The sequence below is a fragment of the Alistipes sp. Marseille-P5061 genome, from assembly GCF_900290115.1.
In the GTDB taxonomy this organism is placed as follows: domain Bacteria; phylum Bacteroidota; class Bacteroidia; order Bacteroidales; family Rikenellaceae; genus Alistipes; species Alistipes excrementigallinarum.
Genome location: NZ_LT985748.1, coordinates 922745 through 980415, shown reverse-complemented (window position 1 = coordinate 980415; position 57671 = coordinate 922745). Strand labels below are relative to the sequence as shown.

Annotated in this window: 50 protein-coding genes, 2 tRNA genes and 1 riboswitch (2 of these 53 running past the window's edge); of the genes, 12 read left to right on the top strand and 40 right to left on the bottom strand. The window is 48.1% G+C overall.

The window, feature by feature from the left end:
* From C8267_RS03915 to C8267_RS10880, 21 genes are all read right to left on the bottom strand, one after another.
* Window positions 1-700, bottom strand: partial view of a glycosyltransferase family 4 protein gene (locus C8267_RS03915; RefSeq protein ID WP_106633697.1) — the 5' portion only. Its footprint begins 536 nt before the window's first position; the window shows 700 of its 1236 coding nt (coding positions 1-700); it begins with the start codon at window positions 698-700; the stop codon falls past the left edge of the window.
* Between the two features lie 22 nt (window positions 701-722).
* Window positions 723-1766: a glycosyltransferase family 4 protein gene (locus C8267_RS03910; RefSeq protein ID WP_106633696.1), complete on the bottom strand. Its 1044-nt coding sequence runs from the start codon at window positions 1764-1766 to the stop codon at window positions 723-725.
* A 78-nt stretch (window positions 1767-1844) separates the two neighbouring features.
* Window positions 1845-2801 (bottom strand): glycosyltransferase, encoded by a 957-nt coding sequence (locus C8267_RS03905; RefSeq protein WP_106633695.1) that lies wholly within the window; start codon window positions 2799-2801, stop codon window positions 1845-1847.
* 34 nt (window positions 2802-2835) lie between these two features.
* Window positions 2836-3966 carry a glycosyltransferase gene (locus C8267_RS03900; RefSeq protein WP_106633694.1) on the bottom strand — a complete coding sequence of 377 codons (1131 nt, stop codon included), beginning with the start codon at window positions 3964-3966 and terminating at the stop codon, window positions 2836-2838.
* A gap of 1 nt (window position 3967) precedes the next feature.
* Window positions 3968-5218: a polysaccharide pyruvyl transferase family protein gene (locus tag C8267_RS03895; protein WP_158699699.1), complete on the bottom strand. Its 1251-nt coding sequence runs from the start codon at window positions 5216-5218 to the stop codon at window positions 3968-3970.
* Window positions 5215-6363 (bottom strand): Coenzyme F420 hydrogenase/dehydrogenase, beta subunit C-terminal domain, encoded by a 1149-nt coding sequence (locus C8267_RS03890; protein ID WP_106633692.1) that lies wholly within the window; start codon window positions 6361-6363, stop codon window positions 5215-5217. Before C8267_RS03890 ends, C8267_RS03895 begins: the two co-directional genes overlap by 4 nt.
* An 11-nt stretch (window positions 6364-6374) precedes the next feature.
* On the bottom strand, window positions 6375-7331 hold the full coding sequence (locus tag C8267_RS03885) for a glycosyltransferase family 2 protein (RefSeq protein WP_106633691.1): 957 nt from the start codon (window positions 7329-7331) through the stop codon (window positions 6375-6377).
* A 437-nt stretch (window positions 7332-7768) separates the two neighbouring features.
* Complete coding sequence (locus tag C8267_RS11155; RefSeq protein WP_234025678.1) at window positions 7769-8401, bottom strand: transposase; 633 nt, start codon at window positions 8399-8401, stop codon at window positions 7769-7771.
* Between the two features lie 998 nt (window positions 8402-9399).
* Complete coding sequence (locus C8267_RS03875) at window positions 9400-10560, bottom strand: glycosyltransferase family 4 protein (RefSeq protein ID WP_106633690.1); 1161 nt, start codon at window positions 10558-10560, stop codon at window positions 9400-9402.
* 276 nt (window positions 10561-10836) lie between these two features.
* Window positions 10837-11931 (bottom strand): glycosyltransferase WbsX family protein, encoded by a 1095-nt coding sequence (locus C8267_RS03870; protein ID WP_106633689.1) that lies wholly within the window; start codon window positions 11929-11931, stop codon window positions 10837-10839.
* A 1240-nt stretch (window positions 11932-13171) separates the two neighbouring features.
* On the bottom strand, window positions 13172-14617 hold the full coding sequence (locus tag C8267_RS03865) for a flippase (RefSeq protein WP_106633688.1): 1446 nt from the start codon (window positions 14615-14617) through the stop codon (window positions 13172-13174).
* Window positions 14618-14620: 3 nt separating this feature from the next.
* Complete coding sequence (locus tag C8267_RS10885) at window positions 14621-15601, bottom strand: acyltransferase family protein (protein ID WP_158699698.1); 981 nt, start codon at window positions 15599-15601, stop codon at window positions 14621-14623.
* Window position 15602: 1 nt separating this feature from the next.
* On the bottom strand, window positions 15603-16511 hold the full coding sequence (locus C8267_RS03860; protein ID WP_234025676.1) for an acyltransferase family protein: 909 nt from the start codon (window positions 16509-16511) through the stop codon (window positions 15603-15605).
* A gap of 44 nt (window positions 16512-16555) precedes the next feature.
* Window positions 16556-17500, bottom strand: a complete 945-nt coding sequence (locus C8267_RS03855) for an acyltransferase family protein (protein WP_106633686.1) — start codon at window positions 17498-17500, stop codon at window positions 16556-16558.
* Between the two features lie 138 nt (window positions 17501-17638).
* Entirely contained in the window at window positions 17639-18787 is a 1149-nt protein-coding gene (locus tag C8267_RS03850; protein WP_106633685.1) for a dTDP-glucose 4,6-dehydratase, read from the bottom strand.
* Window positions 18788-18789: 2 nt separating this feature from the next.
* The gene (gene rfbD / locus C8267_RS03845) at window positions 18790-19698 is read right to left on the bottom strand and encodes a dTDP-4-dehydrorhamnose reductase (RefSeq protein WP_106633684.1); all 909 of its coding nucleotides are present in this window, start codon (window positions 19696-19698) and stop codon (window positions 18790-18792) included.
* Window positions 19699-19701: 3 nt separating this feature from the next.
* Window positions 19702-20271 (bottom strand): dTDP-4-dehydrorhamnose 3,5-epimerase, encoded by a 570-nt coding sequence (rfbC, locus tag C8267_RS03840; protein WP_106633683.1) that lies wholly within the window; start codon window positions 20269-20271, stop codon window positions 19702-19704.
* Window positions 20272-20301: 30 nt separating this feature from the next.
* Entirely contained in the window at window positions 20302-21207 is a 906-nt protein-coding gene (gene rfbA, locus C8267_RS03835; protein WP_106633682.1) for a glucose-1-phosphate thymidylyltransferase RfbA, read from the bottom strand.
* 52 nt (window positions 21208-21259) lie between these two features.
* On the bottom strand, window positions 21260-22414 hold the full coding sequence (locus C8267_RS03830; RefSeq protein ID WP_106633681.1) for a glycosyltransferase family 4 protein: 1155 nt from the start codon (window positions 22412-22414) through the stop codon (window positions 21260-21262).
* 99 nt (window positions 22415-22513) lie between these two features.
* Window positions 22514-23662 carry a transcriptional regulator gene (locus tag C8267_RS03825; protein WP_234025675.1) on the bottom strand — a complete coding sequence of 383 codons (1149 nt, stop codon included), beginning with the start codon at window positions 23660-23662 and terminating at the stop codon, window positions 22514-22516.
* A gap of 219 nt (window positions 23663-23881) precedes the next feature.
* On the bottom strand, window positions 23882-24310 hold the full coding sequence (locus C8267_RS10880; protein ID WP_158699697.1) for a hypothetical protein: 429 nt from the start codon (window positions 24308-24310) through the stop codon (window positions 23882-23884).
* A gap of 383 nt (window positions 24311-24693) precedes the next feature.
* Here C8267_RS10880 and C8267_RS03820 point away from each other — a divergent pair, with 383 nt between their 5' ends.
* Complete coding sequence (locus tag C8267_RS03820; protein WP_158699696.1) at window positions 24694-25461, top strand: hypothetical protein; 768 nt, start codon at window positions 24694-24696, stop codon at window positions 25459-25461.
* 361 nt (window positions 25462-25822) lie between these two features.
* On the opposite strand, the gene C8267_RS03815 is transcribed toward C8267_RS03820, so the two are convergent.
* The 14 genes from C8267_RS03815 to C8267_RS03760 form a co-directional block, all read right to left on the bottom strand.
* Window positions 25823-27700, bottom strand: a complete 1878-nt coding sequence (locus C8267_RS03815) for a fimbrillin family protein (protein WP_106633679.1) — start codon at window positions 27698-27700, stop codon at window positions 25823-25825.
* Window positions 27701-27823: 123 nt separating this feature from the next.
* On the bottom strand, window positions 27824-28714 hold the full coding sequence (locus C8267_RS03810; RefSeq protein ID WP_106633678.1) for a fimbrillin family protein: 891 nt from the start codon (window positions 28712-28714) through the stop codon (window positions 27824-27826).
* A 37-nt stretch (window positions 28715-28751) separates the two neighbouring features.
* Window positions 28752-29759 (bottom strand): FimB/Mfa2 family fimbrial subunit, encoded by a 1008-nt coding sequence (locus C8267_RS03805; RefSeq protein ID WP_158699695.1) that lies wholly within the window; start codon window positions 29757-29759, stop codon window positions 28752-28754.
* 18 nt (window positions 29760-29777) lie between these two features.
* A complete protein-coding gene (locus tag C8267_RS03800; RefSeq protein ID WP_106633676.1) occupies window positions 29778-30890 on the bottom strand; it encodes a DUF3575 domain-containing protein in 1113 nt (370 codons plus the stop codon).
* 207 nt (window positions 30891-31097) lie between these two features.
* Complete coding sequence (locus C8267_RS03795) at window positions 31098-32249, bottom strand: helix-turn-helix transcriptional regulator (RefSeq protein WP_106633754.1); 1152 nt, start codon at window positions 32247-32249, stop codon at window positions 31098-31100.
* Between the two features lie 343 nt (window positions 32250-32592).
* Window positions 32593-32664, bottom strand: a tRNA-Thr gene (locus C8267_RS03790).
* Window positions 32665-32899: 235 nt separating this feature from the next.
* Window positions 32900-33151: a hypothetical protein gene (locus tag C8267_RS03785; RefSeq protein WP_106633753.1), complete on the bottom strand. Its 252-nt coding sequence runs from the start codon at window positions 33149-33151 to the stop codon at window positions 32900-32902.
* 406 nt (window positions 33152-33557) lie between these two features.
* Window positions 33558-34457, bottom strand: coding sequence for a hypothetical protein (locus C8267_RS03780; protein ID WP_158699694.1), 900 nt, complete (start codon window positions 34455-34457; stop codon window positions 33558-33560).
* On the bottom strand, window positions 34454-35182 hold the full coding sequence (locus tag C8267_RS03775; RefSeq protein WP_106633674.1) for an RsiV family protein: 729 nt from the start codon (window positions 35180-35182) through the stop codon (window positions 34454-34456). The genes C8267_RS03780 and C8267_RS03775 overlap by 4 nt, the downstream gene beginning before the upstream one ends.
* Before the next feature lie 58 nt (window positions 35183-35240).
* A complete protein-coding gene (locus tag C8267_RS10875) occupies window positions 35241-35930 on the bottom strand; it encodes a hypothetical protein (RefSeq protein WP_158699693.1) in 690 nt (229 codons plus the stop codon).
* An 85-nt stretch (window positions 35931-36015) separates the two neighbouring features.
* Window positions 36016-36879: a hypothetical protein gene (locus C8267_RS10870; RefSeq protein WP_158699692.1), complete on the bottom strand. Its 864-nt coding sequence runs from the start codon at window positions 36877-36879 to the stop codon at window positions 36016-36018.
* Window positions 36880-36881: 2 nt separating this feature from the next.
* Window positions 36882-37493 (bottom strand): zinc-ribbon domain-containing protein, encoded by a 612-nt coding sequence (locus C8267_RS03770; RefSeq protein WP_106633673.1) that lies wholly within the window; start codon window positions 37491-37493, stop codon window positions 36882-36884.
* An 881-nt stretch (window positions 37494-38374) separates the two neighbouring features.
* Entirely contained in the window at window positions 38375-39415 is a 1041-nt protein-coding gene (locus C8267_RS03765) for a DUF3871 family protein (RefSeq protein ID WP_106633672.1), read from the bottom strand.
* The gene (locus tag C8267_RS03760) at window positions 39393-40121 is read right to left on the bottom strand and encodes an ATP-binding protein (RefSeq protein WP_106633752.1); all 729 of its coding nucleotides are present in this window, start codon (window positions 40119-40121) and stop codon (window positions 39393-39395) included. The genes C8267_RS03765 and C8267_RS03760 overlap by 23 nt, the downstream gene beginning before the upstream one ends.
* Before the next feature lie 400 nt (window positions 40122-40521).
* On the opposite strand from C8267_RS03760, the gene C8267_RS03755 reads away from it, so the two are divergent.
* Together C8267_RS03755 and C8267_RS03750 are read left to right on the top strand one after the other, a co-directional pair.
* Window positions 40522-41883 (top strand): AAA family ATPase, encoded by a 1362-nt coding sequence (locus C8267_RS03755; protein ID WP_106633671.1) that lies wholly within the window; start codon window positions 40522-40524, stop codon window positions 41881-41883.
* Window positions 41858-42559 (top strand): RloB family protein, encoded by a 702-nt coding sequence (locus C8267_RS03750; protein ID WP_106633670.1) that lies wholly within the window; start codon window positions 41858-41860, stop codon window positions 42557-42559. Before C8267_RS03755 ends, C8267_RS03750 begins: the two co-directional genes overlap by 26 nt.
* 24 nt (window positions 42560-42583) lie before the next feature.
* Here C8267_RS03750 and C8267_RS11010 read toward each other — a convergent pair whose 3' ends face one another.
* On the bottom strand, window positions 42584-43015 hold the full coding sequence (locus tag C8267_RS11010; protein WP_262494564.1) for a hypothetical protein: 432 nt from the start codon (window positions 43013-43015) through the stop codon (window positions 42584-42586).
* An 827-nt stretch (window positions 43016-43842) separates the two neighbouring features.
* Here C8267_RS11010 and C8267_RS03735 point away from each other — a divergent pair.
* On the top strand, window positions 43843-44610 hold the full coding sequence (locus C8267_RS03735; RefSeq protein ID WP_106633750.1) for a hypothetical protein: 768 nt from the start codon (window positions 43843-43845) through the stop codon (window positions 44608-44610).
* A gap of 443 nt (window positions 44611-45053) precedes the next feature.
* Complete coding sequence (locus C8267_RS03730) at window positions 45054-45893, top strand: ParB/Srx family N-terminal domain-containing protein (RefSeq protein WP_106633669.1); 840 nt, start codon at window positions 45054-45056, stop codon at window positions 45891-45893.
* Between the two features lie 67 nt (window positions 45894-45960).
* Here the strand turns inward: C8267_RS03730 and C8267_RS03725 are convergent, their stop codons facing one another.
* A complete protein-coding gene (locus tag C8267_RS03725; protein WP_106633668.1) occupies window positions 45961-47169 on the bottom strand; it encodes a site-specific integrase in 1209 nt (402 codons plus the stop codon).
* Window positions 47170-47323: 154 nt separating this feature from the next.
* Window positions 47324-47395: transfer RNA gene (locus tag C8267_RS03720), tRNA-Thr, on the bottom strand.
* Between the two features lie 342 nt (window positions 47396-47737).
* On the opposite strand from C8267_RS03720, the gene C8267_RS03715 reads away from it, so the two are divergent.
* The 5 genes from C8267_RS03715 to C8267_RS03695 all read left to right on the top strand — a co-directional run bounded on the left by C8267_RS03715 (window position 47738) and on the right by C8267_RS03695 (window position 53216).
* A complete protein-coding gene (locus tag C8267_RS03715) occupies window positions 47738-48685 on the top strand; it encodes an NAD-dependent epimerase/dehydratase family protein (protein WP_106633667.1) in 948 nt (315 codons plus the stop codon).
* The gene (locus tag C8267_RS03710; RefSeq protein WP_087362690.1) at window positions 48685-49050 is read left to right on the top strand and encodes a cupin domain-containing protein; all 366 of its coding nucleotides are present in this window, start codon (window positions 48685-48687) and stop codon (window positions 49048-49050) included. Before C8267_RS03715 ends, C8267_RS03710 begins: the two co-directional genes overlap by 1 nt.
* A 198-nt stretch (window positions 49051-49248) precedes the next feature.
* Window positions 49249-50325 carry an alpha/beta hydrolase gene (locus tag C8267_RS03705; RefSeq protein WP_106633666.1) on the top strand — a complete coding sequence of 359 codons (1077 nt, stop codon included), beginning with the start codon at window positions 49249-49251 and terminating at the stop codon, window positions 50323-50325.
* A 491-nt stretch (window positions 50326-50816) separates the two neighbouring features.
* Complete coding sequence (locus tag C8267_RS03700; RefSeq protein WP_106633665.1) at window positions 50817-52301, top strand: Do family serine endopeptidase; 1485 nt, start codon at window positions 50817-50819, stop codon at window positions 52299-52301.
* A 54-nt stretch (window positions 52302-52355) separates the two neighbouring features.
* A complete protein-coding gene (locus C8267_RS03695) occupies window positions 52356-53216 on the top strand; it encodes a sigma-70 family RNA polymerase sigma factor (RefSeq protein ID WP_022307628.1) in 861 nt (286 codons plus the stop codon).
* A gap of 159 nt (window positions 53217-53375) precedes the next feature.
* Here C8267_RS03695 and ung read toward each other — a convergent pair whose 3' ends face one another.
* Window positions 53376-54038, bottom strand: coding sequence for a uracil-DNA glycosylase (gene ung, locus C8267_RS03690; protein WP_106633664.1), 663 nt, complete (start codon window positions 54036-54038; stop codon window positions 53376-53378).
* 150 nt (window positions 54039-54188) lie between these two features.
* Window positions 54189-54410, top strand: a riboswitch (cobalamin riboswitch).
* A 188-nt stretch (window positions 54411-54598) separates the two neighbouring features.
* On the opposite strand from ung, the gene C8267_RS03685 reads away from it, so the two are divergent.
* Together C8267_RS03685 and C8267_RS03680 are read left to right on the top strand one after the other, a co-directional pair.
* The gene (locus C8267_RS03685; RefSeq protein ID WP_106633663.1) at window positions 54599-56083 is read left to right on the top strand and encodes a hypothetical protein; all 1485 of its coding nucleotides are present in this window, start codon (window positions 54599-54601) and stop codon (window positions 56081-56083) included.
* Between the two features lie 150 nt (window positions 56084-56233).
* Window positions 56234-57343 (top strand): alkaline phosphatase, encoded by a 1110-nt coding sequence (locus C8267_RS03680; protein ID WP_087362685.1) that lies wholly within the window; start codon window positions 56234-56236, stop codon window positions 57341-57343.
* Between the two features lie 190 nt (window positions 57344-57533).
* On the opposite strand, the gene C8267_RS03675 is transcribed toward C8267_RS03680, so the two are convergent.
* Window positions 57534-57671, bottom strand: the final stretch of a protein-coding gene (locus tag C8267_RS03675) for a M56 family metallopeptidase (protein WP_106633662.1). Its footprint extends 2190 nt past the window's final position; only the last 138 of its 2328 coding nucleotides appear in the window; its start codon lies off the right edge, out of view — the gene reads right to left on this strand; it ends in the stop codon at window positions 57534-57536.

Sequence of the window (57671 nt, the reverse complement as noted above, 5' to 3'; positions counted from 1 at the left end):
TTCCAACCCACAAAACGTCAAATGAATCTGCGGACTCATTTACTTGATTCTGATTCACATAGCAGCCGGTCTCATTAATAAGTATAACTTTCTTATGGTGATAATTGGCTATCAAATCATGAACGCCTTTGGTTGCTGCAATAACAGCGTCCGCACGATTTAACACAGACAAAAGACGAGGTTGATATTTCCGCTGGAGATTATTTAAAAAATTCTTCAGATATACCTTTAACTTCTGGACAAGCCCTGTACCCGCCAAATATCCGGTTGGCATGAGCTCCATGCCTCCTACAGGGCCCCATACAAATGGGATATCCTTAATCTTCCATAAAAAGCCCGGTTCCCGAAAACCGATCATATTCAACTGATGAATGACATCAATATGATGTTCACCTATGATAGATTGTGCGATTTCAAAGGCCCTCTTCTGCCATTTACGATAGTACCAGTAAAATCGCCAATCACCTTGATTCCAGCACATTTTACGGATCTTGTTCGGTAATGGATTATAATAGAAATGCAAATGATCCTTTTGCGGGAGCGTTTTTACCACAGCCTCAATATCATCTTTCCATTCACCTTCCGTAATAATGTAAAGATTGCAATACTTGGCAAGATTGACAACCCAATTCCAGCCCATACCAGGCTCACTTCCCCAGTTAGGACTAACAGCATAGGCATTAATTAGAACATTGAGCATAAATTTATGACATTGACAGTCTTTAACATGTTGCTGATAAAGAAGAATATATCTGTCCTAGTCGGCACGTAATAACATCAACTGACAATTCTCCATTTACCAATTTATCGGTTTCTGTTACGATTGAGGTTCTTAGCTGATTGTTTCCCATTAAGAGAGCCAACTTCTCCGCTAAAGTATTATAATCACCAATAGGGAATAATAAACCATTCCTTCCATCTTCAACGAGATCTGGGATACCTCCCACCGGCGTCATCACACAAGGAATCCCATAAGCCCAAGCATCAAGCACCCCCATAGGGAATCCTTCGCCCTCACTCGCCAAACAATAGATCGATGATTCTTGAAATAACTTTTCTTTCTGTGCGCCCTGCACCCAACCTACGAATTCAACCTGAGAATCAATACCTAATTCTCTTGCAATCCGTTGCCCATTATTAATCTCACCATTCCCTGCAAATATGACTCTCCAATCCGGGTATTGACTTGCCACCTTGGCAAAACCACGCAATAGAATTTCATACCCTTTTCGAGGAATAACAGTCCCAGCAAATAAAATATACGGTTTTCGAAGATCTTCCTGGCGATTAACTATTGGACAAGGATTATACAGAACCTGAATATTTTTATATAAACCAAGAGCCTCTTTAATCCATCTGCGCCATTGTTCAGATAGCACTAAAACAAGATCTGCGGATGAAAATAATTCAGTATATAGTTTCTGATTAGCCGGTTCGAATAAGAATTTCTCATTAGATGGATGGAAGTGCAGAATTGTTTTTTTATGGCTCCATTTTGCTAATTTGAGAAAAATACGTTTACGCCTTGCAGACTGCGTGGTCGCCACATGAATATGCACAATATCATAAAAAGGTAAACGGCAACAGAAATCAATTAGCGCCAAAAGCAGGTATCCTAATTTTCTTAGAGAATTTCCATCCCGATGCGTTTGTACCCAATGACAATGGAACTGTTTCCATTGTTTCCCGGTTGCATGAGCCTTAATAACAGAAGTGATACCACCACGAGTCTTGCGGGATGTGGCTACAATTAAAACCTTAGGCATATATTAAATACTAAGCATCAATCCAATCTATTATCATTGTCTGTAGTTAATAGAGAGGCATTCTATCACTCTCAAAAATTACTTTAGAGTCTTTAGCAATTGTCTTATCTTCCATTTTAATCGTATTCCACAATAAAAAACCTTCATACAAAAAAGATATAATATTCCAACGTTTGTATAATGTTTTAGGTAATAATAATTACTTTCCAAGGAACAGTTTAATACAAACTCTGAAGGTGCTTTATTATCTATAGTTGTAGCTCCTAAATGGATACACTTCAATCGAGTATCCAAATAATTCTGTCTTCCAAGATTATGTATTTTAACCCATAAAATATTTTCTTCATTATACAAAAAGGTATGCGGATCAAATGATCCTATACTTCTAAAAAAATCCTTTTCTATTAGCATACAACTTCCTGAAGGTAATTCGATTTCAACCAAGGGATCTTCTAATGGCAGATTCTTACCAACTAACAAATTTCTTTTATTTCGTCTTTTTGAGAGCAAACCTCCAAAATCATGAAAAAGAAATAGATATTCTATAAAAAGGTCACTCAAAGAGGTTGATTTTCTGGCACAATTGTAGTCAAGTCCATTCATATCCTTTTTATATAATATGGGACTGACGATAGCTCCATTAGAAACAGACTGTAAATCTTTGACCAAGCAACCAATAATATCCTCAATAAACAGAATATCACTATTTAAGATCAAAATATACTTTATATCCAAATCTTTATATAGAAGATTTAGTCCTTTATTATTCCCTTGCGCATATCCATCATTATGCAGTGATACAAAGAATGTAATATCATTTAATGTCTCTATAGTTTCTCCTTCTTCTATCCTCTTGTATCGAGCCAAATATTTGTGAGATAAATATGAATCTATTGCCGGCACAACAGCAGGATTAGTTGATCCATTATCCACAATAACTATTTTTATAGGATACGTATTGAATCGCAATACTGATTCGACACAATTCAAGGTATCCTTTACATTATTATAATTTAGAATAACAACGCCAACCATTAGTCCACAACTCAGTTATTAGACCTCAATAAAATTAAAATGATCTATCTATATTGCCTCTAGATTCATTCATCTGTTGATATAATTTAAGATATTTTTTAGCTGTTACAGACACATCATATGTTCTACATACATACTGTAAGGCCCGATTAGCTTTACTCAATGCATCGTCATAATGGGAATAAATATAATTAAGCTGTTTAGCTAAATCATCTACACTCCCATTTTCAAATACCCATCCATAACAATTACCGCAAGTCACTTCTGCAGGACCCTGTCCAGCAGAGACCAGAACTGGTAATTTAGAAGCCATAGCCTCAGCCACTGTTAAACCAAATCCTTCTCGACGCGAAGGTTGAACAAATAAGTCATAATCACACAAATGTTCGGCAATATACGATTGCGATCGGACTCCCAAAAAATGAATATACTTCTCAACATTCAGCTCTCGAGTCAGATTTTCTAAAAAGAAACGACTTTTACCCTCACCAATGAAGGTTACATGAATCTTGCCTTGAAGTATAGCCACTGCTCGAATTAACAAGTCCTGCCCCTTTTTGTTATGCTCTAAACGACTTACCATGACAACATTCATTACTTCGCCTATCGGCATATTTAACCGATGCCGAAAGACTTGAGTCAGAATACCATTATTTACAACAATACTATTAATATTGTATTTCTGCCATAGTTCATCTTTCACGGCATCGCTAATAGCAAAAACAGCAGGAACTTTATCGATAAAAATAACATTTCCACTATCATATAATCCTAAAATAGGAAAAAGTCGATACAAGATGCGATCAGGTTTCACTGAGCCTCTCGGTAAATCATGCAATGTAACACAAGTTATACGTCTTAATCGTCCAGGCCATATTAATTTATAAAATTTACTCATATGAATATGGATTGCATCTGGAGCGACATTGGCAAGAAGTTTATTCATTCGAAAAGCAAATGATAAACTCTTACTTCCACATTTACGATGAATTAAGTGAACAACGATTCGTCTATCGAATTTACGTAATAACTCATCATCATATAAGTCATTAATAATCATCACATGTACATTGGCATTTTGCTCTACCTGAGCATTTGCAATATTTATTAGCATGGTCTCAATTCCGCCAAAAGAAAGAGACCAAAAAATATGTATGACTGTCATCCTAGATCTGTACAAGACTCTCTATTAGTTTTTCCCTTAAATAAACTTGACGCCTCAGTAATTTCTGACATTCTATTTGATAATTATCTATTAATTTATCAATAAGGTCAGTCAAAATCTCTGCATTCACATAATCAATATCTACGCAATACTCCTCGCAAAGAATATTTCTCATATATTCCCGCAATTTATATAGATAACTAATTGCAATAATTGGACGGTTACCAGCTCCAGAACATAAAATAGCAGCGTGCATTCTAGTAACAATAGAGAATTTGCATTGCGAAAGTAGAGAAGCCATTTCTACTGGGGATAGTATTCGATCTATTAGCACGACACCCTGCTTTTGTTCCATTTTTTGAAATATATGTGTCCCTATAGCAACATCATCGTATGATCCAACCCCAACTACAGTCGGAGTAAAAACAATCTGGAAGTTATATTTCTCAATTATATAATCTAGACATTTTGCAATAGCCAGTTCATAGCCATCCTGTCGTGTTGGGCCATTTACTTTTCTAAATAGCCAGTATATACAAGAAACTCCGACGAAATTCTTCTGGATTCCAAATTCTTGTAAAAGAGATTGCTTTTTATCGACATCCAGAGATTGCAAAAGAGCAATATCATATGAACTGAATTGAAACGAGGCTCTACAATGCCAGTTTTTTAATATATCGAAAGATTTTTGATCTCGCACAAAAATAGCATAACTCTTATTTAAAATATTTTTTGCTAGATAGATTGTAGTTTTATTAAATACCGGGCCAATCGTTAGAGAAAGATGAATCAGTTTCTTTCCCATTTTAACATATGTACCAATCGCATAAAGCGATAATAAAGCAGTTTTATAATAGACGTCATTAATACGTTCAGCTCCTATACAATAGATATAATCGGCTTGTTCCACCTCTTGTAGGTTCTTTTTCTTCCTTCCTCCAAAAGCCCAACTTATTTTCTTACAGAACAAAAGGATAAACCTACTATATAAGATCCAGCTGACGCATTGAATAAACCACAATGTTTTTCTCAGAGCACCACCTCTAGGTATTGGAAAAAGATCAGAATAAACCGCTATCCGATCAAACATTCCATCTTTCTCGAGAGTTTGAATAACTGACTTAGGGTCTAGACAAAAGACAGAAATAGAGCAATTCGGATTTTTGTGCCGTGCAATTTTAATAGCGTTTTCAATGAGGGCCATTGAGCCAACATTATTAGCTGTTCCACCTTCAGTTACAACTACTTTCATCTTAATATTTTGGTACCTTTTGTTATAATTCGTTTTGGGAAACGACATATTGTATGAATATAGAGGAGTAGCCGCAATCGCCTTATATTCAAAGGCTCATTACATCTCAGCAATTGCTGCACATACGGATAAATTAGTGGTCTTCGAGCATTCTCCTTCATCTGATATTCGGCTATTTGCTCGAAATCATGCTTAATAATTCTACAATTACTTTGTTTTAATAAACTAAGCCCTTTCTTAGAGAAACAAACAACTGCGCTGACTCCTTGTGAATTATTCCGATATAGTCTACCCCACGCATCTCCAATCCTAATATCCCCAGACGATTTAGAATATTTAAACTTACAATTGTCATAACAAGCTTTACTGAGACAAGAATCACTTAAAAAAGTTTTCAAGAATAAGTCTCCGTCACTCATTTTTATATACAAATGTCCAGTTCCCCCTTGTATATCCATTGCCCAGGAGTCATGCCATCCGTCCTTTTTGTCTCGCCATTTGACTCTTTTAATCTCACCAATTCGATCTTTTATATGATCTAAATATTTATACCATAACAAATAGGATGGGACACCATGGCAGAAAAAATCCACCAATATAAAATTGTCCTCTTTCCTAATTTTTCGCAAATATCTCCTAAAAGAATCGATATGACATGGTGTTCCAAATACAATATACCTATCATTTGGATCAATCTGCCTCATACCGATTAAAGTATTACTTTGTATGTACTTACTCCCGACAGATTCATTTAACTGTTCAACTGTAGTAGCTATATAATGCTCTGCAACATTTTGATCCACATCATATCGCACGGCACACACTTTATACCCTAAAGATAATGCTACTCTTGCTAATTCAAAGCCTACTCCACCCGATGAACACTTTTGACGAACAGCCACATCATTACTCCATCCGGCAAAAGCATTAACTTGCTGCGCTACTAATGCAACTCCCTCATTATAAAATGAGCAAACATCTACACAGAGCCCGCATTTTATACAATTAACGACAGAACTTATTTGTGGTTGGAAAAATCCATCTTTATTAAGTCTAACCTCAATTATATGTTTTGGACAGACTTTAGCACATACAGCGCAACCGAAACAATCATTTATACATAGGTCTTTAATATTTAGTGCCATAACCAGCTATTTTAAGATAATTTACATTGCAATATCTTATACTTTAACACAAAATAAACCTTAAGCATAAATAAATAAAGCCGCCCTAATCTATATGTAAACAATATATGATTCTTGCGCATTAAACTTAAGCTTAATCTTTGCAATTCATGGACCCATTTCTTTGCCCTATCTCGGAGACCTAAAAGTAACGAGTAATATACAAGATTGTTAAGTAATGCAGAAAGAGCATCGACTTCACCCAATCTTACATAATCATTTTTAAACCAAAGATACCGATACTGATTAGCTTGATAATATTTTTGGATGGTTTCTTCATTAGTTGCTATCATGGTTCTTGTCACGCTATCATTGCGACTTCGTTCTCTAATAGTAACCACTCGATTTGTAAATAACATTTTCTGCGCCTCTCTAAAAAAGCGAAGGAAAAATACAGCCTCAAATACTTTAAGCCCTTCGTCGAATGGATATTTTTTTAATATCTGAGTACAAATACAATGAATAAAATCTCCTCCAATGCTTCCTCGAAGAAAATCTTGAAAGGTTAATTCAACGGTTAGTTTGCCGTTAATTATGGGATTCCTTTTATAATAATCAAGCATATCGTCTGCAGCAAACATATACGCCTTATATTCATTGGAGGAGACTATTGAATCAATAAAAGCTAGTGCATCTGCTACAAAATAGTCATCACTATCCAATATTATACAATAATCACTCTCTGCTGCTGCTATTGCTGCATTTCGAGCAGCATTGGTACCTCTATTCTGTGAAAATGAGATATATTTTATATGCTTATATTTTTCAGCATATTCTTGAATAATTAACGCTGATCGGTCAGAAGAACCATCGTCAACCACAATATGTTCAAAATCAAAATCGGCTCTAGTATTACTAATAACACTATCAAGACAACGAGCTATACAATCTTCTCGGTTATATACCGGCGTTATAATCGAGTATTTCATAAATCAATAATCTGGTATTTAACCCCTGTCCTAAATTCTATAAAGGTCGAATTCATAAAAAGCATTCAACCCTTAGATACAGAATCTTTATTAATAAATGTAGGGAGGAGTAATGTTAAAACAAACCATTCCGGTTTTTGAAGATTTGATGATGAACCTAATAGAACTAGATAATCCTAGCATCCCTGCATTTGAGATAACAATTTCCATCTATTCTCAAATGAATTGTCTTCAATAAACTCATTATACCCTTTTAATTTAGGGACAGTCGTTTAATTCCGTCATTATGAGTCAATCGGCAGACTGTCCCGGTAATTTTTCCGATCGAACTCATCTTTTTATATTTTCGGCTCCGTTTCGGAGCCCCTTTTTTCATTTTTGGACCCAACTGGAGCCAATACTCCAGTGAAAGGGCCGTTTCTCACTCACCTCGAACATCAGGCAGCCTGGGCAATTTCGTTGACTTCCCGCCGGACGAGCTGTACTGCATTCGCCGTGTGGATGCCAAAGAAGATGTACAGGATTTCGGTCAACTTCGTCCTTGCCTTGATGCGTTTCAGGCCATAGTGTTCCTTCTGCGTTCCGAACGAGCCTTCCATCCTCGTTGCCCTCACCCTCGCCAGCTCGTTGCGGATGATGTCGTTCTCTTTCTTTTCCAAGGACGGACGGCCACGCTTGACGAATGACGTCTGTATTCCTCTATCCTTGCAGTACCCCCTGTTGGCGCTGCCGGCATAGCCTGCATCTCCTCCGACCTTCTTCGCCTCCACACCGAAGAGCTTTCGGTGCATCTTCAGGCAGTGCGTAAGCCTGGTTCCCTCGTTGAAGGCATTGAATGACAGCTTCTCGATGAATGAGAGTCCGTCAACCTGGATGTTGTTGCACTTCGCACCAAACTCTACGCTCTTCACTTCCTTGCCTCTCACGATTGGCCTCACATACGGCTTGCTGATGCTCACTATCCTGTCCTTGACACTCTCGCGAGGATTGTTGTTCTCGAAGTGGGCCTTCTGCTGGCGGTACACTCTTGTGATGATTTCAATATCGCTCTTCTGTCTGGCTGTCAGCAATTTCTCCGCGCCTGCATTCTCCCTCTCCAGTGTGCGGGTCTCCTTCNCTGGGCTTTCGTATGCCTGCGCCGCTTCCTGTACGACAGGTTGGCCTTCTCTACGTCTACGTACTTCGTCCTCGGACGGTGCACATTCAGCTTGGCACTCAGAGTGCACATTATCTCATATGACTTCTCTATTCCTTCCCACAGAAGCTTCGCATCCGTAGGATAGCGCATCTCGCTCTCGTAGCAGGTCGCATCCGTATACATCGTGTCCAGGTCCTTCATGTACGGTTTCCAGGCTCTTGCCAGTATCTCCTGCTGCTGTTGGATCTTCAGCCCGCGGGCCAGCTCCGAAAACACGTCGTCCAGAAGTTTGTAGTTCGTCAGAGGATGCATCGGGTCTATTCTCACATCGCAGAAGAGCTGATAGTGGACGTTGCCGTTAAGATGCTCCATCAACCTCGGGCTGCTCAGACCTGTGTACATCTTCAGGAACATCAGCGCAACCTTGCCCTCCGGGGTGAAGTATGTTTTTCGCCCTTTCTTCGCTCTCATGCTCTTGCTTATCAGTCCAAAGTTCTCTGCCATCTCACCAAGCGGCAGCCTCTTCCTGATTTTTCCCAGCTCGCTAGTCTCGAACGTCCGCCTATACAATTCATAAAAATCGAACTCCGTGAAAGGAAGATTGGGTGATATTTCAGAGAAATTTTGTACCTTAGCCATGCAGATTAATTTTTGCGATACCTCCAAATTTGGCTTTTCTAGGGCAATTGGAGGTATTCTTTTTATCTTTAGCTAAGATACAAATTTTATATTACATTGGCAATCAATTCGTTATAAAGTTTTTATTCTTTTTACGACAGTCCCTATTTTAATGCCTTTTTTCTGTATGTCATCTTTCCACTCATACACAGCGGCATTATAAAATTGAGTATTACATTCCCTTAAGAAATTAATGTTTTCATTTTATTTTAAGATATAAACATACATAAAATAACAATATATCAACTATAACTAATGGTCATAATTAAGTACATATGTATAATATTCATATACATGGGCTGCTGAGATTTCATTTGTATATAAGCTATTAACTAATCTAAATGATAACTCAATTATCTCTGACCGCCGTTTAATAGACATGTTTTCAGACTCAAACATTCGGTCTACGAGTTCATGTTCGGTTGAATATCTTAACGAAATAGGATCCCCTACATATTCATCAACATTATCAAATTGCTCCTTTGTACCTCCTGTATCTTTCCCGATAACAAGCGTCTTATTAAACATTCCTTCACATGCAACTCTACCAAATGCTTCAAATCTAGATGGTACAATAACAGCAACTGAATGTGACATCAATTCATCAACATCGTCTCTAAAACCAAGCAACTTTACTCCATCAAGATTGTTTTTTTCGATATATTGCTTAACCCATTGGTGGAATGAATTATACTCATTAAAAGTTCCTAAAATAAATAAGTTGTTAGCCCCTCCCCTGTCACAATATTCTTTATAAGCGAAGAGCAATTCATCAAGTCCTTTACCTTGATATATAAAACCTGCAAATAAAAAATAGTTACGAGGTTTTTGTAGCATTGCTATAGAATTGGGGCGAAAGGACCTAACTCCATCATAGATTTGCACAGATGGATTTTCCATCCTAAAATATCGATAAAGATCTTTAGTAATCCCTATATTGAACTTATTCAGCCGTAACACTCGACGGAAATTCTTCAGTCCTCCGATATAATGCATATCATGATCAAGAATCTGATATTCTCGAATATGCCATATATGAGGAATTCGCATTTTTTTACCAAGAAGGTATCCAAGGTTTACAACTCCAATATTAGTATGAATAATATATGGCTGAAATTCCTTCACAATCGTTTTAAGAGCATAAACATCTCTCCTCCTCCGCAAACAAGCTTTAAGCCTCCTAGGGACATAAAGAATTTTATCTTTTAGTGTTGTGTTCGGCGGACATAGAGCCCATTCAAAATCATAAAATAATGATTTTACACCTATGCGCTCTAACTCTGGTATCAAATCCTTTCTCCCACATATGACAAGAGGTTCGATATCATAATCTTTCGTCAGAATTGAAAGTATATCAATAAGGGCTTTATCTGATCCGCCCTTTCCACCTAAAGCTATGTATAAGATTTTCATATATATAAAGATATGATTTCCTAACGGCTAGTGGCAGAAATACACCGCTACATAAATAAAAAAACAACCATTTAGGAGAGTCTTCAAGAACGGTAAATTGTGCCAATAATTTGATATCAGATAGAGAGAAGAAAAAATCTTTTTATATATGTAATTTTATTCTCAATATATTTATCTTTAAAACAATATCCACTTAAGATATGAAATAAACAGATGAAATCAGTTAAAAAGTTTGACACAGCAAAACTATGAGCAAGAACCACCATTGAGACCTGATTATATTTCAGGATTATACTCATCTACAGCATCTTTAAAAGCTTCCAAAAAACCTGTCCGCCATTTTAAATCGGGCTCCAAATGGCAACCTTCCCCCCATTCATTCCAAGCATTAATAAATACTAAGTTTTCTTCTTTCGAAAATGGTTTAAATTTTTTAAAGGTTCTTATTACCCACTCTTTAAACAATAACGGAGTATTACCGATCCAACAAGCGAAAGCTCTATGTGATTTTCGCGCAGCATTATCCCAACCCGGCATCACACATGGATACCGTTTATAATATGGCATCGGTTTACTAGATACATACCGCATATATTTTTTATATGAGTGAATAACTGGAATCTTAGCTTTGCCAATAATCGCCTTACAAATCTTATTCAACTTTAAAATTACATAATCCTTATACTTTGCATAGCCATAATTGCAATGAGGCTGAAACTCCATACCAGCATCATATCCATAGTAAAAATAATCTGGGGTTTTATCATTGTGTTCAACGGCTATAATATATAATCCAATACCTTCTTTTGCCGCTTCTTCTCTAAAAATCTGTAATGTTCTTGTCGGATTCGGCATAATTAATGGCCGCCATATGGCAAATACACATTTCCCGTTAATCCTAATGTATCGAGGATCTTTAAATGCAGATAAAAGATAGTGAATATGCTTTCTATCATCTTCTTCCGAATAGACCTGCTTTATCAACAAATCATCAGATCTGTCTGTCCACGAACGACTCCAATTCTCATTAGCCCAACAAAGCATAAATGGGAAATCAGGTTTGCCTGTTGCCAATACCTCTTCAAAAGGTCTCTCCATCAATTTCTCACCTGTAAACCAATAGTGATAGTAACAAAAGCCATCTATTCCATATTGCTTAGCCATTTGAGCTTGCGCTATTCGAGTTTCTTCTAATCTAAGATCCACAAACCCGAGATCTCCCGGCAATTGAGGTTGATAATGTCCTGGGAATCTAGGCTTTGACGTAGTAACATTAGTCCACTCTGTATATCCCTTTCCCCAAGCTTTATCATTAAGAGCAAGAGGATGATATTGAGGCAAATATATAGCAATTGATCTAAACTTTCTCATAACTTACATCTCATTAAATAAACCCATATCAAATATGTTAACATTTATCTATTGATACAGATTCGAAAACACGAAAAGGACAAGCCTAACCTTCACAAAACATATGTTCTCCGATATAAATATATATAAACTACTAAACAAAATAGCACAATTGTATCTGGCATCCATAAGCACCAGATTGTCGGCACTAACATATGAATCAGAAACATTCGCACATCCGAGAAAGATCGCCTATCAAATAAGATCCTTAAAATAATGTTGAAAATAGCTATTATACCTAATAACCCAAAAAAAGCATAATAACCAAGCCATCCAACATCATTAAAATTCCACATATTAGCATACAATCTCAACCAAAGTGCAGGATTCGATATACTACTTATTATACCATTACCAAAAATATCGCAAATAAAATTAGGAGAGAGATCTGTAAGGAAATATTTAATAGCTGTCCATCGTACATATCCATCATCATCTAATTGTCCTCGGGTTTCATTTAATAGATTTCCTATAAGTTCAAAGTTATAGGATAGTACGCAAGATAAACTTATTATTATTATCGATTTTAAAAAGAAATTAAATTTAACTTTATACACAAGAGTATATATATAAAAGAACAAGCATGGGAACATTAAAGACCTATTCTGATTTATTACATAGTAAACCATCAAACAACTAACAAGTATTAAACCTTTAAAAGAGAATCGTTCCCTTAACTTCATCAAGAGATAATAAAAATAAAATAAAATTATAGTAGTTCCAGGAATTGAGTTATTCATTGATATTTCCGCATTCGCATCATAAATAACATTAGTCATTGGAATATGTAATATCCAAATACAAAATGCTATTACAAGGAATGTATAAGTGTAATATTTGAATCCTTTTATAATCTCATCTGCAGATGGAGAGATCCATAATAAAGTGAAAAGAAATAGATACGAAAAAAGTCTCCTATAAGTCAAAAATGATTGAATAGGACTTTGTCCCCAAAAAAGGAAACAAGTAATAATACTTATTCCTATTGTAATCCAGACGAATTCAAAATACTGAATATATTTTTTAGTTAATGAGGTTTTAAAAATTATCCTCTTTGGGCGGAAACATATAAAACCCAAAGCAATAATTCCCATCAGTAAGATAAAACTCTCATTGGAATCATATACTAGATCAGGTAAGAACCTCAGATTAAAAAGATTACTTACTACAACTAGAACCAGATAAACATATAAACTAGGTTTCAATGCTTCGAATATTTTGTGGATACAAATCGTATTACATTATTCACAATAAACTTTTCTTTTAGTATCAATAAAAACAAACCATACACAACAACACCGACAAAGAATCCCACTACACAACTGGCCAATGCTCCGATATCGCAAATATTAACGATCCAAACAACGGCAGCACACATTAAAATAGATGCTACAAAATATTTCATTGCATCAAATATGATTAATGGCCTAGGTAAGTAGTAACGTCCAATAATAATCATTGTTATTAATACAGCTAATTCTGACAAAGAGCTCGCTATTGCCGCACCATACTGCGAGAAATAATAAATGAAGGCTGCATTAAGAAGCAAATTAACAATGGCTCCTACCGATGTTGCTATAAGTACCATTTTTTCCCTCTCTTGAGAGATCAGAACTTTTGCTAACAAATTAGAGCAAGTCCCCAAGACAATAACTGGAGCTAAAAAATCAAGAGTAAGAATAGAAGGCTCAAATTGTTCTCCTGCAAAAAGAAGAATTAAAGGTCTCCCTAGTGCATAAATACCAAAAACTATCGGAAGACTAAGTCCTAATGTTGCATTTATACCTTCCCGACTTAAAGAAAAGAATTGTGCCCGATCTGTCTTTGCCAAACTTGATAGTCTAGGGAACAGAACCGTACTTAATGACAATACAAACCCCATTAACATTCGCTGTATGCGGAGTGCAGGATTATAATAACCAACGGATATATCATCTTTAATAAATCCAATCATTAGGTTATCCATATTAAAATAGATCATCGTAGAAACAGATAAAAGGAATAAAGTAACAATTGGCTTAATATGTTTTTTTAAATTTCTATATCTAAGACAAATATTCCTAAATGACACATATTTCCTTAGCATAAATATGTTACATACATTATTCCCTGCCTCTGAGAAAATAAGTATTGCCATATACCAATATACGTCGGAACTTTCACGAACAAATACAAACAATCCGACAAGAGATAAGACTCGGAATATCAATACTCGAACTGTAATAAATCGGAACTCCTCAATTCCTTGGAAAAACCAAGTAAAACCTAGGAAATTCAATATTATATGAATACTAGCAATCGAGTATATAAGCCATATATCATTTATACGATCAATAAAATATAAAGATAACGCTATTAAATATGACAATATAGATAATACAGCATGTATAGTGATTATCTCAAATGTAAAAGTCGATAATTTTTGCTTATCATTTTTTAATTTAGCGACCTCTCTTAATGCATATGTTGGTATACCTAAAGCTGCAAACATAACAAAATATGCTATGATTGATTGCGCAAAGGCCACCGCGCCAATACCTTCAGGATTTAAAATCCGAGAAGTATATGGAAATGTGATCAATGGAAATATTAGCCCAGAAACATTATTTATCAAATCATAAATAAAATTCCGTTTGATTGATGCCATTACCTAACAAAGATATTTATAACTTGACTGTGTAATTTTTTCAAATATTTTACTTGATATTTTCTTTCTCCCTAATTCAAATGGACAGATTAGCAATATCGTGATAAGGGCCGCAAGAACATAATAATACCATCTACACCAATCCATTATTAGACCAATATAAACATGTCTTAGACAACTCTCAGTTATAAGATAAGAAGCAAAAACAGTTGATCCAATTATATTAATAATCCGAATTGATCTCATCTTAAAACATTTAAATACATAAAAGGCCTCAATAGCCATAAGAATAATTAACGGATTATTATACGAAATGGAACGAAGAACCCAAGAATCAAGGTTCCATTTAATAAACAAGAATATTAGGGAACAAGATATAATAGACAATAAGATAATTATCTTTATCCGATTGTTAATTAATGCCTCAATCGGATATTTCCTTAAATATCGTCCTAAAAGATATATAAAAACGAAAAGAGGTAAGTCTCCAATACATCCTATTTTAGTCCCTATACCAAGAGAAAATATTCCCAAATAAAAAAATGCAAATAAGAGTAATACTTTCTTGAAATAAGTTTTAGTCCAGCCATCACAAATATTAAGCATCGGACTTAACAAAATCAACATCAAATATTGTGTAAAAAACCACCAATAATTGCTAGAGACAGGAAATAAACTAATGAACAATGCTTTAACATCAAATGTATTATCTATAGCCATTCTTACAAGACATGTTAGAACACTATATGTAACTAACATACCTAACAACGAAATAAATTTTAGTCTTTTTAGTCTTACCTCATAGTATCCTGAAATAAAAATAAAGCAATCAACCGGGAAAACTAATATAGGCGTTATAAATATAATGGGATGAGTTGTAAGATTTTCAAGTATACCATATCCATATACCAAATAATGCCAAATAATTATAAGTATCATCAATACAATTCTTAGCAATTCAATATTACTATCTCTTACTTTCATATTAATAAAGTTTTATAATATTCTTCCAATCGTAGTTAGCCTCAGAAAATGTTTGCTTCCAAAAGCGAGACAAACACCTTAGCAAATAGGCTACTAAAAGAATAATCAAAAACATAATTAATATATTCAGAGGGAACAGATCATTAAATTTATCTGTATATAAATTATATTGTACTAAATAAATTTCTAGACATAAGCCTCCTATGACCTTAATTATTATTCCTGGGATTTTTTTAGAATATAAATTCAAAACCCAACTACTATTACATATCTTATATAGATAAAATGCAACTCCTATTAATGGGAATATGGTCAATAATTGAAGCCATATCAACGTCGAAATAAAACTGAAATAATATAATAAATAAAATAAGGCAACAGACAGACTCAAGAAACACAGACTAACAACCGGTCTACCAACTGTGAATACACTCCTTTTCCGATATAATCCTAACATTGCACCAGCTAACACACTAAGGAAAAAAATCCAATATTTAAAAGTCGTTGATCCATAAATACTCATAGATTCCAACCCTACTGCTTCAGAAGCCAAGAAATACCGTATCCCAATTATTAATGCAGAGATTCCAAAGACCCAGTCCAAATGCTTTATACAAAATCTTTTTACAAACCAAAGTATTACATAATAAATCATTATGCACTCTACGAACCAACCTCCACCGTGTAGTATAACATCAAGAATATTAACCTGCCACTTCCACACAACGCAGCATACTATCATCCAAGCAAATACAGTTGGATATATTCGATTAATACGTCTTTTATACCAATTAAAGAAACTCGTATTATCTCCTAAAAAAAGAGTATATCCTGAACAAAAGAAAAAAAGAGAATCTCCAATGGCGCCACCTGTAGCTAAATAGGAATATTCACCGTAAAGAATCTCCATATGGCTATTGGTAATTAGCAAAGCAGCCAAGAATTTCAATATATCTATTGATATATCATACCTCTGCATAGCCTTCGAACTAAACTTACTGATACAATAATAAAAACTAAGAAAATAAATACATATAATGCAACAAAAGGTTGAAGCAATTCATATAAGGCGCAAACTTTCAATATATTGATTATTAAAAAATGCCAAACATAAATTGGCAAAGATGCTTTTTTACAAAAATCCGCAAAGGCTATTAGGAGGGGGGAGGATGGTATACGTACAGACAAGAGGAACAAAAAGAGCCCAATAGAATAAAAAGGAGTACCTACATAAAAGGCGGATTTATCTGATAACATCCCGCCCCAATATTTACTTTCAAATAATGTCAAGATTACGAAAAATAAAGCAATCGCTAAATATAAATATTTGAGCTTCTCCTTTCCTCCATCCAATGTACGAATAGTAAAACCACATGCGATATATGGCAAAGTAGTTAGTAGCCAATTAGCATCATAATTTTCAATTAAACGAGAGAAAGGGAGGAGATTATATTTACCCAAGGGTGATATTATAATAAATGGCAAGAACATATATATCATCCAAACAACTCCACATTTTTTTAATAAATGTATTATAGAGAGTGAAATTATCAAAGCTAATAGATACCACAAATGAGGTGCATTTATAAATCCAAATGAATTGTACAATGCTAAGATCTTTAAACTGGGGATCTCGACATCAACACCTTCAAATAGTGCTAATATCAAATAAACGATAACAGCCAACAATAAAATTCTGAGATAAACAAGAATCTTGTTAAAAAATAATTTATCATCCTCTCTTTTGCCATTTAAATAATATCCAGTTACTAAACAAAAAAAAGGAACTGCGCATTTATATATAGGATTTGTCCCCCATGTAATAAACGGAGCATGAATACAAATAACAAAAAAAGCAGCAACAATTCGAAAAATATCTATAGCTACATTTCGAGACATATACAATCTCTTAAATATTCCAATTTATAATAATCTACCAATCAAGCAGATTAATACCATGCATATTATGAGACTTTAATAAGACTTGATTATACAGGGCCCAAATATACTTCAAGCTAAAAAAAGCTATTTTTGTTTTTAGAACCGAGACGAATATAAACTCTCATAATAACGTTCGTATTCTCCCGAAGTGATGTTATCCATCCAAGCCTGGTTATCCAGATACCAGCGAACGGTCTTCTCGATACCTTCCTCAAACTGCAACGAGGGTTCCCAACCCAGTTCACGCTGCAACTTCGACGAATCAATCGCATAACGCATGTCATGCCCCGGGCGATCCGTTACGTAGGTGATCAGATTCATATCTTCACCCTCTTTACGGCCAAGAAGTCGATCAACCGTTTTAATAACCACTTTAATCAAATCGATGTTCTTCCACTCGTTGAATCCGCCGATGTTGTAGGTCTCGGCCACGCGGCCACGATGGAAAATCAGGTCGATGGCGCGGGCGTGGTCCTCCACGTAGAGCCAGTCACGGACATTCTCTCCCTTGCCGTATACGGGCAGCGGTTTGCGGTGGCGGATATTATTGATGAACAACGGAATCAATTTCTCGGGGAACTGATAGGGGCCATAATTATTCGAGCAGTTGGTCACCAGAGTCGGCATGCCATAAGTATCGTGATAAGCCCGCACGAAGTGGTCACTCGAAGCCTTGGAGGCAGAATAGGGGCTGTGCGGATTATACTTCGTCGTTTCGTAGAAGAACTCCTCGCCGTAAGCCAGATGGTGCTCCGTCGAGGAGGCCGTAGTCGTAAAAGGAGGCTTGATACCCTCGGGATGCGTCATTTTCAGTGCCCCATACACCTCGTCAGTCGAGATATGGTAGAAAAGTTTGCCTTCAAAGCCCTCGGGGCGCGAACTCCAATAGCGATGAGCTGCCTCGAGCATCGAAAGGGTTCCCATGACATTGGTCCGTGCAAAGGTGAAGGGATCCTTGATGGAACGGTCCACGTGGCTTTCGGCCGCCAGATGGATAATGCCATCCACCTCATACTGCTGCATCAGTGAAAGAACAGTATCGAAATCACAAATATCCGCTTTGACGAAGGTATAATTCGGTGCCTGCTCGATATCCTTCAGATTGGCCAGATTCCCGGCATAGGTCAGCTTGTCGAGGTTGATAATATGATAGTCGGGGTATTTCGTAACGAAAAGCCGTACGACATGCGAACCGATAAAACCGGCTCCACCGGTAATGATGATATTGCGTTTGAAATTGTTCATGACTACATGTTTTTAAGATTGTCCATGCAAATCTTCAGCGAATCGACCCAATACGGAATCCGAAGGCCGAATGTCTCCTTGATCTTGGTCTTGTCCAGCACGGAATAGGCCGGACGTTTGACAGGGCTGGGAAACTCGTCACTGTGGCAGGGCTGGATGTCGCACGTCGTATTTCCGGCATAGGCGGCAATCGCCTTCGTAAAGTCGAACCACGAGCAGACTCCCTCGTTCGAATAGTGGTAGATACCGCCCCTGGCATATCCCTGCGTCGTATCACAGGCCGCATAATCGGCAAGGACCGTTCGGATGGCCAACGCCAGATCGTAGGCATAGGTCGGGGTGCCGGCCTGATCGAATACGACCTTCAACTGCGGTTTGGTCGACGTGAGGTTGAGCATCGTCTTGACAAAGTTCCGGCCAAATTCGGAATAGAGCCAGGCGGTACGAAGAATGACATACTTGCAACCCATGCCGAGAATATACTGCTCTCCTTCAAGCTTGGTCTGTCCGTAGACTCCGGTTGGAGTTCCCTTCTGGTCTTCACGGCAGGGCGTATTATAGGGGTCGCCGCCAAAGACGTAATCCGTCGAGATGTGGAGCAGCAGCCCGTTCACCTCCTTTATGGCCTGAGCCAGATTGCGAGGTGCTTCGGCATTCAACACCCGGCAGAAAGCCTCGTCGCTCTCCGCCTTGTCGACATTCGTATAGGCTGCGCAGTTGACAATGCAGTCAATCTGCTCCTCCCGGACGGTGCGACGAACTGCCTCCAGGTCGGTGATATCGAGCCGGGTCGTCTGTACGCCCTCCGCCTCGACGACATCCGTGAAGACAAATTCGTGGTCCGTATCCCGACTGACAATACGCATCTCGCGTCCCAACTGACCGTTGGCTCCCGTTACAAGAATCTTCATCGCCTAATAGAGTTTTTCGTTGTAATCAAAAAGCCACTCCGCATCGCGCAGACGGCTGTGATGGCAATCCTTTTCCGAAAGAAGGACCTTGTCGGTCGGAATCCGCCAGTCGATTCCCAGATCGGAATCGTCCCAGGCCAGCGCACCTTCCGACTGCGGTGCATAGAAGTTGTCACACTTGTATTGGAAAATAACCTCGTCGGTCAGCACACTGAACCCATGGGCAAACCCACGGGGGATGAAGAACTGGCGATGGTTGTCCTCGGTCAATTCCACGGCAACGTGCTGTCCGAAGGTCGGCGAACCCTTGCGGATATCCACTGCCACATCCAACACGGCGCCCTTGATTACACGGACGAGTTTTGACTGTGCATAGGGCGGTTTCTGAAAGTGCAGACCGCGAAGCACGCCGTAGCTCGACTTGCTTTCGTTGTCCTGTACGAAAACCGTATTGCAGACTTTCTCCTGAAAATCGCGCTGCGAGAAGGATTCGAAGAAGTAGCCGCGTTCGTCGCGGAAGATGCGGGGCTCAATGATGACCACCCCGTCGATATCAGTTTTGATTACCTCCATTTTTCAAGTTTGAAATCAATATATCTTATCTTAATCGAGATTGCTTTTCCCGGTATGTGCAAGTTCATCAACAACCTTCAGCAGATACTGCCCGTACTGGTTTTTCAGCATCGGCTGCGCCAACTCGCGCATTTTGTCTGCCGTTATCCACCCTTTCCGGAAGGCGATGCCTTCGAGGCAGGCAATCTTCAGACCCTGCCGTTTTTCAATCACCTCCACATAGGTCGAGGCCTCGGCCAGCGAATCGTGCGTCCCGGTATCGAGCCAGGCAAAACCCCGCCCGAGGGTCTGGACCTTCAGTTCGCCGTCCTCCAGAAACCGCTGATTAACCGAGGTAATTTCCAGTTCACCGCGAGCCGAAGGTTTGATACTCTTGGCCACCTCCACCACCTTGTTGGGATAGAAGTAAAGCCCCACGACCGCATAATTGGACTTGGGCTTAGCGGGTTTCTCCTCGATTGAAAGACAATTACCCTCGTTGTCGAACTCCGCTACACCGTAGCGCTCGGGGTCGCTGACCCAATAACCGAAGACCGTCGCCTTGTGGTCCTTCTCGGCCGACCGCACGGCCTCGTGCAGCATAACCGAGAAGCCGTTGCCGTTGAAGATGTTGTCTCCGAGGACGAGGCATACCGAATCGTTGCCGATAAACTGCTCGCCAATCAGAAAAGCCTGCGCCAGCCCGTCGGGCGAGGGCTGTTCGGCATATTCGAAACGGACTCCGAAATCGGATCCGTCACCCAGCAGGCGCTTGAACCCGGGTAAATCCATGGGCGTCGAGATAATCAGAATCTCCCGAATCCCGGCCAGCATCAACACCGAAATGGGATAATAAATCATCGGTTTGTCGAAAATGGGAAGCATCTGTTTGCTGACCCCCTTTGTAATCGGGTAGAGCCGGGTTCCGGAGCCACCTGCCAGTACAATACCTTTCATGATTTTATGATTTTGAATCGATTTTACTTTTACCCTTTCAATTGATACAGGATTACATCCTGTCCATCTTCTTCTGGAGCCAGAAGAAGATGCCCGTGCGGTTGAGGTGCGTGCGGTAGCCGAATCGGTGGAGAATCAGCAAAAGATGCGTCTTGTGACGAATCTGGTACTCCATGAAGTTATAGAGCCCCACGGTAATCAGCAGCGAGGCAATGACCACAATGTACAACTGTACGTCAATAGAGCATCCTGCCAGGTTGCTGAGCCAGCCGCACAGGGCGACGAACAGGTTGAGCAGCAGAATGGCCAGCGTCGTGGCGGCGTGTGAGCAGCCCAGACGGATGAACATGTGGTGCAGGTGCGTCTTGTCGGGATGGAACGGCGACTTGCGCTTCAGAATGCGCGTCGTCATCACGCGGAGCGTGTCGAAGACCGGAACCGAGAGCACTGCCAGCATGAAGGGAATCAGCCCGACATGCTCTGCATCGTAGATTTCGCAGCAGGTGCCGTGCGTCAGCGTCCGCATGACGAAGACCGAAATCACGATGCCCATGACCAGCGTGCCGCCGTCGCCGATGAACATCTTCGACGTTTTGCCGAACAGGTTGTGCAGGAAGAAGGGTATGAGCGACCCGGCTGCCACCAGCGCCAGTATGGACAGGGACCAGTCGCCTACAGCCCAGAACATCACACCGAAGAAGATGCTTGTCAGGATGCAGTAGCCCGACGAGAGTCCGTCCACTCCGTCCATCAGATTGATTGCGTTGATGATGCCCACGGCCGCCACGACCGTCAGCGGCACGGCCACATACTGCGGAATCTGGTGAATGCCCCACAGTCCGTGGAAGTCGTTGAGGCTGTATCCTCCGATGTAGACCAGCAGCAGCACCGTGAAAATCTCAATCAGAAACCGCAATGCGGGCGAGAGGTCGAGGATATCGTCGAGCGTTCCGGTGTAGAGCATAATCATCATCGCCACCACGACGATGAACAACTCGGAGCAGTCGTACCAGAATCCGGCGCAGCCCAGACCGATGACCGAGCCGAAGAAGACGGCGATGCCTCCCAGCACGGGGACCGGCTTGCGCTGCAGCTTGCGCGCGTTGGGGTTGTCGACGATGTTCTTGTCGAGGGCAATCTTGACCAGCAGCGGATGAATCCACCAGACGCTCAGCAGGGCAATCAGGAAAGAGAGAATGAATGGCATAAATATGTGTATTTGAGCCGGGATGCATGGACGTGTCGTGCAGCGAGTGGCATCTGGGCCATCGGCACCTCCCGGCAGGGTGAGATTGAACGGATGTGATTATCCAACGACGGCCGTCCGCTCGGGGCCGGCGGCATTGGGGCAGTGCCCCAGCCAGCGGTCGTAGTCGTACAGACGGCGGATGAGTTGCTGTTTATTCTTCTTGACGGGGTTCTCTTCGCGCCACGGGTCGACGGCGCGGTGGGCCTCCTCGCGGTAGATGCAGCTGTTCGTGCAGCCGTAGAGCGAGACGAGCAGCTGCGCCCGCGCCTGTTCGGCCCGCAGCAGCGGGAGGATGCTCCGCATCGTGCCGAGCAGCTGCTCGAAGGCCGTCCGGTCGCCGAGTATCGCATGGGCGGGGAGCTGCATCGCGTAGAGCTTGCAGCGCATCACGTCGCTCTCAAGCTGCAGGCTCCCGTACTGGCGCAACACCTCGCGGGCCGTGCGGCGGTCCTCTTCCGTCACCCCTTCGGGCGTGTAGAAGCGGCCCATCGCCTCGTGGAGCAGGTCGGGCAGGCGGCTGCTGCCCAGACGCGTATATATGTGGCGGTTGTCGGCATTCAGGGCGATGACCTCATACTGCCCGGGCTCGACCGCGAGCAGCGGGACGTACATGCACCCCTCGACGCAGACCATCACCTCCTTGCGTCCGGCTCCGGGCTGGGAGATGACCGTCGCCTCGACCCCCTTGAACTGCCCCTCGGTGATGCGCACGCGGTCGCCCTTCATCAGTTGGCCCGGTTCGGGCGTGTAGAGCGGCAGCACGTCGGAGTAGGAGGCGGCGACCCACCGCAGGTTCTCCATCGCCCGGTCCGTGAGGTAGGGGTAGTACTCTTCGCGTGCGGTCCGAATCCGGGGCAGAAAGTTGTATTGGGGTTGGAAGCGCTTCATCCGGTAGATTTCAGCCTCCGAGGCGTGCACGAAGACGTAGTTGTAGAGCAGCGGGCGGCGCGTGTCGACCAGTTCGCCGCGGCGCTTGCGCACCTCGATGTACGAGGGTGCGAAGTATTCGAACGGGGGCTCTCCCGTGCGGGTGCGGCGGTCGAGCTCGGCCTTCAGGCCGCGTGCCGGCTCCCCCTGGTAGTGGCCCCGCCGCGATACGGGCAGTGTCAGCACATACCAGCGTACGGCATTGCCGTTTTTTTGCATGCGCATCCGCTCAGCAAGCGATTCCGACCAGTCCCAGCCGCTTCCGTTCGACTTCGCCATTGTCGTTTGTTTCGTGCAATTTGTTCAATTCGTTCGATTCCGGGGCCGGGCGCTTCACCGAAGGGCATACCCCGGCCTTGTCGATGCGTTTGCGTAACGCATTGACATACAAAGTGTTGCTTTTCTTAACGAGCGCGTTTGTGAAAATTTCTCTTCACCTGTTTTCAGCCGTGTCTGCGACCTCCGGCAATGAAAACCCGTCATCTCATTTTTCGTGAATTACACACCACGTCGGCAAAGGTACATAAAATGGAAACCAAACGCAAACGGATTGAAAATTTTCTGATGATTTATACGGTTTTTTTGCAGGCATATTTGGTTAATAATCCGGATGTTGATGCCTTCGGGCGATGAAAATCGCGTCGTTTTTTGCCGATGGCGTCGGTTGGCTGGATGTCCCTTTTTTGACAACTCTTCCGGGGCGGTTGAGCGGTTGGGGCGGCGGGCGGATTCCGCACCGGCGACGGGACTTCGGTGCGAGCCTTCGGACGGGTTTTCGGAGAGCGGTGCTGCCCCGGTTTCGGGCGGCGAGGTGAAAAAATCCGCCGCCGTCCCTTTTTGACCCGATAAATCGTTATTTTTGTCGGGAGAGGGCTGCGCAAGGGACGGAATCGTTTGCCTCTTTGCCGAATGTTGCTCTGCCGGCATGCGGCGGTGGGGCGTTCCGCGGAGCAAGGGCCTTTTGCGCCGGCATGTGGCGGGGAGTTCCGTGGGGCATGGGCCTTTTGCGCCGGCATGCGGCGGAGAGTTCCGCAGGGCACGGGCCTTTTGCACCGGCATGCGGCGGGGAGTTCCGCGGGGCACGGGTTTTTTGCGCATGCGGCGGCAGGGGAGTTCCTCGGGGCACGGGCCTTTTGCGCCGGCATGCGGCGGGGCGGGGGAGTCCCCCGCAGAGCTTCGGACCTCGTCCGTGCAGCGGCACGCCCGGGTGCGGGCCCCTTCCGGCAAAACGGAAAATCGACCGAAAACGGAGAATCGACCGAAAACGGAGAAAAACAGAGAATCGACCAAAAACAGAAAATCGACGGAATATGAAATTCGGCAGATGGATGGCGCTGTTGGCGGCGCTGATGGTGAGCTTCGCGGTCCGGGCGCACGGTTCGTGGCAGGAGCACGTTGCGGATATGACGGAGGTGATGGGGCTGCGCGAAGAGCCCCGTCTGCGGGCGTGGATGAAGTTCATCAGCTCCGACATGATTGACAAGTGCGAGCCCTTCTACAGCGAGCTGAAGGCCCGCCACGAGGGTTTTGCCTGCAAGCACCGGCTGCTCTTCCACTGGGGCTACGACGCCGAGCCGTGGAGCCCGGAGCTCGAGGCGCGCGTGGTCCGCTACTGCCGGGAGTACGACCTCGACCGGGACAGCACCCTGCGGCTCTTCCGCTCGGAGATGGTGGCCGAACAGAAGCGGCGCAACGCGCTGCTCAACCGCCGGACGGAGGAGCTCTTCGGCTTCGCCCACGGCGGGCGGGATGCCGCCTCGGCCCGCTTCTTCGCCAGCGTGGCCTACAACGTCCATCTGGTGGGGGACTACACCTCGGACAACCGCGATTTGGCGGGGCTGCAGAGCCTCGACCGCGTCGTGCGGTCGCTCTGCCACGCGCTTCAGGATTTGGACCCCGTGGCGGCCAAGCCTCTGGTCAAGGCCCTTGAGCGGGTCGGCCGCGAGGAGCCCGACCTTCAGAAGCGTGCCGACGCGCTGCTGGCGCTGCTCAAGCAGCAGCTCCCCGACTTTATCCGTCGTGCGCAGGGCGGAGCCATCCGCCGCCGGCTCGAAGCCCGGGGCTTCGCATTCCGGTAGCCCGCGGCCGCCCGTCGAACCTCCGCAGCGCTCCTGTGCATGAATATCCGATGTGGCGCGCGAGCCGGGGCGGCGCTCCCTCCGCTGCGGCGGGGCCGCAGATGACCGCGGAGCGGCTGCCTCTGTGCGCATCCCCCTTGTGCGTCGGGGTGCAAGGGGCGGGCATGAAAAAGACGGTCGCACGCCCGGTGCGACCGTCTGTCGAAGAGCTGTTGACAAGGCCTGAGCGGGCTTTGTCAATCCATCCTCTGTCAATTTGTTCGGCCATTTGCGAGGGGCGGGTCCCCTGCCGGGCCGATTTTGCGGCGTAATGCCTCCCCGTGTCGGGGTTTCGGTTGCGGGCGGGAGTCCGCCCGACGGTTTACAGTTTCTTCAAGGTAGGCAGTCTGTTGCCGTCTTTGAGCTCGTAATGCCAGCCTGTCCTCAGCCAGTCTAATTTAGCGTTCATTGCCTCAATGGCCGTTTGCCAGGTGACGGTCGTGCCGTCCACCTTGGTGGCTTCGAGGACGGTACCTCCCTCATTCGTGCCGATGCCTTTTTCCTGACCGTTGTTTTCCCAGTAGCAGACATTCAGTACGCCGCCGCCAAAATAGCTGTCCAGGATGTTTTGTCCCAGTACGCCGCCAGTGGTTCCGTTCGGGCCGCTGACCTTTCCTTGGGCATGGTAGCAGGCATTCATGGTGCCACAAAGGCTGGTTCCCAGTACGCCGCCTACATAGATGGTACCGCTTCCGGAACCGGTCACGCTGCCCGTGGCATAGCAGCCAGAGATGAATGAATCGTAGCAGTATCCCACCACGCCGCCGATATAGGTATCGTCTGTGACCTTACTTTCAAGGGTCACGCTGCCCGTGGCATAGCTGCTGACTATGTCGTCAAGATTCAGTTCACCTGCCACGCCGCCGACCCGGTTATGCCCCTTCACGGTGGCCGAGGAGCCGCATCCGGCCACGGTGGACAATGTCCCGCCGCTAGCTATCCGGCCCACCACACCACCTACGCAGCTTTTACTCCATTTTCCGATGGCGTTGCCGATGACGCTGCCCGATACGAAGCAGTTTTCAATGGTGCTGTAATCGATTACTCCCGCCAGGCCGCCGACATAGCTCATACCATCCCAGCTGAAATCGTTTGTTATTTGTACGTTCTCCAGCGTCAAGTTCTTCACCGTAGCAGATTTAAGAAATTGGAAAAAGCCCAATCTCGTGGAGTTCCCCTTAATGACCAGCCCCGAGATGGTATGTCCGCCGCCGTCGAAGGTCCCTTGATAGGTATTTATCGGATTCCAGTTGCTTCCGCCGTCGGCCGGCGGTGTCAGCGTGATGTCGGCCGTAAGAATGATGCTCAGCGAGGGGTTGCTCCATAATGAACCTGCCCATGCCCTCAATCCCTCTTCGCTGTATACGATGTAGGTGCCGTTCTCGTCTATGGTGTAGCCCTTGTCCTTTTCCAGCGTGATGTTGTAGACCTTGCCCGCCTCGGGGGTGAAGGCGGAGGAGAGGTCGCGTTCCTCGGTGCCGTTTGCCCGCAGCTTCTTGATTTCGTAGCCGGGCACCACGTTCGCCTCCCAGCAGGTGATGGTTGCGCCGTTATCGGTGTATTCGCACTTCTTCATCTTTATCCAGCCCTCGTCCGTGCCCTGCACGACTTTGCCTTTTTCGTAGGTACACTGTGTATAGGTATAGAGCTGGAGGCTCTGCACTTCGCCGAGCGCATCGCCGGTGGGCGTGACGCGCACCTTGGCCAGACGGTGGGCAAAGGTCAGCGTGACGGGTGTCTGGTAGTCTCCCGTGCCCGTACCGCTCAGCAGGTAGGCAAGACCGTTAGTCTGCTGGTCGCTGAGGTCGAGGGTGCCGTCCGTGGCGGGGTACCAGGCGGTGACGGTGTGGGCCTCGTCCCTGTCGCTCCAATACAGGGGGTTTTCGGCTTCGACGGAGCCATCGTTCTGCACGGTGTAGGTGCCGACCTCTTTCTTGCCGTCTATTTGCACGGCGAACCGGTCGCCCGCGTCGAACACGCTGCCCGTGCCGTCCGCAATCTCGCTGACGCGCGTCTGCGGTGCGCCCCAGGGCTGCGCCTCGCCGCCCTCCACGCCAAGGGTGATGCGGGCTATCTCCAGCGGGTATTGTCCTTCGGGCAGACGGTCGCCGTCCGCCAGTTCGTCCTTCGTGCAGGCAGCCGTGGCAAGGAGCAGCGCGGCTGCGGCAAGAAGCAGATGGATGGAATCTCTTTTCTTCATATCGGGTTGTCTTTTATTTGTTTTCGTTTTGTGCTGCCGCCGCCTGCGAAGGCGGCCGTCGCACCATATTGTCTATGGGCAGCTCCGGCTTAACGCTTGCGCCGGGGCAGCGGTGTGCGGGGATTACAACTCTGCACTTGCATCGTTCGAATCTCCGGATTCCCACGGGGTAATCTCCGGTTCTTCCACCGTGATGCCCTTGTTGTTGAGCGTTATGTTGTAGGTGTAGGCATAGCCTGCTGTGTAGAAATTGGCTGTGGGTGTAGCAGGCAGTTTCAGTTGGGCGATGTAGCTCTGTCCGTTGTAAGACACGCTCAGGTCAAGAGGAATGGTCACTTCCTGCGGGAGAATGATGACTTGCGAAGTGGTGGCACCGCCCAGCTGCATGGTAATCGGCGAGTTGGCGGCTGCGGTTACGGCAGTCGTGCTGGTAGCCGTGTCGAATGTGCCTTCGTGCTTCAGCCCCTCCAACGTGTAGCCGGCAGGTTCCGTTTCGTTGAAAATGAGACCATCGCCGGCCTTGAAGGTGAACTTGATGAGACTCATGCAGTGGTGGAAGGAGTTGTCTTCACCGCCTTTGTCGGTTTTGTCGGTGAAGCTCACCTCCGGGCTGCGGGTGCTTCCCTTCGCTCCCGAGGCAAAGAGGAAGTCGATGCCGGGACCCTGCTTGTCGGCTGCGGTGCTGACGCTCACCGTTCCGCCCTCAGCCTGATACGGATAGTAGGCATTGAAGGTCTTCGTTTCGGTGTCATTGAAATAGATGGTTGTACCGTCGGTCACGAACTTACCGTTCTCTCTCTTGTAGGGCACGTTGGTGAAGCCTGCGCCGGTGACGCCGATGCGGTCGCCGTCGGTCCAGTCGGTTCCTTCCGAATTGACGCGGGTAGCGGGGGCGATTTCGGCGGTGAACCGGGCAGCTACGGGGTCGTTCGTGTTCAGCGTCTCGTTGTTGTCCTTGTTGCAGGCGGCCAGTGTCACTGCCAGCGCTGCGAAAGCAAAAAATCGGGTCTTCATGGTGTATGGTTTTTTTCTTGTTGTTACATTGTTTCCGTTACATTTCCGCACTGGCATCGCCACCTTCCACCGACTCCCATCCGGTAATCTCGGCATTGCATTCCTCCATGCCGACGGGGGTCTCCAGTGTTCCGGTCACACGGTAGGCGGTGGTCATGTCGTCGTTGAAGTCCTTCATGGCCTCGGTCAAATCGACCTCCGTGCGCTGCGTGCGTCCGCCGTCCACAAATACGATGTCCAGCACCATGGTCTGCACGGCTCCCATCGTCCCCAGCAGGCGGGCATCGGCCGTGAGCCGACTGCCGTCACGGGTGAAGGAGAAGACCGTGGAGGCCGGTTCGCCCGTGGTCTGCCCCCGCGCCATGTCGAAGGCTCCGGCTATGCCGCTGAGGGTGGCCGTCACGCTCTGGATGAGTTCGGGGCGTCCCTGGGTCACCTCCAGCTCCAGTTGCAGCTCGCGCACGCGCTGCTTCATTGCGGCGGTCAGCGGATAGTCGGTGTCCTTCTCGATGGTCACCTGCTCCGTATGGGTGAAGAACCACCCCGGGGCGTTGTCGATGAAGGTGCCCGTCGTCTGGCTGCCCGAGGCCGGGGCGACGGTGGCCGTGGTGCCGCTCACGGTGATGCCCTCGGCGGGGGTCCACGCCACGAGGGTGTAGCTNGTATGGGTGAAGAACCACCCCGGGGCGTTGTCGATGAAGGTGCCCGTCGTCTGGCTGCCCGAGGCCGGGGCGACGGTGGCCGTGGTGCCGCTCACGGTGATGCCCTCGGCGGGGTTCCACGCCACGAGGGTGTAGCTGCCCGGCGCGAACAGATGGTCGGGGGCGTGGGTGGCGGCGGTCTCCGTACCCGTATAGTCGCCCATGGCGATTGTCCACGTGGCGGGGATGTCGATACCCTCGCCGCGGGCCGACCAGTCGGCCGTGACGGTAATCTTGCCGTGGTTGGGGTGCGGCGTGTTGTAGAGCGTGTCCTTGACGCAGGAGGCGGTCAGCAGCGCGGTGGCTGCGGCGGCCAGAATCGGAATATATCGTGTTGGTTTCATATCGTCGTCCTCCATGGTTTAGAAAAGGTTCCACTTCAGGGTGATGCCGGCATGAACGGGGCCCCACCAATCCCTGGTCTCCGAGCCGTGGCGCACGCGCACGCCGTCGATGACCGTGTATTTCTCATAGTCGGCGTTCAGGTATCCGAGCCCGAGCGAGAAGTCGAGCGAGAGGCGCTTGCCGAGCGGCAGGATGTAGCCTCCGGTCAGCCCGCCGCCCAGAAGGTCGCCCTGGCGTCCCGTCTCGGAGAACTTGTAGTTGAAGGCGCCGGTCTTGAACATCAGGCCGAGGTAGCCGCGCCGCGCCTTACCCATATAATAACGCACCTCGGGAGCCACCTCCCAGAGGGCGTAGCGGCGCTGCTTGTTGTTCCACGACCACGAGGTCCACGAGCCGCCTACGCCCAGGCTCCAGCGGTCGGAGATGTGCCACTCCAGCCCGAGGTCGGGCGTCAGCGTCGCCCAGCGCAGCAGGTTGGCCCGCAGGTCGAGGCCCATGGCGCAGCATTCACTCTCCTCGGGCTCTTCGGCCGCGGGGGCGGCAGCGGCAGCCTTCTCGGCGGCCCGGCGTGCCTCTTCTTCTGCTCTGCGGCGCTCTTCGGCGGCGGCCCGCTCGGCGGCAAGGCGCTCCTCTTCGGCGCGCTTCGCGGCCTCCAGACGCTCGGCTTCGGCCTTCTCGGCAGCGCGGCGGGCTGCAAGCTCGGCCTCCGACGGAGTGGCGGGGATGACGAGGCGCACGGTGACGAAGTTGCCTTTGTCGGCATGGTTTTTCGTTGTGAAGCACTCCTCGGTGAGCCCGCCGCGGAGAATCATCTCCGTCTTCACGCGGTTGGAGCGCGTCTTGGCCAAGGCGAGGTTTTCGGCCTCCGAGGGCTGCGAGGTGCAGTAGCCGTCGACCAGAACGGGAACGGAGCCCTCCGTGATGGCGGCCTTGTTTTGCGCGATGCAGGCCAACAGACGGTCGAGCTCTTCGCCGTTGCCGTTCCACGGGATGTAGAACATGTCGTCGCCCGCCACGAAGCGGAAGGTATACTCGGCCGGGGCAGGGTCGGAGGGGTTGTCTGCCGTCTGGCCGAAGGTTGGGCCCGCGAGGAGGCCCAACGCAAACAATAGGGTCAGCAATCTATTCATGGTATTGGAAATTTTGTTCGGATGGAAGCCGGGAAGCCGGGTTTCGGGGCATGGTTCGAGAACAAAATTAACAGAAAAACCGGAACTGGAAAGTCCCGGTCGTCAATTTTGTCGTTTAGGCAAGAAAAATTGTTGTTTAGGCAAGAATTCGGGGCCGTCAGAGGCCGGCCGGAGCTACAAAACGCGACCGTCCGAGGCCGGTTGGCGCTACAAAACGGGGCCGTCTTCGCCCTGCAGTTTGCGCCAGTTGGAGGGGGAGACCCCCTCGCGGGTCTTGAACATGCGGGTGAAATGGCTGGGCGAGACGAAGCCCGCGGCCTCGGCGATTTCGGTGATGTTCAGCTCGGGGTGCCGGAGCATGTGTCGTTTGGCGTACTCCATCCTCAGGTCGGTAATCCAGTCGCGGAACGAGCCGTTGCCGGTCGCCTTGATGTACTCCGAGAGGTAGGTGCGGTTGGTGTGCAGCGCATCGGCCAGCTCGCGGATGGTCAGCCCCGGTCGGAGGTAGCCGTCGGCGGCAATCCATCCGGAGAGCCGCGTCGCAAGGTCGGTATGGAGGGGCCGGGCTTCGCGGTCCGGCGTGTCGTCCGGGCTCTCCGGGTCGTCCGGAGCTGCGGCGGGCTCCTCCTCCGCGGGGAGCTCCTCCTCGAGCGCCTGCTCGACCCGCTCGTAGAGGAGCAGGTAGTTCATATAGGAGCAGTAGAGGTAGATGTAGAAGGGCACCGACGAGAGAATCCACAGGAAGATGTAGCGGTCGGGCAGGAAGGTGAGCAGTCCGCAGCCGACGCCGAAGATGACGGCCCACCACGTGAAGACGGACATCCAGCGGATGTAGGCGCTGATGTTGTCGGAGTGGGTGTCGTCGAAGAGGCGCACGGCGCGGCGGTAGGCGAGGATAAGCCGTCGGGCCAGCCACAGCCCGTAGCCCACGAGCCAGGCGGCCATCACCGTCAGCCCCGCCCGCTGGGCCGCGCCCTCGGGCAGCCCCAGCAGGATGACGCCCGAGAGGAGCGTGAAGAGCACCCATGCCGAGAGGTGGAAACGCAGCCGGCGGCGCGTGATGTAGAAGCGGTCGAGCAGCGTGGTGAGTGCCGAGCTGAAGAGCCAGTAGCAGAGGAAGTAGGTCGAGAGGTTCATCAGGATGGCGGCATTGACGTTGCGCAGCCGCACCTCGAAGAAGAAGTGGACCGCGTAGTTGGCCGCCAGAAGTAGCAGTGCACAACCCATGATGCGCCGTGAGCGGAGGTAGTTCGAGAAAATCGCCTTGTCGGGGGTCGGGGCCAGCAGGAAGTAGGCGCCGAAGAAGAGCATCAGCGGCAGGGCGATGCAAAGTGAATATTCGTAGAGCGGAAGATTCATGCGCGTATCGGGCTTGAAAGCAGTCGCAACAAAGGTACGCAATAATTCGATTGGGTGTCTCCGCGCGGGGTGAAACTCTTTTGCCCGGATGAAAATATCGCCGCCGGTCTTTGACCCTCGGGCGCCGCCGGCTGTTGAACGGGGCCAGCGGGGCCGCTGGGCCGGCCCGGTTCCCCGTAACCCGGGGCCGGAAGAGGCGGTTCGTGCATCTCGATGGGCGCTTTGCCCCTCGGGGAGATTCCGGCCGTCTAATCAGAAGGCGGATAAAAATGAAAAAGCCTTACATATCATCGATACATAAGGCTTTTTGCTTGTTTCGGCGTCTTTTCGCAGCGCCCTTCAGAGCTGTTGACGAGGCTTGAACTCGTGACCTCTTCCTTACCAAGGAAGTGCTCTACCACTGAGCTACAACAGCAATTTCCTTAAAAATCAGCAGTTTGCAGAAGTGCGAAAAGGAAATTTCAGCATGGTGTCCAACATTGTGTCCAACAATCGCTACCCGCAATCGCTTGCAGGTTAATGATTAAATGATTTATTAATAGAGAATTATATGGAATGAAAAATGAAAGAAAGGACAAACTTTCGCAAAGGGGTATATTTGAGACCCCTTTGCAAAGTCTGTCCTCGGAAATAGACAGATGCTTTTGTGTTTATACAAACTGTTCCAAATATTTCTCGTTGAAGCCAGCCAACGGAAATTTGAATACACTCGGTTTGCCTTCTTTTGTCGTATAATCGAATACAATCATATCGCTGTCTATATGTGCCTGAAACATATTCAGGGTTTCAGTAGTTTCCGTAAAGGTAACAATGTTGGGGAACGCTATTGCTGAAATTTTGATTGCTGGATTTAGTAGAAAAGACATGCCTGCAAATCCTTGTCCTCGTTTCTGAAAAGTCATAGATACTTGTTGTGCAGGGTCTATATCCAAAGCAAACATGTATCAAAACTCTACGGGTGTAGGATTGTCTTTTTTACGGGCAACAATGAGCGTCATTACACAATCATCGTCATAACTTACGGATTTGGCGACATAGGCTAATTTCATGCCCTCTTTTGTATCCGTGCCTGTTTTTCATTCTATTCTTGGTGTTTTTCTTTTCATTTCAGCTAAAATTTATAGGGTGATTAAATCTTTGATTATGATGTAAATATAGCTAAATTTATGACATATGCAAATAGATTATATCTATAAAACCTGCAAGAGGCTCCTTTAAAAAGCCCTAATGCAGGTCTTTGCTATTCTTTGACAGTTCTGACAACTAATTTTGTATCATGATAATACCAATTAATATCAAACAACCAAATTATATAGCCTTGAGATATTCTATCGAATCGATTAATGCCAATCTATTTCCGACAACACCATAGACATAAACAGAATCTTGATTGACGTATTGGTAAATTGAATCGAGCCTAAAATCAGTTTGTTTCTGTTGGTAGTATTCTTCCAAAATATATCCGCTGGTCGTGTTTGTTAATCTTGTCGGAATTGCCCGATTTGTTATTCGGGTCGCACAGTTTGAAAACACAACAACACTATAATCAAACACCCCATCGAATTCTTGTAGTCGAATCTGTTTTGTTTCGGCATTAAATTTCGTGCTGTTGTTTATCCTGTTAAATGGCGGATAATCCATCAAAAGCAATCCGTCTGTTGTAATTTTATAAACCGCATAGTGATTCCCGCCTTGATATCTTCCCCAATCATTAATCAGCAATTCTTTTTCCCCGTCAAAATTTACATCGAGGAACTGAAACGGAGTATGATATCCGATTGGCGAATTGTTAAAATCCTCATTGGAATCATTTGCTTCGGGAAATGAGTAGTCGAAATAATAGACGTCTCCATTTCGGTAGCCCTTGAAATCTTTTGAGAAAGTTATATTATCGGTATCGTAACTATTGTATTTTTCAGTATTGACATATTGAAAGCTATTCCCGTTTATCGTATCGCGAAAATTCATGATTAAATAGCCCGTTTCGCTATTTGCATCAAAAGGCATCCATCGTCCCGTAACCTCGTAACCATTTATGATTTGATTGTACTTGAAATATACATTGATTAAACTATCATTCTTCATCGGTAGTTCTTTCAAGGTATTAATCCAGGCATAATCAGCAGAATTAATATTTGAATTGTAGGTTTGCTTACCTTTACAACCCAGTAATAGTAATGCAATCAATATGGATATGCAGGTCTTCATTCCTCAAAATAGGTTAATGCACGAGCCTTTAATAAATGTCGAATTTTGCTCAATGGAAGAATAACTTTGATTGTTCCTGCTGCATGACAATCAACAGCTCCTTGATTGAAAATAAAAGCAATTCCTTTGGGCAAAAGTATAAAGTTATCTATCCATTCTAAATGGTTTTTATCTAATACTTTAACACCCAATTTTTCATTTATCAGAGAGAGAATTTGTATTTTGGCATTATCATTGAATAAATCGTTTAAAAAAATTCTATTACCCGACTGCAAGTCGTAACACGAACAGGAAACCCAAGGTGCTCCATGTGCTCCACCCAAAAAATTGTTTTCATTGGAAAAGAATGCAAGCACCTTATTGTGGTTGATTTTTATTGCAGAAACTTTTTCTAAGAAGCGATAAGAAACTCCCAACATTGGCTCTGGTACATTGGCCAGCATAGATCTTTCATACCGTTTTTGTGCTTGTTCCAATGACATTATGGAATCTGTCTGGAAAAACTCTTGAATCAATTGTTCTTTAATTCGTTTAACGAGAAATGCGCTGTCGCTTGGGAAAATAAATTGATAAGTAAAATCGAATACCGCTCCATTTCTGAATGTCAAGCCATATTTCTTAACAGTAATTGTATCGAATGATATTACTTGGCTATTTTGAGCATAAGAGCAATTCAATATTGATAAGATACCCAATGCGATAGGTATCAGTATGTAGTTCTTCATGGTCAATGTTAGTAAAATCTTTGTGAAAAATTATATCACCCTATTTTAGTTTCCAACATTATAAATAATCGTCTGCTGTATTCGATTGAGTGCAATGATAATAAAAGAGGAGTCGCTGCTTCATCATATCAAAGATATTTTGCAGTGTAATCCATTTGTATTTATCTAGCCGAGCACTCATTTCAATATCTCCTGCAAGTAAATCCAACCATTGTTTATGAATTTTAGGCAATGAAGTTCGAACATTCGAATTTGCAGCCTTTAATAGATAACAATAGTATTTATCAATTAACCGTCGTAGTTTTACATAATAATATTTATCGCAGACTCCAATGTCATAGCGACTAATAGCCCTATGTTCTAAAAAAAATGCAGACGCATTTAGCCAAAGTGTATCTTGTGCAAATTCCAAAGACAAATTAGAATCATAAGCCCCATCTTCCACAGGCAATTCAACAATGGTTGACGTTATTCGTTCTTTGTATGGTTGATATATTCTTTCCAGTGTATCTACGAAAGCAACAAACTCATCGTCATAATATGCAATTGCTAAATTGAGTGGATAATGATAGTTTTCATAATATATTTGGGCTTTCTCTGTACATATATGCAATATAGAATCTAATGTATATTGTGTGTTTGTCCTGTTTAAATCTTCATTCAGTATTTCATCATTGCTTGTTTGTTGTATCCGATTTCCACACCCCACAATCAGTAAGGTGAATATGGGGAGTAAGTAGTTTTTCATTGTATTATCAAGAATTATTATTTATAAACTCTCATATAATTTTGCAAGCCAAATGAGATTGCATCGCTCTTGTCTCTATCGCTGATTATTTAGGCAGTTCATCAGGCGACAATTCAAAGGAAAAATCAAATTGTTTTTGATAAGTTCCAAGGCTTGTATCAGTATAAGATACCGAATATCTATTATTTGTCCATTTGGAAACAATAATAGGAGTAGGCAGTTCATAACAAGTATAGTCACCAAGTTCAGAAGACCACACTTCATAGAACTCTAACATTTTAGTATCATCACGGTGTCCCTTATTTTTTAAGTCTACTGAAATTACCAATTGAAATTTCTTTGTCGCTTGATATTTTAGCTCTCCATTTATAAAATCACGTCGCGTACCATAAGTGTGCACAGTCATTTCATAGGTATTGAAGATATAGTCATCATTATAATATAATGCTATTACCTTTCCAATATCTAATAAATCAGAATAATAAGGCATACCATTGACTGAGAGTAATGGATTACTATATTCAATCTTGAATTTTATGGGGGCAGAGCGCATTAAAGGAGAATTAGATAGGAATATTTCACCTCGCTTCTGTGAGATGTTAAATTTGGCAGACATAAAATAGTCTGAATTTAGAGGCATAAATCCAGATAAAGTGTCTATCCATTTTATATTATTGTTATTGTACAACATTAATAAATATGGAGATTCCCAAATTGTGTCTTTAGCAAGGGGATGAAAACAATTAGTCGTTTTAGTAGCCCATCTTTTCACATCAGATTTTGACCTATAAATATATTTCCCGATGCAAATGCGTTTTAAACTGTCTTGTAGACTTGCGTCGTCACAAGTTACATTAGTAATCACATATTCACCTATAAGAGGATTATCTGGCGGGGTGATGCATCCTTCAGTTAAAGCCAGTATGAGAATGGTAATTAGTCGTTTCATCATTATTCTCTTTTAGGGTTCATGCCATATTTATTTGCATTTTGTTCACCATCCTGGCACATCCAAATCAACAAAATAATACCTCCAATTATAGGTATTAGCGTTATAAAGTACCACCATCCGCTTTTACCTATATCATGCAATCTACGAATGGTTACCGCTAATGAAGGCAACAACATTCCCAAACACCATATCCAATATATAATTGTTACCGTGACAAATGTCTTCTCATCATAGCTATAAGCAATTATATTTCCCATTGAAATATTGGCCAACCCCCAATAAGCTATAAATGATAAAAACATTAATAATCCCCAGTACCAATATTCGGCACGACATGCACGCCCCGTAAAATCAGCATATTTACTCAAGCAAATCGCAATAGCCTCTTTAAATGTATGGATATTTTTACTGTAACCTGCCTGTTTTTGTCTTTTTATTGGAGCTTGAAACGATTTCAATGCACTTCCACATTTGACACAAATTACAGCCTTGGGATCTGGCTCTGCTCCACAAGTAGGACAATACTTGTCTCCATCTCCGACAAGGACACCGCATTTCATACAAACAACGGCATTATCAGAAATCTCTGCACCACAATTTTTACAAAACATAATTTTAGAATTTATATGTTATACCAATCATTTCCACCTTTAATAATCAGATATTGATTCTTGTTGTTTATACATGCTTGTACATCTTTCTTTGTTACAAGAGTACCAGTCGCTTTATGATATTCCCATACAGTATATTCTGAATTATTCAGGGCATCAGCAATCTCTTGTGCTGACATCGGCCCATAATATCCCAATAAAAGATAAATTGCATGGCGTAACTTAGCTGTTTGAGGCTTATACTAAACATGTTGGTTAACCCTAATCGACTGTAAATAAAAAAGGAAGCGCAGGGCTGGAGCCTTATTTTAGTGCGACAGGTCGTAGGAAACCCAATAGATAAAATAAGCAACAACCCCGCGCCGTATCCGTGAAGGATATGACGGGAGAGTCATGCCACCTATTCTCTCTATTGTGCTATGAATTTCCTACGTTCGTCGCACGAGAATAAAGTTACACTTCCGTAATTCAATATGTCTCCCACAAAAGTAGGAAACTTATCTTGGAAATGCAACGGCATTGACCCTCATTTTTCGGGGATGTTGCAGATACAAATTTCGCCAAAACAAAGTTTTCCGACAACAGCAATTCAGCTGGAAAGAGAACTTTGTTCTTCTGAATTTGGGCAGATTTGCACGAATCTCAACTTTACGCCTGCATAAACGCTGAAATTCTGCTTTTCAGAACTCTCAAAACCTCGGATTCCGACTTTACGTCAGCATAAATTCCATATCTGTAAGTTGCAGATTTTGCGGCAAATCGTAATGTGTAGATTGTGAATGACATAGCTATCTCGCTATATATTAGTACGCTTTGTTTTGGAGCATAAGAAAATACCCCTGCCGTCATAAGACAGCAAGGGTATTCTTCTCTGTAAAGCGTTACTCCACAAACCAACTGTACTCGGAATCCCCCTCCAAGGCACGACCGATTCCTGCAACCAGCTCCGTTGCATTCAACGACCTGTCAAGGAAGGTGTCGATGTAGCTGGACTTGTTGGCTCCCGTAAAGAGGTTGTAGACCTTCCACAAGTCAATCTCGGGATTGCCCCCTCGGGAAAAGTTCTCGTCCACGTAGTAAGCCTTTGCCACGGCATTGATGTGGCAGTCGGTAAACTCCATGGCTGGAAGCTGCCGTTTCTCGGCGGTGGGCAGGTATTGATACAACCGTGCCTTGCCAATCAACTGGGCAAACTGGTGTTCACTGAGCGATTGCCGCTGTAAGGCTGCCATCTGTCGAATGTGCCGTTCGGCATCGTACTGCTGGAACAACTGCAACGAAGCCTCAAACAAGCTCTGCACACTCATCACCCGCAACTCCCGCTTGAATCCGTCGGTCGATACACACAGGTTGCAGCAGACAAGGTTCTTGAATCCGATGAAGACCTTGAACTTCTCGACCGTCTTTTTCGAATAGAGATTTTCGTGGTTGTAGGCCCTCACTCCTCCAATCGAAAGATTGAGCCGATTGCCTGCCACCTCTTCGTAAATCGAGGGAATCTCGAAACAGAAGGCCATGCGTTCGTAATAGATGGTCTTGTCCGTCTCCAAGAGTTGATTCACGGGCTTGTGAATAGCCTCGGGAATCCGCCCCTTGATGATATGCGAAACGACAATGTCGGGCATGTCGATGGCCTCTTGTGGAAACAACCGATGGGCAGCATTCCAAACGGTCTCGATAAAACTCTGGTGGGAGATGGTTACCTCGTTGTCCTTGCTGAATACGGGAACGACACAATCGTTCTTCAGATGGGCCAGAGCAACAGGCTTGGTGTTGGCCTCGATAAAGTGACGGGTACGCGGTGTGGTTCCGAGCGACACAATCGGCGTTGTGGGACGCTCCTCTACGATGGTTGCCTCCTCCACCATGGGAAGATTCAACCCTGCGGCAAATTCGGGTTCAGGCTGAAAGGCTGGAAGCATGGCTGTGGAGGTTTTGCGTGGAAGGATTCGATTGCGTGGTCTGCGTCATGTTGCACCATTTGAGGATGGCTTGCCCCACGGCAGGAGTTATCGTGAACTCGGGACGCCCTGTAAAGAGCCCCGTTCGGTCTTTGGAGGTAGTGGCCTTGTGGTTCATGGCGATGTCCAGCACGGCGGTGAACTCATAGTCCACGTTATCACGCTGCACGGCCTTCAAGCCCACCTTCTCGGGTACCATCTTGCCATTCTTGTCCGAGAGGACATAATCCTGCTTGGAACGCATGGTGCAGATGATGTGACACGAGGAGTTGAGAATGCGTTGGATGAAGGCATTCTGACGGGGTGTGACCTTGGCCCAGTTGGCAAAGGAGTTTCCTTGCAGATTGGCATGGAAATCGAGCAGATAATCCCAGCAGTGGGAAATGCTGTCGATAACGATCACCTCGGCCCCTGCCTGTTCACAGATACCGATGGCCTCGATGTAGGTCTCGGGAGAGTAGTCGGGCAGGGTGAGAACCTGATAATTGCCCAGATGGGCATAGAGATCGGCCGAACCGTTCTCGGAATCAATGACGGCAACGCGGGACCAGTCGGAGGTCATGCCGTAAGCGATGAGGAGCGATGAGTAGGTCTTTCCCGACCCCGAGGCTCCAGCCAGTGCCAGCCTCATTTTGGCTGCACGGCGCATGGATGGACGTAATTGCATAAAGCTACAAATTAGATGATGAATAAATAAATACACTCATCATCTGTCTGTTGCTTTTGTTGTTAGTCTGGAAAAATTCCCGATAAACAGCCACAAAAAATCCCTCCCCGAAATTCGTTTTCCAAACCGAACAGGGAGGGGTGTTTTACGGGGTGTATGTAAATATTTTCACCACAATTTACAGAGATGGATAAATATAAACTATATTAAGATAAAAATAACTTTTGTCGGACTATGTGTAATATTATGATTATAGGTTAACATTAGGAGATAACATCTATGTTTAATGTGCTATATAAAACGAAAAAATCTCGCCATTAATACTTTTATTATTTTTTTTATGCTATATTTGTGGCATGTATGACGAGAAAATCGTAGTAATGTCTCAAAAAGCATTGGTATGTTAATTAGGTTTGTAGTTTCAAACTATTTGTCCATTGGAGAAATGGTTGAATTTAACATGTTGACGGGCCCGTACAAAACCCATATTAATCACGTTGCATCTAGCAGAAAGATTAAATTATTAAAAGCGGCTGCAATATATGGAGCAAATGGGGCGGGTAAATCTAGTTTAATCAAAGCCCTTGAGACATTACGGGATATTCTTGTTGAAGATGAGCGCGTTCCAGCCTCCACCAAATCCTTAACTTATCGGTTGAGCGATAAATATGATAAGGAACCGATTGTTTTTGATATTGAATTTTCTCATAAAAAGAAATATTTTGGCTATACGCTGAAGTTTAAAGATGGCATTATCTTAGAAGAATCTTTGTATGAACTAGGGTTTGCAAAAGAAGATAAATTGATCTTTGAAAGAACATACTCTTCAAGACTCTCTAAGTCGGCTATTCAAATTGGCGATAAATATAATAAGTCAGAGAAAAATAAATTATTGATAAAGCTTCTAGAAGATAATCTCTTGCTTAATGATAAACCGTTGTTGTGTATGTATAAAGTTTTAAAGATAGCCAACATCACAACAGCTGCAACTTGGTTTCAAAATAATCTAAAAATTATTTTCCCTGAGAGTAAATTTGGAGGGTTAGTATATGCACTTTCTTCCGTTGAACATTTTAAGCCTTTAGCTAATAAGATGTTAAATTCCTTTGATACAGGAGTATGTGAAATAGGTGTGGAAGATGTCGATTTTGATGATTATTTTGGAAAGGAGAATAATAAAATTAAAGTAGAGTTATTGAATAGATTAAATAAAGGGATAGAACAGGTGGTAATCCCAGGGCCAAATGGTGGTTTACTTGCAACTTTAGTAGATGGGAAAGCTGTAATTAAGCAACCATGTACATACCATTATAACGATGAGAATAGGAAGATTCACTTTGATATAACAGAAGAATCTGATGGAACACAGCGCCTTTTGGATATTATTCCTGCGATTGATATGTTGTTAAATGGTGAAGTAACAATAATTATAGACGAGATAGATCGCAGTATTCATCCTAAACTATTAAAAGATGTGATTGCGAAGTTGTTATCCTCAGAAACAGATTTGCGAGGACAAATTATATTTACAACACATGAATGCAATCTTTTAGATTTTAATCTTTTTAGACAGGATGAAATATGGTTTGTTGAGAAACATCAAGGAAATACAGTGCTATATCCTTTGACGGATTTTAGACCTCGACAAGATTTGGATATCGCAAAAGGATATTTGAAAGGGCGTTTTGGGGCAATACCTTTTCTTGGAAATTTATCTGACCTAAACTGGAATAGCAATGCCACGTCCGAAAAGAGGGTATAAACGTAGTATCCCAACTCAAGAGTTGGCTCGGGATTATAAATTATTTGCGATAGCGTGTGAAGGGAGTGTTAGAGAGCGTGAATATTTTTCAATATTTCAACATATATCATCAAGAATAGCTGTAGATATTATAGGTGATGTAGATGAAGAAACTGGCGAAATTAAAATTACGACAAAATCATCCCCCAAGCAAGTATTAGAGAGAGCTGTTAGGTATGTTGAAAATGAAGGCATTCTCGCTAGCGATGAATTATGGCTAGTTTTGGATATAGATCGTTGGCCTATTGATCACTTAAGAGCTCTTGCAGAAGAATGTTCTAATCATCCTAATTGGCATATTGCTTTAAGTAATCCTTGTTTTGAAGTTTGGTTGTATTTCCACATGAGAAAAGATATAGATGAAAGGGAAATATTATCTAGCTCGGATTGTAAGCATATTTTAGCAGAATTGAGTGATGGTGGTTATCATCCATGTGAATATATATTACATGTAAAAGATGCTATCGCTAATGCTCAGAGTGTAGATGAAAATCCAGAGTATTGGAAGCCTGAGTATAAAAGAACCAAAGTATATCTTTTAATGCGTAATTTAATGGAGTTTGTTAGTGTAAAAGAATTTAATGCTTTTATAGATAATTTACCTTTATTAAGGAGACAAGGGATAGAGCAATTATAACCTACTTCCTTTGATTGTAGGGATTTAAAACTCAAACCCTCCCAACTCCTCTTGACTCTGTTTGTTCTTCTCCACCACCTCCCGATACTGTTCCTGCATATCGAGTACCTTTATAAAGTAGGGGATGGAAACCTTCTCGGGTAATTGCGTGCACCGCTTGTTGAGTTGGTAGGTCAGACTTATTGGCTCCGTACTCGGAATGCCAACGGCATTGTACTTGGTAAGCAGAACCGATAATGCCACCTTGTTTCGTCTGGGTGCTGCCACTCCTTTGGCCTTACAGAAATCGCATAGCTCCTTATAAATGGCAGCATCCGTCTGCTTAATGGCTGGCTGGATAAAGCAATCCGTCGTCAGTTCATAGCCCTTTGCCTGTGGCTTTATAAGTCCAGCTTGTCGGCACTCTTCCAATAAAGTCGAAACGGTGTTGCGAGACAGACCGAGAGCCTCGGCAATCTGGCTCTTGCTTCATTGGATGGTATTCGTATTGTTCAGGCAGATGGCCTTTAACAAGAGCAGGAATCCCGCCATCTTGGCGGAATAGTTCCTTGTAAAGAAGCCATTATTCAGCAGGAAAAAATCCTTCTCGACTGGCTTTATCTGGTAACTGTTCCGCTTGATAAATCCACGGACGGCATCTTCCTTAATGGCAGTCTGCACAGTAAGACAACCTGCCTCTCTGAGCCGTTTGACAGCACGGCGGATGGTCCGTTCATCCAGTCCTGTAAGAAGAGCCAGTTTTTCTTCGGTAATGTGAGAAATATTTGTCTTGTGGTCGGAGCAGCATTTGATGGTTGCTCATACATAAACATCGACAGGCTTACTATTGCCCGTCTGAAACGTGACGATTGATTTGGGTATAGCGGTATAATTCATCGTTAGCAATGGAATTTTGAGGGTTAGTAAATAGAATCTCTTTCAGATGCAGCAGCTTTCGGAAACGGGCTACGCCATAGTGTTCTTTCGCCTGCTTGCGGTTCTCGAATCACTTGCGGTCTTTGATGTGGTAGTACATGGTCGGGACGACTTTATTAGGTAGTGTATAAGTAGGTAGTGTATATATGGGACACTTTTGAGCAGTTATCATAGGACAGTTTTGAGCAACTGCCAGCCTACTATCTGAACGGATTGAATCTGGAATCTCGGGGATGAACGGAATGCCTTCCCCGTCTTGGAATTGGATGAACAAAGATACAAAAAGATCAATAATTATACAAATATTTAACAAATTATTTAATAAGAAAATCCGTATCTTTGATACACCCCGCTAAATTTTGCAGACGATGGATATTTACGAGTATGTACATTGGATTGGCAATACCATGTTCCCAGCCTACGAGATTGAAGAGGATGGGAAGGAGTATCAGGTAGACACCGCATGTACGCAGGACTTCATCATCGCTGATGAAAGAGGTCTCGACATGTCGAAATTTCCATTTACCAAGGAACAGTTTCTGGAGAACAAGCCAGTTGTCCGTTCCTTGGAGGCACTGGGTATCGACATCGAAAAATTCTGGATGGCGCTGCTCTTCGTCTATAACCTGACGCAGAACCAGACCGAGCATGTGATGCTGCTTCCCGCATCATCTTTCGAGCAATTTCAGAACTTTGCCCGATATCTCCACTCCCATCCCGATGCCCAGATTCGAATTTGGCAAGGACGGGAGCACGGCGTGACCATTGACTCCCAGGAAGCGATACGGATGCTGGCTGCCCTTTTGGCAGAAAACTCTGCCAAGCTGTTTGACAGTTTGTCAAACAACGTCTATTTCAAGATGGGTGATTTCTCGGTCAAACTCAAGAATTGCTACAAGATTACCTTCGTCGTCAAGTGTCTCTTCCCGTTTCTGGAGCATTTCAAGGAAGAGGACAAGCGGAGTTCCAATCCGAACAAAATATCCTATAATCTGATGCTGCTCATCTCCCGAATCATTTATATGTTCGGATATACGGACAATAAGAAATTCCTTGATAGTGACGAGAATATAAAAGGAATATGGCAGCGTTACAAAGACGAGGAATGGCGCGTCTTGGGTCGGAATTTCTATTGAGTTAATCTTTCAAATTAGAGGGAAAAAGGACGGTTCTTAACCGTCCTTTTTTTGTGTCCATATAAGGGGTAGCAAAAATAACACATTTTTTCGCTATCCGACAACAAATTGCTTATCAGTGACTTATGTATGATTTTCGCAGGAGTTATCCATGCAATCGCGAACATAGGTTCCTTGACATACACCCCGCTTCTCGGTTGGGAGGGAGTATCCGAACCGAAAGGCCGAAGGTCGAATCGAACGATGGAACGAGGATGGAAGTTCGCCAAGCCATCCTCGGCCCGTCCAACGAGCTGGCAAGAGCTCACCAGTCAGACCCGACGCCGAGAAACCAATGTCAAAACCTTGAGGGTGGTATAGGGGACCCCCACTTATTGTAAAGACAAAATTTATAAATAACCTTAATACCTCGCGGGTGTATAGGCAAACCCGCACCTAAGATTATGAAAAGATTAATTCTTAGCTCGGACAACGAGAACCGCCAGTTCGCATTTGTAAAGGGTAACCGCCCGACCAACGCCAAGACCGTGAGGGCCAAGGAGAAATCGATGCAGGAGCATGGGCAGCTGTCGCCCATCACCGTCGTGAAGGGTGAGGATGTTTGCAAAATGAACGGCTGTCTGGTCGACCTGCAAGGGCACGATATCCCTAACGAACAGGCAGAACGGTACTATGCCGTGGTGGATGGACAGCACCGAGTGGTCGCATGGGTGAACTTGGGCAAGAACTTGGATGACCTCGTGATTTGTGAGGCGCTGAATGCCGAGATGGAGATTGCGGCTCTGATTGCCGAGATGAATATCTGCACGACCTCGTGGAAGGGGACCGATTATATGGCAGCCCCAGCAATGGCTTTGGCTGCAAAGAATGAGGTCTTCGATTTTGCCGTGGAGCTGCAGGGCAAGGGCTTCCCGCTGGCGACCATCTCTCTCTGGTGTACGGGCGCCAACTCCCTCAAACCGAAAGACCTTGTAGCTAGTGTCAAGAGCAAAGTACTGCCGCGGGCATTTGAAGATGCAGGCTGGTTCTATCGAAGTGTCAAGTGGTATGAGGCCGCCTCGGAACGGATTCCGAATGCGTTCCTGGCGAAAAAATATCTGATTACCTTCCTGATTAAGAAGTTTAACCATGCGGAGGACCCCATGCTGTTCAGCAGCCAGATGGAAGAGAAGTTGAGAAGCCTGACGGAGGAGCAGGTGAAAGAAATCATGAACCCCAAGACGGAAGAGGATGTTTCGCGGGAACAGGCGACCTATGACACACTGGAAAAGTACCTCGGGTAATGGAAACGCCGCATATCATCAGAAGAAAGGAGGTCGGTTACCAACAGGGTCGCCGACCTCCCGATTCTTACAGCAGATGCCGCATGGCTTCGTCGATTTGCGCGTTCTCGAATGAATCGAGGTAGATTTGCGTGGTCGAGAGGTCGGAGTGTCCTAACGATTCGGAAATCAAGGCTACGCTTACTCCTGACCGTTTCAGGACGGTGGCGTATGTGTGGCGGGCAACGTAGGTTGTCAAGTTCGTTGCCAGTCCCAGCCGTTTGCTCCACTCTTTCAACTCTCGGTTTATATGAATCAGAACCTTATGCACCCTATTGTGAATCTGCTGTTCGGTACGATGCACATGACGATCAAGAATAGGAAAGATATAGTCCTCCTGCATAGCATCCGAACGGGTGTACTTGGCAATAATCTCCTTTGCCTGCGGATGCAATCGACAAGTCATCGTTTTTCCTGTCTTATGACGGCGATAGAAAATCCGATCCTCTTCCATATCGACGTAGCGTAAGGTGGCAATATCCTTGAAATTGATTCCAGCCGAAAAGTAAGAAAACAAGAATATATCCCTTGCAAAATTGGTATAGGGAGACCTCGTTACGGGTAATTCTGCCTGCATCAATCGTTGTATATCCTCTTTATGAATGGCTCGTTTACGTGTCTGCGTCCAATGCTTTCCTACTTTATAGAGCACGAATGGATTCTCCTTGCAAAGGAAAATATTGTCAGCAACGGCCTTATTGTAAACGGCTTTCAGTACACTGAATTTCGTGGCTATCGAGTTGGATTGGTTGCCCTCTCCACGCAGGAATGTTTCGAAATTGCCCAGCAGGTTGGGAGTAATCTCCTCGAATCGTAATTTGGAGGGATGGAACTTAACGAGCGAGGTACGGGTCGCCGTATATTTAATGGCCGTATTGATTTTCCCCGCTTGTTTCATGGCTGCAATCTGTCGTTCGAAATAGCCGTCCACCAGTTGCGGAGTGCATTTTGCGGTCTGGTCAAATAGGTTGGTAAAATCAACCTCCATGTCCAATGCCTCCAACCGCTGGATTTTCTTTCGGTAAGTCGCTAATGTACTGTCTATCTGGCTTTGCAGTGCAGCACGGTCGGGGCAGTCTGCCGTTATCATTTCAGCATCCTTATCCCAATAATGAGGCTCTATCGATAGCCCCATAGCAACAAATTTCGTGGTTCGGTCGTGGGTAAATCGAAGCATCAACGGGGATTGACCTTGCTTGTTGATTTTACCTGTCCGTAAAACAACTTTGATTTTCATTTACTTGCGTGTTGCGCAAGTAATCGAGAGTAGCAGATTTAGGGTACAACAATGGGTACAACATTTGCGCGCGGAAGCCCCTTTCCAGCCCCTTTTCCTTCGCAAAACGGCACAAAAAAAGAGGTTGCAATTGATGCAACCTCTTGATTTTTAGAGCTGTTGACGAGGCTTGAACTCGTGACCTCTTCCTTACCAAGGAAGTGCTCTACCACTGAGCTACAACAGCATTCTTCTTTAAGAGTGGTGCAAAAGTATATAAGAATTTTGAAACGGCCAAATAAAAACGCCTTTTTTCGCGATAAATTTTTAGAGCGGGCCGCCCGGCAGGCCTTCCCGGATGGCGCGGAGTGGCTGGAGGACGGCCTCGGCGCAGCCTCCGGCCGGCACCGGGCGTTCGGGGCGGCGGACGGTGCTCAGGCCGTCCTCGGCCGTGCCGGAGCGCTCCCTTGCGAGGCGGGGCGCACTCGTCGTGCGGGAATTTTTTCGGTTTGCGTGAAAAAGTTGCGAAAAAAGTGTCGATTTTCATATTCTTTCGCTAACTTTACTTCCAAACCATAATCTCAAACAGATGAAACGAATCCTGATAGTAGGCGCCGGCGGCCAGATTGGTTCCGAACTGACGGTCTACCTGCGTAACATTTACGGCGGCTCCAACGTGGTCGCAACCGACATGCGCGAGTGCAAGACTCTGGGTGAAACCGGCCCCTTCGAAGTGCTCAACGCCCTCGACGCTACGGCCATGGCCTCCGTGGTGGCCCGTTATCACGTCGATACGATTTTCAACCTCGTGGCGCTGCTCTCGGCCGTTGGCGAGCGGAATCCCCAGATGGCGTGGAACGTCAACATGGGGGCGCTGAACAACTCGCTCGAGGTGGCGCGCCAGCACCACTGCGCCCTCTTTACTCCGAGCTCCATCGGCGCCTTCGGCCCCACCTCGCCCAAGGACAAGACGCCGCAGGATACCATCATGCAGCCGACGACCATCTACGGCGTCTGCAAGGTGACCGGCGAGCTGCTGAGCAACTACTACCACCACAAGTTCGGGGTCGACACCCGTTCGGTGCGCTTCCCGGGCATCATCTCCAACGTGACGCTGCCGGGCGGCGGCACGACCGACTACGCCGTGGAGATTTACTACGAGGCCATCAAGTCGGGTCACTTCACCTGCCCCGTTCCGGGCGACGTCTATATGGACATGATTTACATGCCCGATGCGTTGCGCGCCTGCGTCGAGCTGATGGAGGCCGACCCCTCGAAGCTCGTCCACCGCAACAGCTTCAACCTCGCCTCGATGAGCTTCACGCCCGAAATCATCTATGCCGAAATCCGCAAGCGTCTGCCCGACTTCCGCATGGATTACGACATCGACCCTGTGAAGAAGGAGATTGCCGAGAGCTGGCCCAATTCGCTCGACGACACCTGCGCCCGCGAAGAGTGGGGTTGGAAGCCCGAGTGGGACCTCTCGCGCATGACCGACGACATGCTGGAGCACATCCGGCGCAAGATGGGCAAGTGATGGAGCGGCCGAAGGAGGGGGTCCGGGCCACGTGTGTGGCCGACTCCTCCGTCAGTTGGGACGGGGCGCCGCTGCCCGACTATCCGACGGGGCGGCCCCGCGTGACGGTGGTCCACTACGAGGTGGCGCCGCACGCCCGTCTGGCGCTGCACCGCCATCCGGTCATCAATGCCGGCATGGTGCTGCGCGGCGAGCTGACGGTGGTGGCCGACGACGGCCGCGAGCGGAGCTTCCGCGCCGGCGAAGGGGTCATCGAGATGGTGGGGCGGCTCCACTACGGCGAAAACCGCGGTGAGGAGCCCGTCGAGCTGGTGATGGTCTACGCCGGGAGCGACGGTCTGCCGCTCTCGGAGCCGGCCGAATGATTCATACGCATGTGCGGAGGGCTCTCCTCGGCCGTGGGCCGAAGAGGGCCCTCCCTGCTCCGTGGCCGTCGGGGCCCGCATCCCGGAGCGCCCCTTCGGAGCCGTTCCGGCGCGGATTTTGAGCCGGACAGAACGGCTACCCATGCCCCGTTCGGAGGGGACGGCCCTGAGCAAACCCAATAGGGACAATACGCAACGATGAAACGATTCTGGAAATACCTTGCAGCCATTCTGCTGCTGCTTGTCGCCGCCTCGGTGGGCGGAGGCCTCTACCTGCTCTCCTATGCCCTGAAGCCCGACGCGGTGATGGCCGCCAAGAACGCCTCGGCCCGCGAGTACATCCGCACGGAATATCCTGCCGTCGTTCCCTGGCTCGACAGCCTCGAGCAGACCGGAGCGCTGCGCGACACCACCATCCGCGGCCGGGAGGGGGAACGCCTCCATGCGCTCTACGCCGCCGCACCCCGGCCGACCGACCGCACGGCCGTGATTGTCCACGGATATACCGACTGCGCCGAGCGGATGCTCATGGTCGGCTACCTCTACAACCACGACCTGGGCTTCAACATCCTGCTGCCCGACCTCTACTACCACGGCCGCAGCGAGGGACGGGCCATCCGCATGGGGTGGCTCGACCGGCTGGACGTGCTGCGTTGGATGGAGGTGGCCGATTCGCTCTTCGGCGGTCATACGCAGATGGTCGTCCACGGCATCTCGATGGGGGCTGCTACGACGATGATGCTCTCGGGTGAGGAGCAGCGCCCCTACGTCAAGTGCTTTGTCGAGGATTGCGGCTATACGAGCGTCTGGGAGCAGTTTGCCAAGGAGCTTGGCGAGCGCTTCTCGCTGCCGACCTTCCCTCTGCTCAACGTGGCCGATGCGCTCTGCCGGGTGAAGTACGGCTGGAGCTTCCGCGAGGCCTCGGCGCTCGAGCAGGTGAAGCGCTGCCGGCTGCCGATGCTCTTCATCCACGGCGATGCCGACGACTTCGTCCCCACCGGTATGGTCTACCCGCTCTTCGAGGCTAAGCCGGGTGAGAAGAAGTTGTGGGTGGTCCCCGGCGCCGCCCATGCCATGTCTTACCACGACAACCCCGACGAGTATACGCGCCGCGTGGCCGCCTTCGTCGGCCGCTATATCGACGGGGTGCCCCGGTTTGAGGCTCCGGCCGCGGCGGACGACCTGGCAGCCGGGCATGAAGCAACTGCTGCCGAGGACACCCCGGCCGCCCCGGCATCTGGACAAGCGCCCGCTGCAGCCGCCTCCGGCCGTTGATTCCCGGCCGGCTTGCTCTCTCCGCGCTCGGCTCTGCAGCTATCCCGGCCGTTTTTCCTCTCCGCAGCCGTCTTTGCAGCCGTCCCGCAGACCGAGACCTCCTTTTCACCTCCGATGACGCACCGTGTGCCCCGCAGTCCGATTCGTATGGCTGCGGGGCGCTTTTTATAGGTCGCACGGCGCCTTGCGCCCCGCTGTGCCGGAACTTTGTCGGTCGTGCTTCGGGGGTTGAGGTGTTCCGTTCGGACGCCCGGCGGAGCGGAGCCGGTCCCGCCGCCGGGCGGCGTGCATCTTTGGGACGGTTGTTGGAGCGGGTGCCTGGGAAGACGCCCCGGCCGAACGAACGTCGTGCCGCCGGAGGTCGTTCCGACGTTTTTCTTGCCCTTCGGCATAATAAGCGGTCGACGGGTTGCGTTTGTCCAGCAAAAACAAGGATGAGCCTATGATGCAAAAAGACTTCGAATAGAATGAAACCAAAGTTTTTGCATGTTATGAAAAAGGTATTTTTTTATCTGGGAATCATTGCCGTGGCCGCCGCTGCCGGCGGAACCACGGCCTGGGTGCTCGGCCGCAACATGGAACCGGGCGTGACCTATATCAACCACGAGGTGGAGCGCACGCCGGCGCTCGGCACCCACTTCACGTCGTACGAATCGGAGCGCTATCCCGACCTGACCTATGCGGCGGAGAATGCCGTCAAGGCAGTGGTCAACATCGAGGCGGTACAGGAGGTCGAGGTGCGCGGCGGCAGCTTCGGCTATGACCCCTTCCTCGAATTCTTCGGCATCCCGCAGCGGGGCTTCAACCGCGGCGGCGAACCGCAGAAGCAGGAGCGCCGTGCTGGCGGCTCGGGCGTGATTATCTCGCCCGACGGCTACATCGTGACCAACAACCACGTCATCGAGGATGCCACCAAACTGCGCGTGAAGCTCAACGACGGCCGCGTCTTCGATGCCAAAATCATCGGCTCGGACCCGACGACCGACGTGGCGCTCATCAAGGTCGAGGGCAAGGACCTTCCGACGCTCCCCTTCGGCAGCTCCGACGCGCTGCGTCTGGGCGAATGGGTGCTGGCCATCGGCTCGCCCTACAACCTGCAGTCGACCATCACGGCCGGCATCGTGAGTGCCAAGGCGCGTCAGCTGGGCGTCATCCCGAGCGAGTTCAGCATCGAATCCTTCATCCAGACCGATGCGGCGGTCAACCCCGGCAACTCGGGCGGTGCGCTGGTCAACACGCACGGTGAGCTGGTGGGCATCAATACGCTCATCCAGTCGCAGACGGGCAGCTACGTGGGCTATTCGTTCGCCGTGCCCGAATCGATTGTCCGCAAGGTGGTCATGGACCTCAAGGAGTACGGCGTCGTGCAGCGCGCCATGCTGGGTATCACGTTCCGTCCGGTCGACCAGGCCTTCCTCGACAGTGAGGGCAAGGAGCTGGGCATCGACGAGCTGGGCGGCGTCTACGTGGCGAGCGTGCTCGACGGCGGTGCCGCCTCCGAAGCGGGCATCCGCAAGGGCGACATCATCCTCGACATCGACGGTGTGAAGCTCGAGCAGGCCTCGACGCTCCAGGAGCAGGTTGCCAAGCATCGTCCCAACGATAAGGTCAAATTATCGGTAAAAAGAGACGGCAAGGTGAAACAAATGGAGGTCACTCTGCGTAATAAGGCTGGTAAAACGGAATTATTGACCCGGGAAGATGTCGATGTGGTCGAGATTCTGGGTGGCAAGTTCGCCGATGCAGGCTCGAAGCTGTGCCGTGAGTTGGATATCCGCGGCGGCGTTCAGGTGGTGAGCATCAAGGCGGACGGAATTCTGGCCCGTGCCCGTGTACGCGAAGGATTCGTCATCACCCACATCAACGACCATCAGGTTCTGTCGCTTGCCGACCTGCAGCGCATGACCGAGAAGGTTCGTTCCATCGACGGCATCTACCCCAACGGCCGCGCAGCCAGCTACGTCCTGGTGGAGTAGCTCCCTGATGCGGGCGGGATATGGAAACTTAATTGAGAGGAGAAATAGAGAAACATGCGTCAGTTAAAAATCACGAAATCCATCACCAACCGTGAGAGTGCCTCACTGGACAAGTATCTTCAGGAGATTGGCAAGGAGGAGCTCATCACGGTCGAGGAAGAGGTGGAACTCGCCCAGCGAATCAAGAAGGGAGACCAGGAGGCGCTCGAGAAGTTGACGAAGGCCAATCTGCGCTTCGTCGTGTCGGTCGCCAAACAATACCAGAATCAGGGCCTCAGCCTGCCGGACCTGATTAACGAGGGCAACCTCGGACTTATCAAGGCGGCCGAGAAGTTCGATGAAACGCGCGGCTTCAAGTTCATCTCGTATGCCGTGTGGTGGATTCGCCAGTCGATTCTCCAGGCTCTGGCCGAGCAGTCGCGCATCGTGCGTCTGCCGCTCAACCAGGTGGGGTCGCTCAACAAAATCAACAAGGCCTTCGCCCGTTTCGAGCAGGAGCACGAACGTACGCCGTCGCCCGAAGAGCTGGCCTCGGAGCTGGAGCTCCCGAAGGAGAAGGTGACCGACACGCTGCGTGTGGCGGGCCGCCACGTCTCGGTCGACGCCCCGTTTGCCGACGGTGAGGACAACTCGCTGCTCGACGTGCTGGTGAACCCCGATTCGCCCAACGCCGACCGCGGGCTCATCAACGAGTCGCTTGCAACGGAGGTGGACCGTGCGCTGGAGACGCTTACCGAGCGCGAGCGCGACATCATCAAGTACTTCTTCGGCATCGGCTGCTCGGAGATGACGCTCGAGGAGATTGGCGAGAAGTTCGACCTCACGCGCGAGCGTGTGCGCCAAATCAAGGAGAAGGCGATTCGCCGCCTGCGCCACTCGTCGCGCTCGAAGCTGCTGAAGTCCTATCTGGGATAACGTTTGAGAGGCAGGGCCTGCCTGCCGCCACATAAGAGAAGGGCCGCTCCCCGTCGGGGAAGCGGCCTTTTTTTATGCCCGGTCGGAAGCGGGCCTGTTTTTCGTAGGAGCCGGCGATTTTTGCATTCGGTCGGGAGCGGCCGCGCGTCGGGGAGGCGACTACCAGACAATCGGCTCCTTGCCCTGGCTGACGAGGTATTCGTTGGCGCGCGAGAAGTGGTGGCAGCCGAAGAAACCGCGGTAGACCGAAAGCGGCGAGGGGTGTACGGCCTTCAGAATACAGTTGCGCGTGGGGTCGGCAATGGCCCCCTTGCGCTGCGCGTAGCTGCCCCAGAGCATGTAGACGATGCCCTGCCGGCGCTCGTTGATGGCCTTCACGACGGCGTCGGTGAAGGTCTCCCAGCCGTGGCCCGCATGCGAGGCGGCCTCGTGCTCGCGTACGGTGAGCACCGAGTTGAGCAGCAGCACCCCCTGCTCGGCCCAGCGGTCAAGGTTGCCGCTCGAGGGGTAGGGCGCCCCCGTGTCGTCGCTCACCTCCTTGAAGATGTTCTGCAGCGAAGGGGGGAAGGGGACGCCGTCGCCCACCGAGAAGCAGAGCCCGTTGGCCTGCCCCGGACCGTGGTAGGGGTCCTGCCCGATGATGACCACCTTGAGCCGCTCGAAGGGGCACTTGTCGAAGGCGCGGAAGATGTTGCTGCCGCGCGGATAGATGCGTCGCGAGGCGTACTCCTCGCGCACGAAGCGGGTCAGCTCGGCGAAATAGGGCTTCTTGAACTCGGGTTCGAGGATGGCTTTCCAATCGGGGGCGATTCTTACATCCATGATGTCTCTCCTGTTTTTGCGGAGTAAAAGTAGTAAAAAAGCGCCACTTTTCCGCCTTCCGCGTCGGCAATCGCCCCGGCGGTTGTCCGTTTGGGCGCCGAAAGTGGGCCGAATGGCCGGCTGCGCTTGCATACGCCGGCGCTTTGTCTATCTTTGTCCCCGCACGTCGGTTTCCCGGCCCCGTTGCGGCGGCCGGGAATGAAAAGGGAATACCGTGCGAATCGGTAACAATTCCCGTTGCTGTGTGCTCCGGCCCTGCTGCTTCGAAGCTGCGGGGCATCGGCCGACCTCTTTGTGCCACTGGCTCCGCGGAGTCGGGAAGGCGTCGGTCGTGGAGCGAGTCAGAAGACCTGCCGCCGTGCCTGTGCGAATTGTGCTTCTACGGTGAATGGAAGGATTCTGCGGCTGCCGACTTACCCCCCCCCTTCAGTCTCGATGGTCAGCCCGTTTGCAGGTTCGTCCCTGCGGTGCTCCGCCTGGTCGGAGTGCCGGGAGGTGTTGTTCCATGCCCGTGCGGAGCGTGATGACGGACCATTTCGTTCAACCTAAAATTGATATGTATGAAGAAAACGGGTTTCATGGTGTCGTGTCTGCTGCTTCTGTGCGGCTGCCACGACCGAAAGGAGGGAGGCGTCGAACCTCCCGTACGTCAGCTGGAGGTGGCCTTTGCCGACGCCTCCGAGGTCGAATTTGCGCCGGGTGAGCAGCGCAGCATCCCCTTCACGGTCCGCAGCACGGAGTTCGCGGGGCTGGAGTTCGCGGCGGCGGCCGCGGGCGAGGATGCCTCCCAGTGGAAGCTCTCCGTCGAGCAGGGGAAGGCCGAGGCCGCATCCATGCCGTGCGTGCTGAAGGCGCAGGCCCCCGAGAAGGAGGTGAAGACGCGCCTTACGGTGACGGTGACCGCTCCGGAGGGGCTGCGCCGCGAGGCCTCGATTGCGGTGCGCGTGGTCGAACCGGCCGTGCCCGACCCGGAACCGGAGCCCGACCCGGGTCCCGCGGCCGAGGAGCTCAGTGCTGCGGGGCGCGCCAACTGCTACATCATTTCGGCGGCGGGCCGCTACATGTTCGACGCCACGGTGTGCGGCAACGGCTCGGGCGACGGGGCCTCCATCGCGCTCACCGACGACATGCGTGCCGACTGGCTCTGGGCCACGACGGGCGTCGAGGTGACGCTCGGCGAGGTGCGGCTCGATGCGGCTCGCGGGAGAATCTACCTCACGGTCGAGCCTTTCGTGGCGGGCAATGCGCTGGTGGTGCTGACCGACGCGCAGGGGGCCATCCTCTGGAGCTGGCACCTCTGGTTCACCGAACAGCCCGCGACGGTCACCTACGCCAACGGCCGCGTGATGCAGGACCGCAACTTGGGGGCCACCTCCGCCACGCCCGGCGAGACGACCGCCTACGGCCTCTACTACCAGTGGGGGCGCAAGGAGCCCTTCTGCGGGGGCGTGACGACCGAGAGCTCGGCCGAGAGCATGGCGCAGGCCCGGGCGGGTACCACGGTCAACCCCGCCTTTGCCGAGGCGCACGCCTGGCAGCAGGCCTCCGGTGCCGAGTTCTCGACACTCGAGTATGCCGCGGCGCACCCCATGACCTTCCTCTCGAACAAGGGGACGACGGGCACCTACGACTGGCTGGCCTCGCCGCGTGACGACCTGTGGGGCACGCAGAAGAGCATCTACGACCCCTGTCCTCCGGGCTACCGCGTTCCCGACCGCGATACGTGGGGCGACTTTGCCGACGAGGCGGACCGCTACATCGAGGGGGTGAGCACGTGGGACGGCACGCTCTACGGCATGACCTATACGCACGAGGGGACGAAGGACTGGTACCCCGCGCAGGGCTACCGCAACCGCGACCGGGGCAATCTCGTGGGGCTCGCCACGACGCGCACGGGTCACTACTGGTCGAACTACCGCTCGGGACGGACCATCTCGCACTTCTACATCTCCAAGCGGCTCAGTACGGGCAAGCTGCTCCAGCCCCAGTCGACCGACAAGTCCGACGCCGCCTACGGCTACAACGTCCGCTGCCAGCGCGAGTAGGCGCCGGCGGCCGGACCGATGGGCGGGGCAAATCTGGCTGTGACGGAGCCGGTCGGGAGCGGCTGCGGTGTTACGATGCGATGACGTTGCGGTGAAACCTGCCTTCGGGCGGTGCACCTTCGCGGAAAAAGGGCTATCTTTGTACCTGTTATGAAGAAGACTGCGACAATCCTGCTTGTCTGGACGCTGAGCCTCCTTGCGTGGGGCGGTGTCCGGGCCGCGAACCCCGAGGGCGAGGTCCGCAACCTGATTTTCATGGTGGGCGACGGCATGGGTCTGGCCCATGTCTCGATGCTGATGGTCGAGAACGGCTACGCGCCGACCTCGTTCGACCGCGCACAAAGCGTGGGGCTGGTCTGCACGCGCTCGGCCAACAACCGCGTGACCGACTCGGCCGCCGCGGCGACGGCGCTTGCAACGGGCCACAAGACCGGCAACGGAACCATCGGCCAGTCGCTCGATGGCGAGCGCTACGAGTCGCTCATGATGCGCGCCGAGAAGGCCGGTCTGCGGAGCGGCATCGTGGTGAGCTGCTACCTGCAGCACGCCACGCCGGCGGCCTTCTACGCCCATGTGGCCCGGCGGGGTGATGTCGATACGATTACCCGCGATTTGTTGGCGAGCGGCGTCGACGTGCTCTTCGGGGGCGGCCGCAAGTGGCTTGCGGAGGAGTGCTCCGACGGAGGCACCTATTTCGACGCCTTCCGCCGACGCGGGTATACGGTGGTCGACCGGTTTGAGCAGACCGACACGCTCCACAGCGGACGAGTCCTGGGGGCCTTTGCCGAGAAGCACCTCGAGGCGGCGCCCCGGCGCGGCGACTACCTTCCGCGGGCGACGCGCAAGGCGCTCGAGCTGCTCACGGCCGACGATTCATTGCACCGCGGCTGGATGCTGCTTGTCGAGGGGTCGCTCATCGACATGGCGGCCCACGACAACGATGCCGAACGCCTTCTGGCCGAGATGCGCGACTTCAACGCCGCCGTTGGTGAGGCGATGGACTATGCCGATGCACACCCCGGAACGCTCGTGGTGGTCGTAGCCGACCACGAGACGGGCGGGCTGTCGATTCCGGCCAACGACGAGGACTTCACGCAGGCCGAAAACGGTCTGCAGTACAACTTCGGCTCGAAAAGCCATACCGGAACGCTCGTGCCGGTATACTTCTACGGCACGGGGGCCGGGCGCCTGGGCGGTGTGATGGACAACACGCAGCTCTCGCAGCGTCTGGCTCGGCTGCTCGGCCTGCCGCAGAACTGATGCTGCGCTCCGGAGCGGTCGGCGCCTCTGCCGCACCTCTTCCCGGCCGCATATTGACCCCTTCCCGCCCCGGATGGAGCGGAACGACAAAAAAGAGGGTGCCCGCTGAACCAGGTCGGGCGCCCTCTTCCGCTTGATGGTCGGATATGTTCTCTCTGTCCGCTTCTTCCCGGGTCCCTTCAGACTCGGGCTATTCGGTCGGTAAAACGGTGATGTTTCCTTGGACTGTTGCGGTGGAGTTGTCGGTCTTTTTCTCTTCGATGGAAAAATCGACCACCAGTACCTTCTTTACGAGGACGATTTTGCCTTTGTGGCGGCCGGGCGTCCA

Bases quoted from the DNA above. Each gene is read 5' to 3' on its own strand.
- C8267_RS03910 (WP_106633696.1), bottom strand. From the start codon at position 1,766: ATGCCTAAGGTTTTAATTGTAGCCACATCCCGCAAGACTCGTGGTGGT.
- C8267_RS03905 (WP_106633695.1), bottom strand. From the start codon at position 2,801: ATGGTTGGCGTTGTTATTCTAAATTATAATAATGTAAAGGATACCTTG.
- C8267_RS03900 (WP_106633694.1), bottom strand. From the start codon at position 3,966: ATGACAGTCATACATATTTTTTGGTCTCTTTCTTTTGGCGGAATTGAG.
- C8267_RS03895 (WP_158699699.1), bottom strand. From the start codon at position 5,218: ATGAAAGTAGTTGTAACTGAAGGTGGAACAGCTAATAATGTTGGCTCA.
- C8267_RS03890 (WP_106633692.1), bottom strand. From the start codon at position 6,363: ATGGCACTAAATATTAAAGACCTATGTATAAATGATTGTTTCGGTTGC.
- C8267_RS03885 (WP_106633691.1), bottom strand. From the start codon at position 7,331: ATGAAATACTCGATTATAACGCCGGTATATAACCGAGAAGATTGTATA.
- C8267_RS03875 (WP_106633690.1), bottom strand. From the start codon at position 10,560: ATGAAAATCTTATACATAGCTTTAGGTGGAAAGGGCGGATCAGATAAA.
- C8267_RS03870 (WP_106633689.1), bottom strand. From the start codon at position 11,931: ATGAGAAAGTTTAGATCAATTGCTATATATTTGCCTCAATATCATCCT.
- C8267_RS03865 (WP_106633688.1), bottom strand. From the start codon at position 14,617: ATGGCATCAATCAAACGGAATTTTATTTATGATTTGATAAATAATGTT.
- C8267_RS10885 (WP_158699698.1), bottom strand. From the start codon at position 15,601: ATGAAAGTAAGAGATAGTAATATTGAATTGCTAAGAATTGTATTGATG.
- C8267_RS03860 (WP_234025676.1), bottom strand. From the start codon at position 16,511: ATGGAGATTCTTTACGGTGAATATTCCTATTTAGCTACAGGTGGCGCC.
- C8267_RS03855 (WP_106633686.1), bottom strand. From the start codon at position 17,500: ATGTCTCGAAATGTAGCTATAGATATTTTTCGAATTGTTGCTGCTTTT.
- C8267_RS03850 (WP_106633685.1), bottom strand. From the start codon at position 18,787: ATGAACAATTTCAAACGCAATATCATCATTACCGGTGGAGCCGGTTTT.
- rfbD (WP_106633684.1), bottom strand. From the start codon at position 19,698: ATGAAGATTCTTGTAACGGGAGCCAACGGTCAGTTGGGACGCGAGATG.
- rfbC (WP_106633683.1), bottom strand. From the start codon at position 20,271: ATGGAGGTAATCAAAACTGATATCGACGGGGTGGTCATCATTGAGCCC.
- rfbA (WP_106633682.1), bottom strand. From the start codon at position 21,207: ATGAAAGGTATTGTACTGGCAGGTGGCTCCGGAACCCGGCTCTACCCG.
- C8267_RS03830 (WP_106633681.1), bottom strand. From the start codon at position 22,414: ATGCCATTCATTCTCTCTTTCCTGATTGCCCTGCTGAGCGTCTGGTGG.
- C8267_RS03825 (WP_234025675.1), bottom strand. From the start codon at position 23,662: ATGGCGAAGTCGAACGGAAGCGGCTGGGACTGGTCGGAATCGCTTGCT.
- C8267_RS10880 (WP_158699697.1), bottom strand. From the start codon at position 24,310: ATGCCGGCAGAGCAACATTCGGCAAAGAGGCAAACGATTCCGTCCCTT.
- C8267_RS03820 (WP_158699696.1), top strand. From the start codon at position 24,694: ATGAAATTCGGCAGATGGATGGCGCTGTTGGCGGCGCTGATGGTGAGC.
- C8267_RS03815 (WP_106633679.1), bottom strand. From the start codon at position 27,700: ATGAAGAAAAGAGATTCCATCCATCTGCTTCTTGCCGCAGCCGCGCTG.
- C8267_RS03810 (WP_106633678.1), bottom strand. From the start codon at position 28,714: ATGAAGACCCGATTTTTTGCTTTCGCAGCGCTGGCAGTGACACTGGCC.
- C8267_RS03800 (WP_106633676.1), bottom strand. From the start codon at position 30,890: ATGAATAGATTGCTGACCCTATTGTTTGCGTTGGGCCTCCTCGCGGGC.
- C8267_RS03795 (WP_106633754.1), bottom strand. From the start codon at position 32,249: ATGAATCTTCCGCTCTACGAATATTCACTTTGCATCGCCCTGCCGCTG.
- C8267_RS03785 (WP_106633753.1), bottom strand. From the start codon at position 33,151: ATGACTTTTCAGAAACGAGGACAAGGATTTGCAGGCATGTCTTTTCTA.
- C8267_RS03780 (WP_158699694.1), bottom strand. From the start codon at position 34,457: ATGAAGACCTGCATATCCATATTGATTGCATTACTATTACTGGGTTGT.
- C8267_RS03775 (WP_106633674.1), bottom strand. From the start codon at position 35,182: ATGAAGAACTACATACTGATACCTATCGCATTGGGTATCTTATCAATA.
- C8267_RS10875 (WP_158699693.1), bottom strand. From the start codon at position 35,930: ATGAAAAACTACTTACTCCCCATATTCACCTTACTGATTGTGGGGTGT.
- C8267_RS10870 (WP_158699692.1), bottom strand. From the start codon at position 36,879: ATGAAACGACTAATTACCATTCTCATACTGGCTTTAACTGAAGGATGC.
- C8267_RS03770 (WP_106633673.1), bottom strand. From the start codon at position 37,493: ATGTTTTGTAAAAATTGTGGTGCAGAGATTTCTGATAATGCCGTTGTT.
- C8267_RS03765 (WP_106633672.1), bottom strand. From the start codon at position 39,415: ATGCTTCCAGCCTTTCAGCCTGAACCCGAATTTGCCGCAGGGTTGAAT.
- C8267_RS03760 (WP_106633752.1), bottom strand. From the start codon at position 40,121: ATGCAATTACGTCCATCCATGCGCCGTGCAGCCAAAATGAGGCTGGCA.
- C8267_RS03755 (WP_106633671.1), top strand. From the start codon at position 40,522: ATGTTAATTAGGTTTGTAGTTTCAAACTATTTGTCCATTGGAGAAATG.
- C8267_RS03750 (WP_106633670.1), top strand. From the start codon at position 41,858: ATGCCACGTCCGAAAAGAGGGTATAAACGTAGTATCCCAACTCAAGAG.
- C8267_RS03735 (WP_106633750.1), top strand. From the start codon at position 43,843: ATGGATATTTACGAGTATGTACATTGGATTGGCAATACCATGTTCCCA.
- C8267_RS03730 (WP_106633669.1), top strand. From the start codon at position 45,054: ATGAAAAGATTAATTCTTAGCTCGGACAACGAGAACCGCCAGTTCGCA.
- C8267_RS03725 (WP_106633668.1), bottom strand. From the start codon at position 47,169: ATGAAAATCAAAGTTGTTTTACGGACAGGTAAAATCAACAAGCAAGGT.
- C8267_RS03715 (WP_106633667.1), top strand. From the start codon at position 47,738: ATGAAACGAATCCTGATAGTAGGCGCCGGCGGCCAGATTGGTTCCGAA.
- C8267_RS03710 (WP_087362690.1), top strand. From the start codon at position 48,685: ATGGAGCGGCCGAAGGAGGGGGTCCGGGCCACGTGTGTGGCCGACTCC.
- C8267_RS03705 (WP_106633666.1), top strand. From the start codon at position 49,249: ATGAAACGATTCTGGAAATACCTTGCAGCCATTCTGCTGCTGCTTGTC.
- C8267_RS03700 (WP_106633665.1), top strand. From the start codon at position 50,817: ATGAAAAAGGTATTTTTTTATCTGGGAATCATTGCCGTGGCCGCCGCT.
- C8267_RS03695 (WP_022307628.1), top strand. From the start codon at position 52,356: ATGCGTCAGTTAAAAATCACGAAATCCATCACCAACCGTGAGAGTGCC.
- ung (WP_106633664.1), bottom strand. From the start codon at position 54,038: ATGGATGTAAGAATCGCCCCCGATTGGAAAGCCATCCTCGAACCCGAG.
- C8267_RS03685 (WP_106633663.1), top strand. From the start codon at position 54,599: ATGAAGAAAACGGGTTTCATGGTGTCGTGTCTGCTGCTTCTGTGCGGC.
- C8267_RS03680 (WP_087362685.1), top strand. From the start codon at position 56,234: ATGAAGAAGACTGCGACAATCCTGCTTGTCTGGACGCTGAGCCTCCTT.